The organism is Flavobacterium ichthyis (assembly GCF_009915155.1).
GTDB lineage: Bacteria > Bacteroidota > Bacteroidia > Flavobacteriales > Flavobacteriaceae > Flavobacterium > Flavobacterium ichthyis.
This window is the reverse complement of record NZ_JAABLM010000005.1, coordinates 57,672-115,342: the sequence shown is the minus strand read 5'-3', so window position 1 is coordinate 115,342 and position 57,671 is coordinate 57,672. Positions and strand designations below refer to the sequence as shown.

The window sequence follows — 57,671 nt, the reverse complement described above, 5'->3', positions numbered from 1 at the left end:
TGTCAAATTGGGTGACGAAAAGTTCAGAATCTTTTGCGGTGGTAACCGGAACGAAATTGGTAATATCGTCTGGTGTAATAATCACACCACAAGCATGAATTCCGGTATTTCGAAGTGAACCTTCTAAAACTTTTGCTTGCTGAATGGTTTCTCCAGCCAAATCTTCGGCTTTAGCAATAGCAATCAACTCTTTTACACGATCAAATTCATCCGAAGATTTTAATGCTTTTCGAACTTCGCCTTCATCTTCTAATAAAAAACGCGCCAAATTCCATTTGGAAGGCATCATCCCAGGAATTAATTTGGCAATTTTATCGGCTTCAAAAAGAGGTAAATCTAAAACACGTGCGGTATCTCGAATGGCTGATTTTGTTGCCATTTTACCATAAGTGATAATTTGGGCCACCTGACTTTTACCATATTTTTGAATCACATATTCCATCACGCGACCGCGACCTTCATCGTCAAAATCGATATCAATATCGGGCATCGACACACGATCCGGATTTAGGAAACGCTCAAAAAGCAAGTCGTATTTGATGGGATCGATGTTGGTAATTCCCAAACAATACGCTACCGCAGAACCAGCTGCAGAACCACGACCAGGACCAACCGAAACGTCCATTTTTCGGGCTTCGGCAATGAAATCTTGCACAATTAAAAAATAACCCGGATAACCAGAATTTGAAATAGTAAGCAATTCAAAATCCAATCGTTCCTGAATTTCCGGTGTGATTTCGCCATAACGTTTTTGAGCGCCAACCATCGTGAGGTGACGCAAATAGGCATTTTCCCCTCGAACGCCACCATCTTGTTCGTCTTCGGGAACTTTAAATTCGAGCGGAATATCGAACTTTGGCAACAATACATCACGGTAAAGCGAGTAACTTTCGACCTTATCAATAATTTCCTGAATATTAATAATCGCATCGGGCAAATCTTTAAAAATTGCCTTCATTTCTTCCTGCGACTTGAAATAGTATTCCTGATTCGGCAAGCCATAACGGTAACCACGACCACGACCAATTGGTGTGGCTTGTTTTTCGCCATCTTTTACGCAAAGCAAAATATCGTGAGCATTGGCGTCTTCTTTGGAAATATAATAGGTGTTGTTTGTGGCAACAGTTTTGACGTTGTATTTTTGTGACAAAGCAATCAGCGTTTGGTTCACACGGTTTTCATCGTCTTGATTGTGGCGCATGATTTCGATGTAAAAATCTTCGCCAAATAAATCTTTCCACCAAATTAGAGCTTCTTCCGCTTGTTTTTCACCTACATTTAAAATTTTTGAAGGGATTTCTCCGTACAAATTCCCGGAAAGTACAATCACATCATCCTTGTATTTTTCTACAACCGATTTGTTAATTCTCGGAACATAATAAAAACCTTCAGTATAAGCAATGGAGGCCATTTTGGCCAAATTATGGTAGCCGTTTTTATTTTTTGCCAGAAAAACCACCTGATAACCATTGTCTTTTTTAGTCTTTTCGGTATGATCTTCGCAAATATTAAAAGTACAACCCACAATAGGTTTTACAACCGTTTCTGGTGGTTCTTCACCGTTTTCAAGAGCCGTTTTGTTTTTGGCTTCAGCAGCTTTGTTGTGGTTTAACACGGCACTCACAAACTGAAAAGCACCCATCATATTTCCGGTATCGGTAATGGCAACCGCCGGCATTTTATATTTTACTGCATTTTTGAGCAAATCATTAACGCCAATGGTTGATTGCAAAACCGAAAACTGCGAATGATTGTGCAAATGCGCAAAAGAAGCATTGTCAAAATCAACTAAAGTTTCCTGTGAAATTGTAGTGTTAGTGGTAACTTTCGACTTCTCGAGTCTTTTTCTAATTTCGTCCGAAGCCGCCTTTAAATTAATGTGGCGAAGCCCGATTAACTGAATTTCCTTCGGATTATTCTCGTTGAAATTTTTAAAATAATCGGCCGGAACATCAAGTTGTTCTTTGGTAAAAGCTTCTTTTCGAATTAATTCTAAAAAACATCTAGTGGTGGCTTCCACGTCGGCAGTTGCGTTGTGGGCTTCCGCAAAAGGAACGCCAAACAAAAACTGGTGTAACTCCGTTAATGTAGGCAGTTTGAATTTTCCGCCTCGACCTCCGGGAAGTTTTAAAAGTTCAGCCGTATATTCGGTACAAGTGTCCAAAACAGGCATTTCCTGCAAACGGTTCGCTACACCCGAACGGTAGAACTCGCTTCCCATAATGTTGACGTCAAAGCCCACGTTTTGCCCGACAATAAATTTCGCCTTTGAAAGCGCAATGTTGAATTTTGCCAAAACTTCCTGAATAGGCAAACCTTGTTCTTCGGCTAAATCCGTAGAAATACCGTGAATTCTTTCGGCATCATACGGAATGTCGAAACCGTCCGGTTTTACCAAATAATCCTGATGTTCGATGAGGTTTCCCATCTGGTCGTGCAATTGCCAAGCAATTTGAATACATCTTGGCCAGTTGTCGGTATCAGTAATTGGCGCGTCCCAACGCTTTGGAAGTCCGGTGGTTTCAGTATCGAAAATAAGGTACATGGCTAAAATTCAAGGGTTTAAAAAAAGAATAATTTTCTTTGCGAATCTTACAAAAGTAATTCTTTTTTGTCGGTTTTTGAAGAGAGAGTTATTAACTATTTGGGGAATTTTAGTCGGGAATTTTCCTTCGTCGTTTTTACAAATAAGGAGAATTTTAGGAGGAAGAATTATTTTTTGGGCGTTCCTTCGGTCGGGCTATCCGCTATATCTTTTATCCATTAGCTGTGGTAGCAACCACAGCCAATGGAAAAAAGGATGCCGCTGCTATCCCTAACGCGAACCGTGCTAACGTGAGATATTTTTTTGAAACCAGATAGCGCGGATTTTCAATCCGTGCCTACAATTTTTTACTTTGAAACTTTTCTTCAATTACGTTTTCAGATTACTCGCAACCTAAACATAAATTTGCAATCCCAAATTCTCTCGGTAAGATAAGAATTTTATAGCTCGCTACTTAAAAAAATTTTCCCCATAAAAAAACCACGCAATTGCGTGGCTTGTATTTTTTTCGCTATTGCTAACGATTAATATTCGTTACGGTTTCTGTTGTATCCTCCGTTATCGCGGTCGTTTCTTCTAAAATCACCACCACGGTTGTTGTTAAAAGGTCTTCTTTCTCCTTGTGGTTTCGGTTCTGATTTGTTTACCACTACTTCACGACCTTGCATGTTCGATCCATTTAAAGCTTCAATCGCTTTTAACGCCTCATCGTCGTTTGGCATTTCAATAAATCCAAAGCCTTTGCTTCTCCCTGTTACTTTGTCTGTTACGATTTTTACAGAGTCAACCGCTCCATAAGCCTCGAAAGACTCTCTTAAATCTGCTTCCTCCATTCTAAAGGGAAGGCTTCCAACGAAAATATTCATATTAAAAAAATTATAATTAAAACAAATGTATGTTTTTTATTTTATGAAAATAGCTAAAAAAAATTATTTTAATCGATATATTTTCAATATATTACAACAATTCTTTATTCAATCACACCGCTAACAATTGGAATTTTGTAAAAAACACCTCTTTGAAAATTAACATTGGTCGTATCAGTGGTAGATGGCGCGTTAAAATAAAATTTTCCGGTTACAGTTCCTTCTTCAATTTTTTCTATGGTTATTTGGCCATCGCCGCTTCCAGATCCCGTTGTAAAAATTTCCGACAGGCCATCTGCTTCATAAGAATAAGTGGCGGTACTCTCAACTCCGGTTCCTAAAGTGTAAACGCCCGGAATGGTTCCTGAAGTTTTTAATTTTAAAATTTCAAAAGGCGTATAACCTTCAATTACCATCGATCCATCAATGATTGAAGCTGTAAAATCCGAAGCTCGCCAAGCTGTTCCGTCTAAATTTGCCTGAAATCCCGGATTGCTGAAACTGGCGTCATTTTCGCAAGAAACTAAACTGAAGGCTACAATCAATAGGGCAAAAAACTTTTTCATAATATAATAGGTAGAAATTTATTTTTAATTATGTCTTGACAAAAATAGGTTTTTATAAGACACGTGCTAATTTATTTTTCAAAAAATAGAAAAACGGCAACGGAATCAGTATAAGCCTTGTGGTTTTAATAATTTTTTGAAGCAGAGTAGTTTGTGTGAGAAACTTTTGTATATTTGCACCCTTAATTAACCGAGGTCGAGTACCTCAAATTTAATCATTTAAGATTATGTCTGTAAAAATTAGATTACAAAGACACGGTAAAAAAGGAAAACCTTTTTACTGGGTTGTAGCGGCTGATGCTCGCTCAAAAAGAGATGGTAAATTCTTAGAAAAAATCGGAACTTACAATCCAAACACAAATCCTGCAACTATCGATTTAGATATTGATAGCGCAGCAAAATGGTTGCACAATGGAGCTCAACCAACTGATACTGCAAGAGCAATCCTTTCTTACAAAGGTGCTTTGTTGAAACATCACCTTGATGGAGGAGTTCGTAAAGGAGCTTTAACTCAAGAACAAGCTGACGAAAAATTAGCGAAATGGTTAGACGAAAAAGCAGGAAAAGTTGACGCGAAAAAAGACAACCTTTCTACTTCTAAAGCTGATGCTAAAGCAAAAGCACTTGCTGCTGAGAAAAAAGTAAACGAAGATCGTATTGCTGCTGCAAAACAAGCTGAAGCTGCTAAAGTAGAAGAAGTTGCTGCTGAAGAAGAAGTGGCTGATGTTGAAGCTACAACAGAAGAAGCTCCTGCTACAGAAGAAAACAATGAGGAAACTCAAGCTTAATTTTTTGGGCGATAATGCATAAAGAAGATTGTTTCTATTTAGGTAAAATCGCAAAAAAATTTAGTTTTAAGGGCGAAGTGCTGGTCTATCTTGACACAGACGAACCCGAACAATATGAAGATTTGGAATCAGTGTTTGTGGAACATGGCAAACATCTGGTTCCATTTTTTATTGAAAAAAGTACCCTACACAAAAACGATTTTCTTCGCATTAAGTTTGAAGATGTCGATACCGAAGCCGAAGCCGACGAACTCATCGGCAATGCGGTTTATTTACCCCTTGAAATGTTACCAAAACTTTCCGGGAATAAATTTTATTTCCACGAAGTAATTGGTTTCACCATCGAAGACAAACGTTTAGGAAATGTTGGGATTATCCAATCCATCAACGATTCTACAGCCCAACCTTTGTTTGAGGTTTTAAAAGGAAAAACCGAAATCTTAATCCCCATGATTGATCATTTTTTGGTAAAAATTGATCGTGACAATAAAAAAGTCATCATGGATTTGCCAGAAGGATTGATCGAGATGTATCTTTAAGGACACTTAGATTATTAGATTTTTAGACCTCTTAGACGTTCGCAATCTCTATTTTCTATTCTCAATATTCAATACTAAAATTTTAATTCTAAAATGTTCCAATTCAAACAATTCACTATAAACCAAGATCGTTGCGCGATGAAAATTGGTACCGATGGCGTTTTGCTTGGAGCTTGGTCACCCATTCCGGAGAATATTTTTAGTGTTTTGGATGTTGGGGCAGGAACTGGCATCATTGCCTTGATGTTGGCACAAAGAAGTTTTGCCGAACAAATTGATGCGTTGGAAATAGACGAAGAAGCTTACGAACAAGCAGTTGAAAATTTTGAAAATTCGCCTTGGGGACATCGACTATTTTGTTTTCATGCGGGTTTGGACGAATTTGTGGAAGAACCCGAAGATGAGTACGATTTAATCATTTCGAATCCGCCGTTTTATAGCGAAAATTATTCTTCAGGCGATGAAAAGCGTGACCAAGCCCGATTTTCGGAAGCCATGCCTTTTGAAGAATTAATTGATGCTGCAGCTTTGTTATTGTCGGAAAACGGAATTTTTTCTGTCATTATACCTTTTAAAGAAGAAGAAAAATTTATGGCTTTGGCAAAAGAAGTTGATTTGTTTCCGATGAAAATCACACGTGTAAAAGGAACACCAACTACCGAAATCAAACGCAGTCTTTTGGCTTTTAGCCGATTTGAAACTGAAGATTTTCCAGTAGATGAATTAGTAATTGAAACTTCACGACATATTTATACAGCAGAATATATTGCCTTGACGAAGGATTTTTATTTGAAAATGTAAATTTTCAATTTCTCTTGTTTGGCATGTTCAATTCCTCATTTCCGCAATCTACAAACCCGTCATCTTCCAATGGTGCTAAACCAATTTCCATTCTTGCTTGGTTTGTTTCAACTTTGGTTTGAATACACGGTTTGCCAAACTGAGAACCGTAAAAAACCCTTCTTGTTTTTTTATTTTTGCTTTTCGCCCAATAATATTTGTCTAAAATTGTTGCAAGAAAAGAAGCATCGATACTTCCTTTTTTTACCTCGTTCAAAAACAAGTCAAAATATTTTTGCTCGTTCACTAATCGATGTGGATTGTGAAGGAGTACGGCGGTAAATGCCGCGACAACACATTCTTGTTTTAAATTTTTTTCGCCTACAAGTGCTTTATTTGGATATCCGTTTTTCTGTAAGAATGATACAATTCTATCAAAACTTAAGGAGTCAATTTTAGGCATCAACTCTCGTCTGTCAACTTTGAGGTTGAAATCTCGAATTCCTTGGTCAAATCCATAAATTTTGCAAAGTTCAAATGCTAAACTGTCTTGTTTAAAAGTAGTTTCGGTAACTGTGGAGCTTTTTTGTAAACTGTATTTTTTGCTACAACTTGTAACAGTAATTGAAATTAAAAAAATAGCGACAATGGTTTGAGAAAATTTCATCGAGAGGTGTTTGTGATGCAATTTAAGTAAGATTTTACAAACGGAGAAATAATCGTCCGGTTACCTCTTGCAATAGGGATAGCAGCGGAAATCCTTTTTTGTTTTCGCAAAATTTGGAATGAAGCACAAAACGTGCTAACAAGAAAGATTGTAGCGAATAGCCCGGCCGTCCCGAAACTTCGGGAGGATTGCCCAAATTAAAAAAAACCGAAAATATCTCGGGAAAATATCACTTTCAATTGTTGAAATGTTAGAAATGTTTAGCTATTTTTGCGAAGATTTAAAAACTTAACAATGAAACCAGATCTTTTTCAGGCTCCAGATTATTATCTTTTAGACGAATTATTGAACGATGAACACAAGATGGTTCGTGATGCCGCACGCGAGTGGGTAAAACGCGAAGTGTCGCCAATTATTGAGGATTATGCTCAAAAAGCAGAATTTCCGAAGCAAATTATTAATGGTTTGGCAGAAATTGGTGCTTTTGGACCTTACATTCCGGAGGAATATGGTGGTGCTGGTTTAGATCAAATTTCGTACGGATTGATCATGCAGGAGATTGAAAGAGGCGATTCTGGCGTTCGTTCTACGGCATCTGTGCAATCGTCTTTGGTAATGTATCCGATTTGGAAATATGGAAACGAGGAACAACGTATGAAATATTTGCCAAAGTTGGCTTCGGGAGAATTTATCGGGTGTTTTGGTTTAACAGAACCGGATCACGGCTCGAATCCGGGTGGCATGACTACAAATTTTAAAGACAAAGGTGATCATTATTTATTGAATGGCGCCAAAATGTGGATTTCGAACGCACCATTTGCTGATATTGCGGTGGTTTGGGCAAAAAATGAAGAAGGCAGAATCCACGGTTTGATTGTAGAAAGAGGAATGGAAGGTTTTACCACTCCAGAAACACACAACAAATGGTCACTTCGTGCTTCGGCAACGGGAGAATTAATTTTTGACAATGTGAAAGTTCCCAAGGAAAATTTATTGCCAAATAAATCCGGACTTGGAGCACCACTTGGTTGCTTAGATTCGGCTCGTTACGGAATTGCTTGGGGTGCAATTGGTGCTGCAATGGATTGTTATGACACGGCTTTGAGATATTCTAAAGAAAGAATTCAGTTTGACAAACCAATTGGTGCAACGCAATTACAACAAAAAAAATTAGCCGAAATGATTACCGAAATCACCAAAGCGCAATTATTGACTTGGCGTTTGGGTGTTTTGAGAAATGAAGGAAAAGCAACTTCTGCTCAAATTTCTATGGCAAAAAGAAATAATGTGGATATGGCAATTAACATTGCAAGAGAAGCAAGACAAATGCTTGGTGGAATGGGAATCACCGGAGAATATTCAATTATGCGTCACATGATGAATTTAGAGTCAGTAATTACATACGAAGGAACGCACGACATCCACCTTTTAATTACAGGTATGGATGTTACCGGTTTTGCTGCTTTTAAATAATAGCAACTTTATTAAAATCTTAAAAAGCTTCTCATTCAAGAGAGGCTTTTTTACATTTGTAAAAAATTGAAACTATGAATACTGAAACAATCAATGAGAGCATTCAAGCTCATAAAGATATTTTATTAAACCATCCACTGTATCATAAAATTCAAAGTATTAGTGATTTGCACCAATTTTTAGAATGTCATGTTTATGCCGTTTGGGATTTTATGTCGTTGTTAAAAGCGCTTCAAGGTAAATTGACATCGATTAATACGCCTTGGCTTCCGGTTGGAAATCCAGAAATTAGATATTTAATCAATGAAATTGTTTTAGCCGAAGAAACTGATATTAACTTGGAAGGAAAAAGACAAAGCCATTACGAAATGTACATTGATGCTATGAAGGATTGTGGCGCAAATGTAACTGAAATGGATAATTTTCTAAAAAATGTAATCAGCACTCAAAACATATTTGTCTCGATTAAACAAAGTAATTTGCCTTTAAAAATTAAAGAGTTTCTTCATTTTACATTTACGGTGATTGAACACGGAAAATCCCACGAAATTGCGGCTGCATTTACCTTTGGTAGAGAAGACCTAATTCCCTCAATGTTTACAGAAATTCTAAAGAATTTTCAAAATAACTTTCCCGAATTAAATTTAAGCAAATTAACCTACTATTTTGAACGACATATCGAACTTGATGCTGATGATCATGGACCTATGGCAATGAAAATGATTGCAGAATTATGTGGCGATGATTTGAAAAAATGGAAAGAAGTAGAAGAAGTTTCTATTTTGGCTTTAGAAAAAAGAATAGGATTATGGGAAGCCATCGAACAGAAGTTGACAACTAAAGCTCAAATGGTCTAATCTTTACAACTCTCAAAATAACTACAAAAACTTTCCTCAATCAGGAAAGTTTTTTGTTTTTTATTTACTGCAAAAAGGATTCAATTGTTGATATTTTATTTTTTTTAGAAATTTAGCGAACTATTATAACTTTTATATTACATTAGCGCCCTAAAATTTTCCAAAAAATTATAATTTTAAAATGAAAAAAACTACCCTTTCACTTGTTGCGGGAATGGCATTATTAATTTCCACAACAGGATTTTCACAAGAGCGAACCGCTTTTGGTAAAAAAATTAAAGCGATACATCCTACCACCGGAATTGTAAGATGTGTATCATCTGAATATGAAGAACATCTACAGGAAATCGATGCCAAACGTGCCACAACCGCACAATTTGAACAATGGCTAGCACCAAAAATTGCCGAAATTCAACAAAATAGAGTAGCAGGAAGAAATACTAATGCGGTAATCACTATTCCTGTTGTTGTACATGTTATCCACAACGGTCAATCGGTTGGAAATACTGCTAACATCTCTGATGCAAGAATCTTGTCGCAAATAACAGTTCTAAACGAAGATTACCGACGAATTCAAGGAACTCCAGGATTTAACAATAACCCGGTTGGAGCAGATGTTGAAATTCAATTTTGTATGGCTCAAAGAAAACCAGACGGGACCGCTACTAACGGAATTGACCGTATTAACTTCGGAGTTGCCAATTTTTCTACCTATAGTTCACTTGAAAATAATTTAAAACCGCAAACAATTTGGGATTCTTCAAAATATTTAAACATCTGGGTAGTACAATTTACCGATAATTTAAATGCAGAAATGGGAGGTACCTTAGGATATGCTCAATTTCCAAGCAATTCTGGTCAACCAGGACTTAACAACAATGAAGGTGGCGCCACAACCGATGGTGTTGTGATTGACTGGAGATGTTTTGGATCCTCAACATATTCGCCAAGTACAGGAAACGCAACCCGCTACTTTAACACTTACGATAAAGGACGAACCACCACGCACGAAGTAGGTCATTTCCTAGGTTTACGACACATTTGGGGAGATGGAGGTTCACAAAATTTAGGAATTATTGATTGTTCAGCTACAGATTACTGTGCGGATACTCCTGTGGCAGGCTGGGATAACTATGATTGCCTTCAAACGTATGACTCTTGTCCTACTTCACCCGGGAATGACATGGTAGAAAATTATATGGATTATACCAATGATAGTTGTATGAACATTTTTACACAAAATCAAAAAGATCGTATCACAGCAGTGATGAACAATTCACCCAGAAGAGTTGCATTAAAAACATCTAACGCTTGTGAACCACCACTAAGTACACCATCATTCGAACTATTACAAGGTATTAAGTTATATCCAAACCCGACAAGTAATTTATTAAACATTACTGCAGAAAATAACCTTCCAGACGCCTACAAAATTTACAATAGTTTAGGACAAGTTATCGTCGAAAAATCAATTTCAACAGCCGCGGATTTACAAGTCAATACTTCAAACTTTAGCAACGGTGTTTATATGATCAAAATCGTCAAAGACAACGAGTCAAGAACAATTCAGTTTGTAAAAAATTAAAAACAAATTAGCTCAGATACAAAAACCGGCATTTACTGTCGGTTTTTTTTTTTGAAAGCGAAAATTCCGCCATCTCCAGCCATCATTTTCCTGCTCCAACCACTCGCTTTAAATCGGTTTTTCAATTACTTTTTTAAGAGCTAAAATCCCTAATTTTCGGGAGCACGATAAGAGCTATTTCAAAAACCAATTTAATTTTTGCCAACGCCAATTCCAACCTTTGCCGAAACACAATCATTAAAATTTTTAAAATCATTCAATCACTTTCAATATCTTTGAGAGATGAAGATAGAAGCACAAAACCAAACCATCGCCGGATTTCAACATCTGGAATTATTGGCCAATCAAATTGTGGAAGGATTTATTTCCGGAATGCACAAAAGCCCGTTTCATGGTTTTTCTGCGGAATTTGCCGAACATAAAACCTACAATGCTGGAGAATCCACGAAGCACATCGATTGGAAACTATTTGCCAAAACCGATAGACTGTACACCAAAAGATTTGAAGAAGAAACTAATTTGCGATGCCATCTCATTATCGACAATTCTTCATCCATGCATTATCCAGTTTTGCAGCAAAATCAAAATTTTTACCAAAATAAAATTGGATTCTCCGTTTTAGCTTCAGCGGTATTGATGAATTTGCTCAAAAAACAGCGCGATGCCGTTGGATTAAGTATTTATTCCAACCAATACGAATATTATGCTCCCGAAAAAGGAAGCGATCGCCATCATCGAATGCTGCTCAACACCCTCGAAAAAACACTTGAAAATCCCGCTACACAAAAGGCTACCGAAACAGTTGAATTCTTGCATCAGATTGCCCAAAAAATTCACCGCAGGTCTATGATTGTACTGTTTACGGATATGTTCCAGCCCGGAAAAGAAGAACAATTACTTACCGCTTTACAACATCTTAAACATAATAAACATAAAGTAGTACTATTTCACGTTGTCGATCAATCCACCGAATTAAATTTTGATTTTGATAATTCACCACGCAAATTTATCGACAAAGAAACCGGCGAAGAAGTCAATCTTTTTGCCGAAAACATCAAAACCGAGTATAAAAAAGCGGCCGAAACCTACTTCAAAAAAATTGCTTTGGCTTGCGCACAAAACAAAATTCGGTTTGTTCCGGTTTCCGTAGGAGAAAATTTCGAAAAAATAATGACAACTTATTTAGTTGAAAAACAATCTTTTGGATAAATCTTCAAAAAAAATTTTGAATTTTTTCTCAAAAATACTTGCAGAAGTGAAAAAGCGTTGTATATTTGCACTCGCAATTAAGCGCTGGTTTGGTAGTTCAGTTGGTTAGAATACATGCCTGTCACGCATGGGGTCGCGGGTTCGAGTCCCGTCCAGACCGCTAAATTGGGAAAGCCTTTCGAAAGAAAGGCTTTTTTGCCCAAAATAATATTCAAGATTAGTTGTGTTGTTTAAGGTACGAAAGTACCTGGTTTAGTAGTTAGACCAATGAAAAGCTTTCCATTGAATTGGAGGGCTTTTTTGATTTTATAAACTTCCTAAAACCAAACTTCCCTAAAATCCCACACCTTGTACATAAACAATCCCAAAAACGCCATACAAACCACAAACTTCATAAAAGCCGAAGCCAGAAAGCCCATAAAAGATCCAGTCGCCGCTTTCAAAGCACGTTTCTGATCTTTACTGTCAAACATCATTTCGCCAATAAAAGCGCCCAAAAACGGACCAATTACAAATCCAAACGGAATTGGCGCCAATAATCCCACAACCAGCCCAATATTTGTGCCCCAAATGCCATATTTGCTACCGCCAAATTTTTTCGTGCCTCTCGCCGGAATCACATAATCTAAAATTCCCGCCACAATCGCAATCAAAAGCGTAATCCCCAAAAGCCAATATTCCATTTCAATCCCATCGCAAAAATAAAGCAGCAAAAGTCCCAACCACGAAAGTGGCGCATCAGGCAAAACCGGTAAAAAGCTTCCAATCAAGCCCAAAATCACACAGATTAACCCCAAAAGTAGAAACACGTAGTCCATCAAAATTTTTATTACTATTTTTGAAACAAATAACGCAAAATGCCTGCCAAACAAAAAATACTTTTTCTCTTTTTAGCAATCGCCAGCATCGCCTTAAACGGTTGTCGCCAACCAGAAAAAGCATTGTCTGAAGATCAACTGCTGCAAGACGAACTCAAAAAAATAAATTTCAACCAAGTGGACGAATTCCCATCCGTTGCCGCTTGCGACTCGCTCGAAAACCTCGAAAGCCGCAAACAGTGCTTCTTTGACTTCCTCACACTCACGCTCCAAGAAAAACTCGACATCGACAAAATTTCCGTTCTCTACCCAGAAATCGACACCATACAGGTAAAAGTAACCGTCTTTCCCGATGCAACATTACAATTCGAGCCACAATTTCCGTCCGATAGTTTAACCTACAACAAAATCAGAATCGACAGCATTCTTCACGCCAGATTAGCTGATTTCCCAAAAATAAATCCCGCACTCAAAAGGGGAATTCCCGTAAAAACCCAATTCATTTTGCCCGTAATTCTCAATGTAGAATAATTTTTTGGAGCTAATTCCTGCTTTCCGCTACAATCTTCGGTGAGAAAATCTTTTTTTGCATCGCCAAAAAAGGAGCTTCTCCCGAAGCGTCGGGAGTCGCTCTTTTTTGTCGGCAAAAAATAGATTTTCTTCCCCAAAGGATTTCCGCTTCAATCAGGGCTAGGGTAGTAGTGCTTCAAAGAAACTCCGCAAAAAGATTCAAATCTAAAATCTAAAATCTGCAATCTAAAATTTCCTCCCTTTCCATTCATATTTCCCAAAAAAAGAATAAAAAGCGACAGCCGTACTAAAAAAAGGATACAACAAATTGCTAAAAATAAAATACCGAATCATTCTCGGCTGGATGAATTTTCCAGTTTGATACAGCAATAAAAAATCGACAAATATTTTTAAGGCGAATAAAAGATACCAATTCCAGAAGGAGAAAAAAGAAAAAAGAGTTAAGAAAAAAGAAACTATAATTGCTAAATTTCCAGCAAAAACAATCAAGGCTAGCATTTTTCCGAAACTACATTCATAAGAAGAAGATTTTGAAGCCCAGCGAACTCTTTGGTAAAATAAAGCTTTCCAATCGTTCAAAGGTTTTGTAAAAACAATCGCAGAAAAGGCTTTCAAATACTGCACTTTTTCTGGAAACTGTCGGATGGCTTTTTGCAATAAAAAAACATCATCACCACTTGCAATTGTATCATTTCCTTCAAAACCATTTAATTTTGCAAATAAATTTTTGGTATACCCGAAATTCGCACCGTTACACATAAAAGGTTTCCCGATTCCAAAACTGCCAATCGTAGCACCTTGCAAACTCATCAAATCCATCTGCTGAAATTGATGCAAAAACGAACCTTCGGCATCATACGAAACGGCTCCAGCAATCATTTCGCAATTTGTTTTTTGAATGAAGCTATCAAATGTTGAAAGCCAATCGAGATGGACAAAACAATCGGCATCGGTTGTAATGATCCAATCGTTTTTAGCAAATTGCATTGCAGTTGTAATTGCATCTTTCTTCGGAGAATTCGATTTTCTTTTGTTGTTTAAAGTCTGAAAAGAATAGCTCAAAGCTGGAAAATTTTCAATAATTTCCACCGAATTATCTCGCGAATCATCGTTTACAAAAATAATTTCAAACAAATCTCGGGGATAATTCAATTGAGAAAAAGAGTGCAATAATCCGGGTAAATTTTCGGCTTCATCTCGAAATGGAACCAAGATTGAGAATTTAATTTTAGGCGAAATTTCTTTCAATTTATATTGCAAAACTTTTTTGAAACCAAAAGCCAATCGCAAGATAATAACCGCATAAACCGCAACAATTCCGAAGAAGATATAATTTAAAATTTCCATTTTGACTTAAAATTAAAAACGTAATAACTTCCAATTATTGCCGGAAGCACCACATTTAAAAACCACATTAAAGTACTGATAAAAACCACAATCCATTCATTAACTCCTAAATTTCCAAAGAAATAAACCGCAACACTTCCTTTTACCGCAAAATCTAAAAATTGAAAAGTGGGTAAGGATGATGCTAAAAAGTAAACTGCAAAAATGGTGGCCATCAAAGTCCAATAAGGCAATTCGACATCAAAAGCCAGAAACAAAAAATAATATTGATGCGAAAAAATCAGATACCGACAAACTGCCAAAAAAATATTTTTCTGATGAATTTCTTTCGGGATTTCATTGATTTTTTCGAACAATCTTTCATTGGAATAACCTTTGATTGTAATTTTTTTGAACAGAAAAATTAATGAAATGGCTAACAAAAAAAATATCACAATGAATATCCACAAGTTCGAAAAGCCCCCTTTTGGGGTTTGGGGGCTGATGAGCCCAATGGTTCCAAAAAGAATCGTCAGAATCATTTGGATTCCGTTGCAAATTAGGTTCAGGAAAACTACTTTTTTGGCATCGTTCTTTTTAAAATACAAAGCTTTTGCACCGTAGTCGCCAATTCCATTTGGCGTAAAAATCGATGCAGTTGAAGCGCTCATAACTTGTTCGGTTGCTTTTCCTAATGAAATTTTTTCAATCACTTTTGCTAAATTCTGCCATTTTAAAATCTCCAAAAAGCGATTGAAAAAACTGAAGGAAAGGATAAATAAAATGCCCCAGAATGATTTCTTTCGGTTTAATAATTCCAAAAATTGCTTCCAATCTAACTTTTCATTGTTAGCCAATTGCTCGTAAATAAAATAAAAAGCACCGCCAACAATCAAAAGTTTGACTAGAAACGTGAGGAATTGTTTAGCTTTGTGAGGAATTGCAATCATCGTTGCAAAAGTAAACCAAACGGATTACAATCCTGCAAGGTTTTTACAACCTTGTAAGTATAAAATACTAAAAAAAGACCTACAAGGTTTTGAAAACCTTGCAAGGAAAAACAGAAATGGCAAACGAACGTATTATATTAGGAATTGACCCAGGAACAACCATCATGGGTTTTGGGTTGATAAAAGTCATCAATAAAAAGATGGAGTTCATTCAATTGAACGAATTGATTTTGAACAAATATGACGACCATTATATGAAATTGAAAGTCATTTTCGAACGGACAATCGAATTAATCGACACCCATCATCCCGATGAAATTGCGATTGAAGCACCTTTTTTCGGGAAAAATGTCCAGTCGATGCTCAAGTTAGGTCGTGCCCAAGGTGTGGCGATGGCGGCCGGACTTTCACGTCAAATTCCAATCACTGAATATGAACCAAAGAAAATAAAAATGGCCATTACTGGGAACGGAAATGCGTCAAAAGAGCAAGTAGCCAAAATGCTGCAACAACTTTTAGGTTTGAAGGAATTGCCTAAAAATCTTGACAGCACCGATGGTTTGGCGGCCGCGGTTTGTCATTTTTTCAATTCAGGAAAAGTGGTTGGAACGAAAAGTTATTCGGGTTGGGATGCTTTTGTAAAACAGAATAGCCCCCTAACCCCCAAAGGGGGAAATAGCTTGTCAATAGATGTTCCTGGAAAAAAGAAGAAATGACAAACTCTTTAAACTATATTTCCAGTTTTATTTCCTCCTCTTTAATGATGTCGGGTGGGGCTATCTACATCCATATCCCTTTTTGCAAACAGGCTTGCCATTATTGCGATTTTCACTTTTCTACTTCGATGAAGCGGAAAGCGGAAATGGTTTTGGCTTTGGCCAAAGAAATCCAAATGCGGAAAAATGAGCTTTTCGACTCCCAACTCCCAACTCCCAACTCCCAACTCATTGAAACTATATATTTTGGAGGGGGAACACCATCTGTATTGCAAGTTGAGGAAATAGAATTCTTGATTGAGGAAGTTTACAAGCATTATAAAGTTGCTGAAAAACCAGAAATAACACTTGAAGCAAATCCTGATGACTTATCAGAAAATCGAATTATCGAATTAGCAAATACACGAATTAACCGTTTGAGCATCGGGATTCAGTCGTTTTTTGAAGACGATTTACAGCTGATGAACAGGGCTCATAATTCGGCGGAAGCCAAAAAATCATTGGAAATGGCAACCCGATATTTTGATAATATTTCCATTGATTTGATTTATGGAATGCCAGGAATGAGTAACGAGAAATGGAGAGCAAACATCGAAACGGCTTTGAGTTTTGGCGTCCCACACATTTCCAGTTATGCCTTGACGGTTGAACCCAAAACAGCTCTGAAGAAACTAATTCAAACCGGAAAAATAGCCGAACCCAAAGACGATGTCGCTCAAGAGCATTTTCATATCTTGGTAGATACTTTGCAGGAAAATGGTTTTATACATTATGAACTTTCCAATTTCGGAAAGAAAAATTACTTCTCGAAAAACAATTCGGCTTATTGGTTGGGAAAAAAATACATCGGAATTGGACCTTCGGCTCATAGTTATGACGGAATTTCAAGAAGTTGGAATGTTGCCAATAACATCATTTATTTGAAATCTTTAGAGGAAAACAAACTACCATCTGAAAAAGAAATACTCACTCAAACCGATCGTTATAATGAATATGTTATGACCGGTTTGCGAACGATTTGGGGAATTTCGCTGGAAAGAATTCAAAATGAATTTGGACAAAAATACTTGGATTATCTGTTGAAACAGTCTCAAAAATTTCTTTCAGATGATTTACTTTCGATTGAAAATGATGTGTTGAAAACGACAAAAAAAGGAAAGTTTTTAGCGGATGGAATTGCGAGTGATTTGTTTTTGATAAATTTGGAGTAGTCTAACCGCAAGGTTCGCAAAGTTTTACGCAAAGTTCGCTAGGCTTTGGGTTTGTTGTATAAAATCTTGTGAGCTTTGTGTTTTATTATATAAACAATGATAGCACAAATAAATAATTTCAAAGTCGATTTTTCAAAACCTCTCGATATTTCCATCACGTTATCCAATACTGATGAAAACCCGATTGCTTGGTACATCGAAAAACCTGTAATCGAACCCGTAGTTTTGGGTTCCGAGGATTCGGAATGGATCGGAAAAGTTTCGGAAGGAAAATCGTCAACTAATTTTAATAATATTTTCTTCAATCCGCATGGTCACGGAACTCACACGGAATGTTTGGGACATATTACTAAAGAATTTTACAGCATCAATAAAAGCTTAAGGACTTTTTTCTTTTTAGCTGAATTGATTTCGGTAGAACCAGAAAAACAAGGCGAAGATTTTGTCATCACAAAAGCACAAATCGAAAAAGCGTTAAATGGAAAAACGCCAGAAGCAATTGTTATCCGAACTTTGCCAAACGAAAACGAAAAACTTTCCAGAAAATATTCCAACACGAATCCGCCTTATTTGGATGAAAAAGCTTCGGAATTCATTCGCGAAAGCGGAATCAAACACCTATTGATTGATTTGCCAAGTGTGGATAAGGAACACGACGAAGGGAAATTGTTGGCTCACAAAGCCTTCTGGAATGTGAAAGATGTCAATAATTTGAATGATGATGCAAGATTAGATTGCACAATCACTGAGATGATTTTTGTAAAAGATGAAATTCTAGATGGAAGTTATTTGTTAAATCTACAAATTGCTTCGTTTGAAAATGATGCTTCGCCGAGTAAACCAGTTTTATATAGTTTGGAGTAGGGAGTTTTGAGTAAGGAGTTTTGAGTAGGGAGTAAGGAGATAAGTTTTATTTTATTAGAATTTATAGATAATATTATGGATTATAAAGATTTACTAGCTTATAAAAAATCATTTGTTTTAGCTATGATGATTTTTGATGTTTCAAAAAATTTTCCAAAAGAAGAAAAGTATTCCTTGACCGACCAAATAAGAAGAAGTTCAAGAAGTGTTACCGTTACCATAACCGAATCCTATAGAAAAAGAGTTTATCCAAAGAATTTTTTGAGCAAGCTAACTGATGCAGAAGCTGAAAACTCTGAAACTCAAGTTTGGTTGGATTTTTCATTATCTTGTGGTTATTTGGAAGAATCAAAGCATATAGAACTAACAAGTTTAAATAATGAAGTCGGAAAATTAATTTATTATATGATAAAGAATCCTGAGAAATTTGGGTCAACAAAAGTTTAACCGTAAAGACATGACTCCAAACTAATAACTCTAAACTCCCAACTAAAAAAATGAACATCCAACAATATTTCGAATTTTGCCTTTCCAAAAAAGCCGTAACCGAACATTTTCCGTTTGATGAAGATACTTTGGTGTTTAAGGTTGGCGGAAAAATGTTTGCCCTTTCTTCTCTATCTCAATGGGAAAAAGGCACGCCATCCATCAATTTGAAATGCGACCCAGAACGTGCCGAAGAACTTCGAGCGGAATTCAACGACATCCAACCGGGTTATCATATGAGTAAAATCCATTGGAATACGGTTGCTTTACATGGCGATGTTTCGGATAAAATGGTGCGGGAATTGATTGACCATTCGTATGATTTGGTTTTTAAAAGTTTGACTAAAAAACTACAGAACGAAATTAATTTAGGCGATTCGATAATTTGAAAATTAGAGAATTAGACTGTACATTTACAAAAAAAAGCAACTCAAAAATGAACGAACATATCAGAAAATTTTTAAACGAGGAACAAGATCCAAAAGCGATTGAAAAAATCACTTCAAAATTGACGGATTTATTGATGAAAAATGAAGAAGTGGGTTACATTGGAGTTCAAAAAAAGCCTGTAACCGTTTTTCCTGACAGCATTGTTTTGACCAACAAACGCATCATCATCTGCAAGCCTAAAAATTTAGGGTTATCGATGGATTTTACCGATTATACTTGGGACGACATTGCAGGAACGATGGTAAAAGAAAACCTTTTGGGTTCGGAATTTTCGTTTACCACCAAAACCGATTTGACGATTTCTATTGATTACATTCCGAAAATTCAGGCAAGAAAAATTAACACCTTTGCCAAAGAACAACTGGATATTTTGAAAAATGGAAATGTGGTAAGTAATGAACCAACCGTGGAGGAACCGCAAACTTTTTTGGAAGCAGAGTTAGAAGAAGATATTTTTCCGAAAACACTTGAAAACACTGAGGAAATCGAAAATATTGAAGAAGTAGAAACCGAAGAAGTTTCGGATTTTGCCGAAATTATTCCGGTGGAACATTCAGGTTATCGTGCCGAAAAACAATTCCCTGATGAAAAACCTTCCAAAACAATCGGACTGGAAAATCTTACGCAAGATGAATTGTTCGAAAAGCTTCAGAATTATAAAAAATTACTCGACAACGGATTGATTTTGCAAGGGGAATATGATGCTTTGAAAAAAGAGATTTTAAGTTATTTGTAAGTAAGTCAAAAGTTAAAAGTAAAAGTCGAAAGTGAAGATGTGTAGTGCTAACTTTCGACTTTTTATTTGTACAGCATCTTCTTTAAGATGTTTAACTTTCAAAGTTTTGACTCAAAAAGTTCGCTTTTGCTTTTCTACAAAGTTTTTCGATTGAAGTTCCAATAATTCGTGGGCATTTTTTCTTTGCAAATGGTATAGTTCCCTATCCGAAGCAATGTCTTCATAAACTTTGTCGTGCATTTGAGCACTTGTTTTTACCAATAATTCACGTTGGTACTTGTCTTGGTTGAGGGTAGCTTTGAGAGCCGTTTCCAAATCTTCCAATTTATAATCGTATTCGCCTTTTGGAGATAATAATTTGGCAATAATAGGAGAAGTTTCGATGGCTAAAAACAAAAGCATAATGAAAAATGAAGGCAACCAAGGCAGTTTGTTTAAGGCATTGATTCTTGCCATTAATCCGTCGAAACCATCAATTATAGGTTGGGTTTCCGATACTTTTTTATCCAAATCCGTTTGTAACGTTTTAGACGATTTTTCCAATTCGGCAATTTTCGCAAGATTGATTTTTCGCAAGGTGTCGAGTTCGGCTTTCGCCAAATCGTGCTTGGCGATTTTTTCTTTAAAAACCGGACCTTTTCCTAGTTTTTTTGTTCCAGCAGTTCCTTCGGCTTCGGCAATGTAGGTTTCATATAAGGTGTTGACTTCCTTTTCTTTCTTTGCAATTTCCGATTTCAAGTTGTCCACTTGGGCTTTGTTTTTATCCAAATCCGATTTGAAATAATTGGCCACTTCTTTCTTGTTATTCAAGGCCATTGCATTTTTTTCCTTCAATAAAACGGTGTTGATTTCCTTCTCGAAAATTTTAATTTCCAAAGGTTTTGAAATTACAATCGCAATGATAACCGCTAAGGCAATTCTGGGAGTCGCTTGAAGAAATTCGTTCCAAAAAGAATCTCTTTTTCGAATGGTGGATACGATAAAACGGTCGAGATTAAAAATTAGTAAACCCCAAACGAGTCCGAAACCAATAGCGGGATAAACGCTGTCGAAAACCGTAAAAAGTGCATAAGCACTGGCAATATAAGCCATAACGGCTGTGAAGAAAACGGTTGCTCCAATACCGGCGAATTTAGTTTGTTCGCCTTCTGAGCAATTTTCGAGTAGCTTTTTATCGGCTCCCGAACACAGGATAAAAAATTGTTTTAACATGATGATTGATGATTTATACGCTGAAAACGTGTACAGCGTGTGATGATTGATGATGTTTGCAAAGATAACGCCAGATTTTTTGTTTTGGTATAAACGGCTGGTATCTTTTGGTTTAAATGAAATAACCACCCATCTCTGAACGGTTATCTTTCTATTTAGTCTTTAATTGAATAGGTAAATAAAATTGAACTCTCACAGGTTTTCCGTGTAGTACTCCTGGTTTCCATCTCGGCGAATTTTTCATCATTCTCACCGCTTCTTCTTTTTTTCAGAAATTTCCTTGTTATTGGGGTTTGCGTTAGGGATTGCAGCGGAAATCCTTTTTTAAGAGGCCTTTTTCTGGCCGATAAAAAAGATTGAAGCGGAAAGCCCGACCGCCTTTTTCTGGCGGGAACGCCCAAATTATTTTCGTTACAATTTTTGATTTATGATGAAGTAAAACCTTAACAATTATCACTAAATTTGCGACTTTAAAATTTCAATCATGTACAGAAGTCATAATTGTGGAGAGTTGAACGCTTCACACATCAACAAAGAGGTTACACTTGCGGGTTGGGTTCAAAAATCGCGCGACAAAGGTTTTATGAATTGGGTTGATTTGCGTGACCGTTATGGAATTACGCAATTAATTTTTGACGAAAGTCGCACGGATAAAGCCGTTTTTGAGTTGGCTAAAACCCTTTCGAGAGAATTTGTGATTCAGGTAAAAGGGACTGTGATTGAGCGAGAAGCCAAGAATAAAAATATCGCAACGGGTGATATTGAAATTTTAGTTTCGGAATTAAATATTTTGAATACGGCTTTGACGCCTCCGTTTACGATTGAAGACGAAACCGATGGTGGCGAAGATATCCGAATGAAATACCGCTATCTTGACATTAGAAGAAATCCAGTGAAAAACAGTTTGCTTTTCCGTCACAAAGTGGCAATGGAAGTGCGAAAATATTTGTCGGATTTGGATTTTTGTGAGGTAGAAACGCCTTATTTGATTAAATCGACTCCGGAAGGTGCTCGAGATTTTGTGGTGCCAAGCCGTATGAATGAAGGGCAATTTTATGCTTTGCCACAATCGCCACAAACGTTTAAACAGTTGTTGATGGTAGGCGGAATGGACAAATATTTTCAGATTGTGAAATGTTTCCGAGATGAGGATTTAAGAGCTGATCGTCAGCCGGAGTTTACGCAAATTGATTGCGAAATGGCGTTTGTGGAGCAAGAAGATATATTGAATGTTTTTGAAGGATTGATGCGTCATTTGTTGAAAGAATTAAAAGGCATTGTCCCGAGTGATTCGGGAGAAAAATTCCCGAGAATTACTTATGATTATGCCATGAAAACGTATGGAAACGACAAGCCGGATATTCGTTTTGGGATGAAATTTTGTCCGCTAACTCCAGAAGGCGGAACTTTTGAGCCAAAAGGTTTTCCTGTTTTTGATAATGCTGAATTAGTTGTTGGAATTAACGTGGAAGGTTGTGCAGATTATACGCGAAAACAAATTGACGAACTGATTGAATGGGTAAAACGTCCTCAAGTTGGCGCAACTGGAATGGTTTACGTTCGATACAATAATGACGGGACTTTAAAATCTTCGGTGGACAAGTTTTACAATGAAGAAGTTTTAAAAACTTGGGCAGAAAAAATGAACGCAAAACCGGGCGATTTAATGTTGATACTTTCGGGTCCGGCAAATAAAACAAGAGCACAACTTTCGGCTTTGAGAATGGAATTGGCAACGCGTTTAGGATTGCGTAATCCGGAAGTTTTTGCACCACTTTGGGTAGTAGATTTCCCACTTTTGGAACAAGATGAAGAGAATGGAAGATGGCATGCTATGCATCATCCGTTTACATCTCCAAAACCTGAAGACATGGCTCTGCTGGAAACCGATCCCGGAAAAGTTCGTGCCAATGCATACGATTTGGTTTTGAATGGAAACGAAATTGGAGGTGGTTCTATTCGTATCCATGATAAAGCTACGCAACAATTAATGTTTAAATATTTAGGTTTCACCGAAGAAGAAGCCAAAGCACAATTCGGATTTTTGATGGATGCTTTCCAGTTTGGAGCACCACCACACGGCGGTTTGGCTTTTGGGTTAGACAGATTGGTTGCCATTTTAGGTGGACAAGAAACCATTAGAGATTTTATTGCGTTCCCTAAAAATAATTCTGGTCGCGATGTGATGATTGATGCACCTTCGGTAATTGATGAAAAACAATTGGAAGAGTTGCATATTTCGGTTAAGAGTTTGTAATTAACCATTGACGAACATAAAAAAACCTCGAAATTTTCGTTTCGAGGTTTTTTGTTTTTATTAAAACTCAGCGTTTCCGGGAGTTCTTGGGAACGGAATTACATCTCTAATGTTCGTCATTCCGGTTACAAAAAGCACCAATCTTTCAAAACCAAGTCCAAAACCACTGTGAACCGCAGTTCCAAAACGACGCGTGTCTAAATACCACCAAAGTTCTTCTTCGTCAATCCCTATCACTTTCATTTTTTCGAGCAAAACATCTAAACGTTCCTCACGTTGAGAACCACCCACGATTTCGCCAATTCCAGGGAATAAAATATCCATCGCAGCTACCGTTTTTTGGTCTTCGTTCAAACGCATGTAAAACGATTTAATGTTTGCCGGATAATCATACACAATTACAGGCGATTTAAAATGTTTTTCCACCAAGAAACGCTCGTGTTCACTTTGTAAATCGGCACCCCATTCCTCAATTAAATATTGGAATTTTTTATTCTTATTCGGTTTTGAATTTTTCAAAATGTCAATCGCTTCGGTGTAAGAAACACGCTTGAAATTATTTTCCAATACGAAATTCAACTTCTCAAGCAAAGCCATTTCGCTTCGTTCCGCTTGTGGTTTTTGCTTTTCTTCTTCCAATAAGCGGCTTTCCAAAAACTTTAAATCATCACCACATTTATCCATTGTGTATTGAATCACGTATTGAATAAAATCTTCGGCAAGATCCATATTGTCATGCAAATCATTGAAGGCAACTTCCGGCTCAATCATCCAAAATTCTGCCAAGTGGCGTGAGGTATTTGAATTTTCGGCTCTAAAAGTGGGTCCAAAAGTATATACCTGACCTAAAGCCATTGCAAAAGTTTCGGCTTCCAATTGTCCAGAAACCGTCAAGTTAGTATGTTTTCCAAAAAAATCTTTCTTGAAATCGACTTTTCCTTCTTCGTTTTTTGGCAAACTGTCTAATGGCAATGAAGTCACTTGAAACATCTCTCCAGCACCTTCGGCATCAGCACCTGTAATCACAGGCGTATTCACGTACACAAAACCTTTTTCCTGAAAATATTGATGCACTGCAAATGCCAAAACTGATCGCACACGCATAATCGCCCCAAACGCATTCGTTCGAACACGCAAATGCGCATTTTCGCGTAAAAATTCAAGCGAATGTTTCTTAGGTTGCATCGGGAATTTTTCTGCGTCAGAATCACCTAAAATCTCCACATTTGTCACTTGAACTTCAAATTTTTGACCCTTTCCTTGGCTTTCCACCAACGAGCCTTTCAACGCAACCGCAGCACCAGTCGTAATTCTTTTCAAAACCTCCGCAGGCGTATTTTCAAAATCCACAACACACTGAATATTATGAATCGTTGAACCGTCATTTAACGCAATAAATTGGTTGTTTCTAAACGTTCTAACCCAACCTTTCACATAAACATCTTGCATGGTTTGAGCACTATTAAGTAACTCAATAACTTTAGTGTGTTTCATCTTTTTTTGATTTCTAAATCTTTATAAAATATTTTTTTGGAGCCTTCTGAAGCTTCGGGACTAGGCATTTTTTTAAACTTGGTTTCCCGCTTTCGGCTTTAGGCTTCCGCTTCGCTCCAGCGCTATCGCCTCTCCCGACGGTTCAGGACGGGGCTAAGGGAAAACTTCAGGTATTTTTTAAAAGCCAATTCCCCACATAGCCGATAAACAAACCGCAAATATAATAAAATTTCAAGCTTATTTCTGGGCAAAAAATCTAGTGAAATACCCCACAGAAATTAAAAACCCAAATTCAAAATCAGCGTTAATTTAATGGAAATATTGTCTTCAAATCGCGACAATTGGTTCGGGCCGTATCTATAAAATCCGGCTATTCCGAAGGCTTTGTAAATTTGATTCAACTCAATCCCGGATTCAAAATATCCATCCCGAAGTGTCTTATACTCAATTCCCAAATGCTGCTCTTGCTTTTCTAAATCTCCCCAAGCCATTCGTGTTACAAAAACCGGCGAAGGTTTAATTCCTTTGTAAATCTGAAGTCGCTTAAAACCGTGTTTCAATTGGAAGATCACAAATTTACTCGAGAAAAATTCGTTGAAATACATAGTTTCAAAAGCATTTTTCCCAGCAATAGTCATTCGTTGAAGCAATCGATCTTTAGTTAAACTATTGGGGGAAGTATTGTATAAATGCGTCAATGGAACATCGCCAATCGCATAACCCGCTTCCATCAATAACATGGTTTTTTGACCGTTGAGGTATTTTTTTTCCCAATCGGCTCTAAAATCAATCTTAGAAAAATCAAAGTCATTGCCTAAAATTCCGCCTAAAGTTTGCGTAAACTGAAACGTAAATTTGGGGTAGCGTTTTTCAATTTCTAATTTACCCGAAGGCGTTTGCATAAAATCGCTAAACGGATTCCATTGCAAAGCAAAACTTGCGGTTGTCATCGTAAAAAAATCGTAAGCACGAGTATCTTTCACGTAAGTGTAATTAAAAAGTGGCGTAATTTCAGCATGTGAAAGTTGCCAATAACTCTCGGTTTTTGGGATAATTTTGGTTTCAATGTAACCTTGCCAAGTTTTGTGGTTGTAAAAAGTACTCAAGTTGATTGGTCGCGGATCGTAAATTTTAAAAACCCGTTTATCAGTGGCAAACGAAGTACTTGCAATTTCTTTTACATCATCCGTAAAACTCGCGCCAATCCACGAATTAGAAAAAATCCCAACACGAACTGCCGCTCCAATACTGTATTTTATTTCGTTGTCTTTGGTACCGTAAGCCGTGTAACCTTTTAGCCTAAAATATTCTGACAGGCGATTGTTAGTCGTTCCTCCGGCTCCAAGTCTAAAACCTTCATAATTATTGTAACTCAGTAAATAACGCAGGTCTAAATCAAAAAATCCAATTGGAAGATATCCGTCCAGAATTTTTCTTCCGAAGCGCAATTTATTTTCTAAATTTTCTTTTTTTACAATGCTGTCAAGGGCCTCGTAAGTGGCGATACTTCGTTGATCCAAAGGTTCTTTGCGGTATTGTTGCCAAAAATTTTCATCGCGTTCGATGGCGTTTTTTTTGATTTCGATAGCCACGGCGGAATGTGTGATAGTCACCGGTTCGTTAAAACTAAAATCAAAATTTTCTGATTTTGAAATTAAATACGTAAAATCCGAAGCATCTTTTTCACGGGTTCGTTTAGCATTATAATCTCCTTCGAATTTAATGGTTCCGCCTAAAATTTTAATGTCTTCCTCATTTTTTCCTTTCACTACCCGGAACTCTTTTTCTGAAGGAAACCATATTTTTTCGTTGGACAAAAACTTAAAATAATGCGTTGCCGCAATGTCCATAACACCACGAATTCTGGTAACGGCTTTGGCAATGGAAAAATTTTCGCTATCGATATACAAAATACCTTCTAAACCTGCCGCTTTGCGTTTTTTTGCCGGTTTAAAGTGAATGACAAAAGCCTCTCGATTATCGATTTTTACGGTATCTAACAATTGATAACGGTAATCTTTAAATGCATCATGGGCAATAGGACTGTTATATTTAGTTTCAAAAAGTTCGTAATGTTCATCGTAAATAGAAAACGACTGAAGGTTAAAAGCGATGATTTCGTAAATAGGACTTTTGAAACCTGACATTTTGGTTCCCAGAATATTTTCTTTTAACTTATTTCCATCGAATAGAAAATCCGACACTTTTTCGGTTTGGAACAAATGGCGTTTGTCCACAATTTCTTTATAAAGATATTCAGACGAGTCAATTTCTTTGAACTTTTTTTGCTCATTTCGAGTTACAAAAATCGAATCAATTTTTCCCTTAATTGAGTCAGAATGTGCCGAAACAATGAGTTTGTTGTAACTTTTAAATCGAAAACTATTTAGTTTTTTTTGCGGATCGTTTTGCGATTTTAGCGATTGTGTTTTTTTGATTATATTTTTGGCAAAATTTTCGCCGGAAATGTAAACTTCATCCAATTTTTGAAGTTTGGCAATCAAGCTGATTTCTTCAAAATTATTCGGATTGTGAATGACTTTAGTTTCGTAACCAATGTAGGAAATAATCAAGCTTTGGCGGGAATTATTTTCAATGTCAAAATTTCCATCTATGTCTGTAATGCTTTTGTTATTACCAAAAGTTACCGTTGCAAAAGCCAAGGGTTGCTGAGAATTTTTGTCTTTTACAGTTCCCGAAAGCCGAACCTGTGCCGCAATCATAGTCGGGAAAATACAAACTAAAAACAACCAAAAACCTCTCATAAACTAATGCGATTCCATAATGGGGAGTCACCGCGATTGCAAAAGTACGGGTAAAATGATAAAAAAAATCCACCGTTAAGTGGATTTTAATATTTTGAAGTGTAAAGATTATACTTTCATAATTTCAGCTTCTTTCGCAGCCAGTAAATCATCAATTTTCTTTACATAAGAATTGGTTAAGTTCTGCACTTCTTCTTCAGCAGACTTACATATATCTTCAGAAGTTCCTTCTTTTTCTAATTTTTTAATATCGGTATTAGCGTCTTTTCTTACATTTCTAATTCCAATTTTAGCATCTTCTGCTTCAGATTTGGCTTGTTTTACCAAATCGCGACGGCGTTCTTCAGTTAATGGTGGAACACTAATGATGATGTTATCGCCATTATTCATCGGGTTAAAACCAATGTTGGCAATCATAATTGCTTTTTCAATAGGTTGCAACATATTTTTTTCCCATGGTTGAACGGTAATCGTTCGGGCATCAGGAACATTAATATTTGCCACTTGCGATAGCGGCGTTTGTGAACCGTAATAATCCACAAAAATTCCACCTAACATCGCTGGCGAAGCTTTTCCAGCTCTAATATTTAAAAATTCTTTTTCAAGGTGTGCAATCGAGTTATTCATCGATTCTTTTGCACTGTCTAATATAAAATCAATTTCTTCAGTCATTTTTTTTTAGTTTTAGGGTTTAAGGTTCAAAATATCAAGAGAAAATTTTGAACAATAAATATTTAAACTTTATACGTTTACTACAGTTCCTACGTTTTCGCCTGCACAAATTTTTTCTAGGTTTCCTTTTTTATTCATGTCAAAAACCACAATTGGCAAAGCGTTTTCCTGGCTTAAAGTAAAAGCGGTTGAATCCATTACATTTAAACCTTTTTTAATCACATCTTCAAATGAAATACTCTCGAATTTTATAGCATCGGCATTTTTTTCAGGATCCGAAGTGTAAATGCCGTCCACGCGAGTTCCTTTTAAAATCACATCAGCGTCAACTTCAACACCTCGTAAAACAGCAGCGGTATCGGTTGTAAAATAAGGATTTCCGGTTCCGGCTCCAAAAATTACAATCCTGCCTTTTTCAAGGTGACGAACCGCTCTTCTTTTAATATAAGGTTCTGCAATAGCTTCAATTTTTAAAGCAGTTTGCAAACGCGTCAACATTCCGTGGTCTTCCAAAGCACCTTGAAGCGCCATTCCGTTAATGACAGTGGCCAACATTCCCATGTAATCACCTTGAACTCTGTCCATTCCGTTGGCGGCTCCGGCAACGCCTCTAAAAATATTTCCTCCTCCAATCACAATGGCGATTTGCACGCCTTTTTCGTGAATTTTTTTAATTTCTTCGGCATATTCTGCAAGCCTTTGAGGGTCAATTCCGTATTGTCTGTCGCCCATTAAAGCTTCTCCGCTTAATTTCAGGAGGATTCTTTTGTATTTCATTAGTTGTGTTTTAAAAATTTTTCTGAAGTTTCGAAACTAAATTATAAATTTTCTTCGAAAGTTGTGCAAATATAGTTATTATCTGTTTTTTTAAAATATCATCTTTCAAAAAAATCACTTCGATATTTATCTGTATTTTTGCAAAAATTTTTCAACTGATGAAAACTATTATTAGCGATAGCTTGCAAAACGCTTACACTTATCTTGAATACCGAAATTTAGTTTCAGATTTGATTGTGGCTGAAAAATCGACAGGAAACGTGCAATCTGAAGAAATATTGCATTACAGCAAGTTGAACGAAACCCGGATGAATCGTTTGGATAAAACCATTATGATAACTCCAGAAAATGTGGAACGGTTGAAATTATTACGAAAAGAATACCTTTGGTTAGTGATTTCTGAAGGATGGTGTGGCGATGCTACTCAAATTTTGCCGATCATGCATAAGATGAACGTGATTTCGGACAATATCGAGTTTAAGGTAGTGCTTCGAGATGAACATGAGGATTTGATGAATTTATTTTTAACTGATGGCGCTAAATCAATTCCGAAATTAATAGTTTTAGATGCCGAAAATCTTGAGGTTTTAGACACTTGGGGACCAAGACCTCAAGCCGCCATTGATTTGGTAAAAAATTATAAAGCGACTCACGGCATCATCGATGAAAAAATTAAAACCGATTTACAAATGTGGTATTTGAACGACAAAGGTTTGAGTACGCAAACCGAAATTATAGAAATAATGCGTTTGGCAGAAATTCAGGAATAGATTTTTCTATTTGAATTTTTAATTCAAATTCAACGTTCCTAAAATTTTTATTTTATTAGAGGTTGACATTCCACCCGGATTACAACCCGGTTTTCCCTCCGGAATTTCACTGCCAATGGTTTTGTAATAATCTACCCAAGCCGGAAAAAATTCTGTCGTTCCAGGTTTTTTGTAAGTCATAGGAAACAATTGAAAAAACGGTTTGTCGTTGTTCGCTTTTTTGAAAGCGTCGTAAATCAATTCAGAGCAATAATATTTTCCATTGTCATAGACATAATCATCATCATACGGAACACCCATTTGCGCAAGCGAAAAATCAATAGTTTCCGGAATTAATTTTTGATATTTTTTCTTTACACGTCCAATGAACATTGGCTTTTTTGTGTTTTTTGAAAATTTTTCCAACGGCGTCAATCGCACTGCCGAACCTGCTGCTTCAATGATAAAAATGCTGTCGTTTTTTTTCAACACCAATCCCATGTGGCTAAAATCATTGTCTTGATAACCTTGTGTTACAGCTTCAATCGCGTCGCACAACGGACCACAATCCATATCTTGAAAAATTAAATCCCCGGTTTTGAGCTGGGAAACGTTGATTTGTGCATTTGAAATTATAGAAGAAAAAAGGAAGAGTAATAAAATTCTGAAAGAAATCATAGTTGTATTTTTTTTAAGTCGTGGTAGATTTTTGGGGAATGACTGCTGTGAAAAGCCCGTAAAACCTCAATTTTGGTCTTCACTCTATAAACAATGAGATAAGATCCCAAAATAATATTTCTGTATTTGTGAGATTTTGTTGGCAAATATCGGCATTCTGGATGAAAGTAGTATTGGTTAGAGAGGTTGTTGACTAATCTTAAAATTTCTTCGAAGAAAAAATCGGCAGCGTTCTGACCAAAAGTTACCAATCCATACAAATAAATTTGTTGGACATCTAAGTAAAAAAAAACGCTGATCGCGCTACTTCTTTAGCGATTTTTTCCATTCTTCAAATCTCGCTCTAAATTCACCATCAGTGTAAAACTCACCTTTTTCAGCTTCTTTTATCAGCGCTTTGAATTTTTTTTCCGACATCGGTTTTCCAGGAATGGCAAAATTTTCTGGATTTTCTTTTTTCGTTTTCATCATCGTTCTTATGGTAAAGATAAGAAAAAATTAGTTTGCTTTTTCTTCCGAAATTAATCGTTCAAAATCTTCCAAACCAATACCATTTTCTACGTGATAATCGCCAATTTTGGTACGTCGTAAAGCCGAAAGATGGGCTCCAGACCGTAACGCTTTGCCAAAATCAAAAGCTAAAGAACGGATGTAAGTTCCTTTGCTGCATTTTACCCTAAAATCAATTTCGGGCAACGCAATCCGGGTGATTTCAAATTCGTGAATGGTAGTTTTTCGCGCGGCAATTTCTACGGTTTCTCCTGCGCGAGCGTGTTCATATAATCGAACGCCGTCTTTTTTCAAGGCCGAAAAAATAGGCGGTTTTTGGTCAATTTCACCTAAAAATAAATTTACTGTATCGTGAATTAAATTTTCCGAAATATGTACTGTTGGAAATCTTTGGTCAATTTCAGTTTCTAAATCATACGATGGAGTAGTGGCGCCAACAGTGAAAGTTCCGGTGTATTCTTTGGATTGACCTTGTAATTCGGGGATTTTTTTGGTAAATTTTCCCGTGCAAACAATCAATAAACCACTTGCCAAAGGATCTAACGTTCCGGCGTGACCAATTTTTATTTTTTTGAGTTTCAGTTTACTTTTTAAAACCCATTTCAATTTGTTTACCGCCTGAAAAGACGTCCATTGCAACGGTTTGTCGATGAGTAAAATTTGCCCTTCTAAAAAATCTTGTGCCGAAAACTGCATTATTTTTGAAAATAAATAAAATAAATGAGAAGCAAAGTTCCTACAATAATTCTGTAATATCCCCAAGGTTTGAAACCGTATTTTTTAATCACGCCAATGAAAAATTTGATGGCAATAATTGATACGATAAAAGCAACGATATTTCCAATTAAAAACAATTTTAGATTGTCGCCAGATTGCATCAATAATTCATAACCTTTTAATTGGGTTTCACTATATGTTTTTAAAAAAACCGAATAGCAAGTTACGGCTAACATAGTTGGAACTGCCAAAAAGAAAGAAAATTCTGCGGCTGTTTGTCTAGTTAAACCTTGTTGCATCCCGCCAATAATTGAGGCTGCGGATCGACTTGTTCCCGGCATCATCGCCAAGCATTGCCAAAAACCTATGGTTACCGCTTTTTTGATGGTAATTTCTTCCTCCGATGCAATCACAGGATTTTTAAAATAATTATCAACGAAAAGTAAAATAATTCCGCCCAAGATTAAAACAATCGCAATGGGAATCGGGTTTCCCAAAACAGCATCAATATAATCATCAAAAATATAACCTAAAACAAGCGCCGGAATTACAGCACAAGCGAGTTTGATGTAAAAATTAAATTTTGAGAAATCAAAAAACTTTTTCCAATACAACGCCACTACTGCCAAAATAGCTCCAAATTGAATTGAAACCTGAAAAAGTTTGGTAAAATCGTCCTCCTGAATCCCGAAGTACGAACTGGTGAAAATCATGTGTCCTGTAGAAGAAACCGGCAAATATTCTGTTAAGCCTTCAACGATCGCGATGATAATCGCTTCTATTAAATCCATAAAGTCAATTTGATCATTAGTCAATTTGATTCAAAATCGGCAATTAATAACTTACCAATCCGTCAAATTTTCTAATTGTTTTTATTCTTTTTTAAAATGGCGTAAATCGTAATCCCGAAGCCGATTAACACCGTAGTTGGCGCCAAACGAATTCTTCTAAAATTAAAAATTTCTTCGTTAAAAACATTTGGGTCATCACTTCCGCCGCCAGACATTAAGATAAATCCAAGCGTGATAACCGCAATGCCTATCAGTAAAAATTTATAATTTCCTTTGTCAAAAAGAAACTCGTGTTTGTTTTTAGTATCCATAAAATATTTTGTTAAGTAAAATGCCCACTTTGGGGTTTAGGGGGCTTAATAAAGATCATCCGTTCTTAGGTTCAAAAATCTTTGTGTTGCAAAAAATGTACTGAACCAAGTAATTAAAATTCCTAGTAGCAAAACCCCGAGCAAAACTAAGCCTGTCAACATTTGGTCTTCCATAATGCGAAGCGCCGGAAAATTGGTTTCTACATAATATAACACGCCAATTAAAGCCAAAATAGCCAGAACAGCACCCGCAATTCCTAATTTAATACTTCGCCAAATAAATGGCTTTCTGATAAAAGATTTCGTCGCTCCAACCATTTGCATTGTCTTGATAATGAATCGGTTAGAGTAAATAGACAATCGCATCGAGCTGTTAATTAACAACACCGCTACAATCGCCAAAAATCCACTGGCAATCAAAATCCAAAAACTCACCCGCTCAATATTATCGTTCACCATATCCACCAAAACTTTATCGTAAACAATGTCCGAAACCATTGTGTTCGCCTTAATTTCACTCTCAAATTTCTTGATGCTATCGGCCACAATATAATCCGCTTTTAAGTGAATGTCGTAAGAATTTTCTAACGGATTTTCGCCCAAAAACGCCATAAAATCTTCTCCAATAATATCCGTATGTTCTTTTGCAGCTTGATCTTTGGTCACAAATTCGTACTGCTTCACAAACTTGGATGTCTTCAATTGCGTGTCGAAAGCATTTAAAACGCTGTCATTTGCTTCATTTTTAAAATAAACTGACATTGCAATTTCCTCCTTAAAATCGTCCGACAATTTTTTAGAATTAATCACAAATAAACCCAAAATTCCGAGCAAAAAAAGCACCAGAAAAACACTCAAAACCACCGAAAAATAGGATGAAATTAGTCGTCGTTTTTGAAATTTCTCAAAAGATGAAGCCATACTTAAAAATTTAATGCCGTAAAAATAGTAAACATTTCCGTAAACGCAGTTTATAACGCACAAACTTTTAACTTTCGTACAATAAATGTAAATTTGCGCGTCAAAAAAAATTTTTTTTTGATTAGGAGCCAATAGTTTAGGCATTTTCCCGAAGCTTCAGGACATTTTCCCGCTTTTCGCTTCAATCTTTTTATCTATTACCTCGGATTTTCATCCAGACAATTGACAAAAAGGATTTCCGCTACTCCCGAAATTTCGGGACGGGGTTAATCAAAAACTTCAGGCATTTTTTAATCGCCCGAAACAAAAATTGCACATAAACGATACCTAATAAATAAAACCGCAAAATCATTGTTCCAATCAAAAACTTTGAAACTTTGCAACCCAAAAAAAACAATAAACTGGAATGAAATACAACCCGAACGAAATCGAAAAAAACTGGCAAAAATATTGGGCCGAAAACCAAACTTTTGCCGCAGAAAATAATTCAGATAAACCAAAATATTATGTTTTGGACATGTTTCCGTATCCATCAGGAGCTGGATTACACGTTGGTCATCCGTTGGGTTACATCGCCTCAGACATTGTGGCAAGATACAAACGTCACCAAGGTTTTAACGTATTGCATCCGCAAGGTTATGACAGTTTCGGACTTCCGGCAGAACAATACGCCATTCAAACTGGGCAACATCCCGAAAAAACCACCAAAGAAAATATCGCACGTTACCGCGAACAATTGGACAAAATCGGTTTTTCTTTTGATTGGAGCCGTGAAGTGCGAACCTCAAGTCCCGAATATTACAAATGGACCCAATGGATTTTCATCCAATTGTTTAATTCTTGGTACGATAAAGATGCCAATCAAGCCCGCGATATCAAAACCCTGATCATGAATTTCGAAGAACACGGTAATGCTAAAGTCAATGCCGTTTCAGACGATAATATCCCAGAATTTTCCGCCGAAGATTGGAAATCTTTTTCAACTGAAGAACAACAAGAAATTCTCCTAAAATACAGATTAACTTACCTTGCCGAAACCGAAGTGAATTGGTGTCCGGCTTTAGGAACTGTTTTGGCAAACGACGAAATTGTAAACGGCGTTTCAGAACGTGGAGGACATCCCGTAATTCGTAAAAAAATGACGCAATGGAGCATGAGAATTTCCGCTTATGCCGAAAGATTGTTGCAAGGTTTGGATACCATCGATTGGACCGAATCGTTGAAAGAAAGCCAACGCAATTGGATTGGGAAATCTACCGGAGCTTCGGTAACTTTTAAAGTAAAAGATTCCGCCGAAGAACGTGACACTGTAGATTATATTCTTTCTGGAGATGATACAAACGAATATACCATTGAAGTTTTTACCACAAGACCAGATACTATTTTTGGGGTAACCTTTGTGACTTTGGCACCAGAACATGATTTGGTTTCAAAAATCACCACACCAGAACAAAAACAAGCCGTGGAAGCCTATATTGAAGCAACTGCCAAACGTAGCGAACGTGAAAGAATGGCAGATGTCAAAACCATTTCGGGCGTTTTTACCGGAGCTTATGCTGAACATCCGTTTACCAAAGAAGCCATTCCGGTTTGGATTGGTGATTACGTTCTCTCAGGTTACGGAACTGGAGCCGTGATGGCAGTTCCTTGTGGCGACGAACGGGATTACGCTTTCGCCAAACATTTTAACATCGAAATCAAAAATATTTTTGATGATGTTGATATTTCTAAAGAAGCATTTACCTCAAAAGATAACGTAAAAATCGCCAATTCCGATTTTTTAAACGGATTAAATTATAAAGAAGCGACCAAAAAAGCCATTGAAGCTTTGGAAGAAATTGGGCAAGGAAAAGGAAAAACGAACTACCGTTTGCGTGATGCGGTTTTTTCCCGCCAAAGATATTGGGGCGAACCGTTCCCGGTTTACTACGTAAATGGCTTGCCACAAATGATTGATCCGCAACATTTGCCAATTCGCCTTCCGGAAGTAGAAAAATATTTGCCAACAGAAGACGGACAACCGCCTTTAGGAAACGCAACAGAATGGGCTTGGGATAGTAGTGAGAATAGAGTAGTGAGTAATGAGTTGATTGACGATAAAACTATTTTTCCTCTTGAACTCAACACCATGCCAGGTTGGGCTGGAAGTTCGTGGTATTGGTTGCGTTATATGGACGCTCATAACGAAAACGACTTTGTTTCAGACGAAGCACAAAATTATTGGCAGAATGTCGATTTGTATATAGGAGGAAGCGAACACGCTACCGGCCATTTGCTATATTCTCGTTTCTGGAACAAATTTTTAAAGGACAGAGGTTTTGTCAACCAAGAAGAACCGTTTAAAAAGTTGATTAATCAGGGGATGATTTTGGGGATGAGTGCAAAATTATTCAAAGCTCGAGCTTACATAGGTACGTCAAAAAAGCGAACATATGATAGGGAATTATTGTATGCATTGTTTGACAATGAAGGAATTTTTTATATTTCAACAAATTACTTTCAAGATAATTTTGAAAAAATAGAAGAGAATACCTACACTTATAAATCTTTTGACATCAAAACTCGAATCAATGATATTCGCACTTACTTTGAGAATCAACCTGTCCAAAGTTCTCAAATAATGAATTCGATAGACGATAATGATTTTAATTTATATTTAGAAGTTTATCGTCCATATGTCGATATATCGCAATTAAAAAATGGTTCAGAAACTGAGCTGGATATCAAAAAATATGTAAATTATTGCGAAACAATTAGTACAAGTAATATTTTGCATGAGATATGGATTGATGATAACGGGAATTTGTATAATTGTCAAGACCCTGAATTATTTAACGCTAAATTTATCGTTTCTAGAGAGGTGGACAAGATGTCCAAATCAAAATTAAATGTTATTAATCCAAATTTAATTTGCGAAGAATATGGAGCGGATACTTTACGTTTATACGAAATGTTCTTGGGTCCGTTAGAACAAGCAAAACCTTGGAATACTGCTGGAATTACAGGTGTTTTTGGTTTCTTGAAAAAATTGTGGAAATTGTATTTTGACGATAATGGCTTGATTGTAAACTCTAATCCAGCAAAACCAGAATCGCTCAAAACCTTGCACAAAACCATCAAAAAAGTGCAAGAAGATATTGAGAATTTTTCTTTCAACACATCGGTAAGTTCGTTTATGATTGCCGTAAATGAATTAACCGCGCAAAATTGCCACGAACGTTCCGTGTTAGAACCGTTGGCCATTTTGATTTCGCCTTATGCACCACACATCGCCGAAGAATTATGGAAGCAATTGGGTCATACCGAAAGTATTTCAACCGTGCCTTTCCCACGATTCAATCCGGAATTTTTGGTGGAAAGTAACAAAGATTATCCGGTTTCGTTTAACGGAAAAATGCGTTTTACCATCAATTTGCCTTTGGATTTAACCGTTCAAGAAATTGAAAAAATCGTCATGGAAGATGAAAGAACCCAAAAACAGCTCAACGGAGTTGCTCCAAAAAAAGTGATTATCGTTCCAGGGAAAATCATCAATTTGGTGGGATAGTTTTCTGCCACGAATTCACGAATATAAATAATTGTGAATTCGTGGTAAAAGTTACCGCCACAGATTTACATGATTCTCACAGATTAGAAAAATCAAAAATCCCATAATCTGTGGCGAAAAAAACAAAAAAATAATTCGAGAATTCATAGTAAAAAACGCTACGTAAAATTTAAGGCAAAATTAACACTGACATATCTTCACACAAAAAAAAACCTTGCTAAATTGGCGAGGTTTTTGCTTTTACAAAAACAAAGAATTTTATATTTTTCAATCATCAAATCTTTAAATTAAAAAAAAATGATAGGTTATTATATTCTCATCGGAGTTATCGCCTTAGTAAGTTGGGCTGTTAGCGCCAAACTTCAGAGCAAATTTGAACATTATTCAAAAGTCCATCTCCGCAACGGTATGAGTGGTGCCGAAATCGCCGAAAAAATGTTAGCAGACCACGGAATTTCAGACGTTCGCGTGATTTCCACTTCCGGTCGATTAACGGATCATTACAATCCCACCGACAAAACCGTAAATTTAAGCGAAGCCGTTTACAACCAAAGAAATGCCGCTGCAGCAGCCGTTGCCGCTCACGAAGTAGGCCATGCCGTTCAGCACGCACAAGCTTACAGTTGGTTAACGATGCGATCTAAAATGGTTCCGATGGTAAATGTAGCCGCGCCAATTTCTCAATGGTTAATTATTATTGGTTTGGTTTTAGGAGCTGCAGCCGGATTTGGAGCTGGATTTTACGTTGCAATCGCCGGACTTGTTTTAATGACCATCGCCACGCTTTTCAGTGTCATCACGCTTCCTGTGGAATACGACGCGTCCAACCGCGCTTTGGCTTGGCTAAAAAATAAAAATATGGTAAGCCAGCAAGAATATGCTGGTGCCGAAGATTCCCTAAAATGGGCCGCAAGAACCTACCTTGTTGCCGCAATCGGAGCCATCGCTTCACTTCTTTATTGGGCTTTGCAGGTTTTCGGCGGTAGAAGGGATTAATTTTTAACTGTAATTTACAACCTATAAACCTACAAGATTTTCAAAATTTTGTAGGTTTTTTTTATTTTTTTGGAGCCAATCGTTCCTGCATTTTTTAAACGAAGTTCCCGCTGTACATTTCAATCTTTTCTTTTTTAAGAAAAAAAAGAAAAGGATTTCCATTTCCATCGGGGCTAACAGACAGGTGAGGGCATTTTGAAGCAATGGTCAGAAAAGAAATCCCAATGTTGCAATCTCCAAATTCCAAATCAATGAACTCCTAATTTTAAACTCCAAACTTCCAACTCATAACTGGATTTGCCTTTCAATTTGAGTATCCAGCGAAATAAAAGTTTCCGTTCGGGAAACACCTTCAATCGTTTGGATTTTAGTATTGAGCAACTGCATGAGGTGTTCGTTGTCACGGCAAATTATTTTTATCAAAATAGACCAGTTTCCTGTGGTGTAATGACATTCCAGCACTTCAGGAATTTTTTTTAGGTCGCGAACCGCTTCTAAGTTTTTGGCAGCTTTGTCCAAATAAATTCCTACAAACGCCATAGTTTTGTAACCCAAAACCTTCGGGTCTACTACAAATTTTGATCCTGAAATCACACCAGATTGTTCAAGCTTTCGCAACCGTTGATGAATTGCTGCCCCCGAAATTCCAACTTTGTTGGCAATTTGTAAAATTGGTTTTCGGGCATCAGCCATTAGTTCTCTCAAAATTTCTTTATCGATTCCGTCAATTTCAATTTGTAAGCTGTTTAATTTCATTGCCTAAAATTTTAAACCAAATATAGTGATTTTAGGGTAATTTTTAAATGAATTTTAGGATAGCAGTTAACCATGATAAACCCGCGATGCAATAATTTTTCCATCTTTTATTTCCAAAACTTCAGCCACAAGCATTTCATCTTCGCCCTCCACCATTCTCACATATTCCATAAAAACCCTGTCGCCATTGGCGGTTAATGAAGTTACTTTGTAATGTAATGATGGTAATCTTTCAAAAGCATCTTGCCACCAATTGCGCAACGCATTTTTGCCTTCAACTAAACCATTAGTTTCCGGATGCCGAATTTTTAATTTCGGACTGTAATGTTTCGCATCTTCATCATATAATGATAAAAGTTGCTCAAGATTATGATTGTTAAAAGCGTCAAACCAGCGAAAAGCCACAGCTCGTAAAGCATCTGATGTCATTTTGTTTTTTTAATATTAAATAAAACCGCAGAGTACAAATTTAATTTTGTTACCCTACGGTTCACTGTTTTTTTTATATTTTGTTCCTAAAAAACTAAATATTTTTAAGGTTAATAACCTCTTGATCCGTTAAAAAACGCCAATTTCCACGAGGCAAATTTTTCTTCGTTAATCCAGCAAAAGACACGCGGTCAATACGTAAAACATCATAACCAAAGTTCTCAAAAATATTGCGAACTACCTTTACATTTGCTGTCTTCAAAGACAATCCAATTTCCGTTTTCGGTTGGTCATCTATGTAAGAAATTTCTTCAACACGTAAAAAATGATCTTCCATTTTCACGCCTTTTGAAATTTTTTCTAAATCTTCGTATTTCAGATTTTTATCCAAAGACACCTGATAAATCTTCGTAGAACGTTGCGTGCCCGCCGAAAATTTCCGAATCATGTCGTTGTCATTCGTAAACAAAAGTAAGCCAGTTGTGTTTTTGTCCATCCGGCCAACCGGTTTAATTTTCGCATTTGTCGCGTTTCGCACCAGCTCATAAACGTTACGGTGTTCAAAACCTTCGTCCATAGCAGTTGTAAAATTTTTAGGCTTATTCAGCAAAATATATTCCTTCTTTTCCGGACTCAAAATCGCCCCGTCAAAGTTCACCTCATCGCCCAATTTCACCTTGTAACCCAACTCCGTTACCGGAATTCCGTTCACTTTGACATTCCCCGATTGAATGTAAATATCCGCATCTCTTCGTGAGCAAACGCCCGAATTTGCTATGTATTTATTCAAACGAATCTCGTCTTGATCTTTTTTTACCGCCTGTTTTTTAGGAGTATTTTCAGCCTCGTTTTTCGCTTTAGATTTTTGCGAACGCTTCGCCATTGGCGGTTTCGATTTGTCAAAATTTTTCCCGCCGCTACGGTTTGAGGAACCTTTTTTTCCTCCGTCATTCTTGTTCATCACGCTAAATTTGTGCAAAGATACACATTTGAAATTTCATATTTTCAGATAATTTTTTAGGAGCGAATGGCTTAGGCAAATTCCAAATCCATGTTCCCGCTTTACGCTTCAATCTTTTTATCAATTGCCCCCAGATTAAAATCCGAGGCAATCGATAAAAAGAATTTCCGCTTCAATCGGGGCTATTTGAGAAAATTTGTTTTGTATCTAGAAACTTTTTTACAAATGTGCCAACAGCACTTTTTTCCCATGCCATAAAACCGCTGGATCAATCAAAATGATACAAAAAACACCTGCTACAATCAGCATTTTCAATACATTATGCAACAATAAAAAATCGGGTTTTGCAACTGATATCCATAGTTTTATCGACACAAAAATTAAGGCAATCAAACACGCATAAAAATAAATCACCATATAACCTACTTCGTAAATATCTACCAATAAATAAACCGGAAAAATGGTCAAAATGCTCAAAACCGTAATGGCAATTTTCGAAGTTTTTTCGCCATAAACCACCGGAACGGTTTTGTAATCGGTTACAAAATCGCCCTTCATGTTTTCAAGATCTTTAATCATTTCACGTATTAAAATAATTAAAAATAAAAATCCGGCGTGACTAAAAATAATGCCTAATTTCTGCCAATCGTATTCTTCATATTGTCCTTTAAAAAAATACAGCAGGATTCCGAAAAACGGAAAAATAGCCAACAAAGCTGCGGTCAAATTTCCAATAATCGGATATTTTTTTAATTTATGCGAATAAAACCAAATCAAAAAAATATACACCGAATAAAAAACGCTCACACGCCACGATACAAAATATGCCAGGAAAACAGCGAGAAAATTCAGTGAAAAATAAACGTAAAGTTTGGTTTTTTGACTTACCAATCTGTCCAACATTGATTTATTGGGGCGGTTGATGAGGTCTTTTTGAGCATCGTAAAAATTATTGATAATATATCCCGAAGCAATGCAAAAACTCGAAACCAAAACCAGAATAAACAAGTTTAAATCGAGAATCACATCTAAAGCACGAGCATTTTCGGGCGTTAAAATAAATACCGCCGAAAGGTATTGCGCCAAAACAATAATGGGAATATTGTAGCCTCTTACCACAGAAAACAAACTGATAATTTTCATTACGAGAAGTTTGTTTTTTCTGCTTAGCATTTTTTTGGGGTAAAAGGTTTTAGGTAATAAGAATTTGCCGTTGAAGTTGAAACGTAACTCTTTTTACTTTGTGAATTCCGACTTAAAGACTTTCATCTAAAATTGATATACGACTTCCAACTTATAATCTTTCAAAGCTTCTTTGGCTTTTTGCAAATCGCGAGTAAATCCTAAAATATAACCGCCACCACCAGAGCCACAAAGTTTCAAATAATAGTCATTAGAGTCGATTCCTTTTTGCCAAATACCGTGAAATTGCTCGGGAATCATTGGCTTGAAATTATTTAAAACCACTTTAGACAATTTTTTGGTGTTCGAAAGTAAGCCTTTGATGTCGCCATGCAAAAAGTTGTCGATGCTGGCGTCTGTATATTTCACAAATTGATTTTTTACCATTGTACGGAAACCTTTGTCTTTCAGGCTTTCCATGAAAAGTTGCACCATTGGAGCGGTTTCTTTCACTTTCCCCGAATCTAATAAAAATACAGCTCCTTTTCCGTCTAAAGTTTGTGTAGGGATTCCGGTAGCTTCAATATTATCGTGAGAATTGATTAAAATGGGGATGCTCAAATAGCTGTTTAACGGGTCTAAACCTGAACTTGTTCCGTGGAAAAAGGATTCCATCTTAGAGAAAATCTGCTTCAGTTTCAGCAATTTTTCTCGGGTTAAATTTTCTAAAACCGTGATTTTATTTTCGGCATATTGATCATAAATAGCAGCTACCAAAGCGCCACTACTTCCAATTCCGTAACCTTGCGGAATGCTGGAATCAAAATACATTCCGGCATCAATATTTTGTTTTAAAGTAGCAATGTCAAACCTCACCAAATCCGGATTTTCTTGTTGCATTTGGTCCAAATAATCCACAAAATGTTTCAAACTTTCGTTGGATTTTTTGGCTTCGTCAGAAAGAATATCTTCGACTTTTAATCCGCCATTGAAAAAATTGTAAGGAATGGCCAAACCTCGAGAACCTCTGTTAATGGCGTGTTCTCCGAAGAGTAATATTTTGGAGTAAAATAACGGTCCTTTCATATTTATTTGATGTCTTTCTTAATTTTGTTTGGGTTTTGTCTGGTGTCGAATATTGAAATAATTTCTAGTTGGATTGAATTTATAAAGAAAAGTTGCTTTCTTTGATACAACACACTTATGAATTTTTTTGCCCTCTAGTGCTAAAGGCATATTTCTGCATTTATTGAAGCAACAACGACTGAATCACGAAATTTTTTCATAAAATCAACTCTCGCATTTACAGAAAATTTAGTCTCGATATAAAATGATATTTCTGTAAGATTTTTTTGAGCCTTTTTTGAAATTATTATTTGACGGGTCATTTGAGAAATTGTTCCATAAATGAGTGAAATTTAACATAATCTCCATTCTCAATATCGCGTTCTCCTTCCTCAATCTCCGCTTTTTGCGCATCACTCAATTCGTCCCACCAATCTTTTTTTTCTTTTTGAAAAATCTTTTTGATGGATTCAATCACAGCAAAATCATTAGTGTCTGCAAGCTTTTTGATGAGCTCTAATTTTTCCAACTGAATATCCATAATCCAAATTTTTATTAAAGATACAAAAATTATAATTGCTTGGCACCAAAACCAATTTCGTCACAAATATATTGCGAGTTTTGGCAATAGCCAACTAATTCAGCCTTAATAAATTCCAAAACTTTTTCGCGAACGTTTTCGGGATATAAAACGTGAACATTCGCACCAGCATCAAGGGTAAAACAAACCGGAATTTCGGTTTTATTTCTAAATTTCCAAATCTTGTTGATAATTTCCAAAGTGTTGGGTTTCATCAAAATAAAATACGGCATCGAAGTCATCATCATCGCATGCAAAGTCAAAGCTTCGCTTTCTACAATAGCAATAAATTCTGATAAATTTCCGGATTGAAGTATTGTTTTTATTTTTGACAAATTTTCGTGCGCTTGCGCAAAACGGCGATTTGCAAACGGATGGTCGTGCATCAGATCGTGACCAACGGTGCTCGAAACTTGTTTTTCGCCTTTGTCAACAAGCAAAATCGTGTCTTGATAATTATTGAAATTCTCGTGAATAGTTTCAGGAAATTCCACTCCAAATAAATCCGAAGCATTTTCAAATGAAGCATTTTCGCCCCAAATTACTACATTTCCTTTCACACTTCGGCAAGCACTTCCAGAACCTAATCGCGCTAAAAATGACGCTTTTTGGAAAAAATATTCATCGGACATTTCAGTCCCGCCACTTCGGGAAAGCATTTTCTCCAAACTCATCAAATTCATCGCCAAAGCAGACATTCCCGAAGCCGAGGATGCAATTCCAGAACTATGCGGAAAGGTATTTTCGGTATTGATGGTAAAATGATATTCTTTTAAAAAAGGCAAATATTTCTCGATTCTTTCAAAAAACTTCTGAATTTTCGGTTTGAAATCTTCTTTTGGTTTTCCTTCAAAAAATAAATCAAACGAAAAATGTTCCGACGGCTCTTTCTTGTAAAAATCTAAAGAGGTAATCGTTTTGCAATGGTTTAGCGTAAAACTAATCGACGGATTTGCGGGAATCTGGTTGGATTTTTTTCCCCAATATTTCACTAACGCAATGTTACTTGGAGCGCTCCATTTTACCGAACCTTTTTCAACCCAATTTGCATAATTGTCCGGAATAAAATCCTGTTCAAGAATCATAAAAAATATTTTTTGGCAAAGATACTTTATTTAACTTCAAGTTTCTTACAGGTTGGAGTAAGCAATGGAAAAAATAAATTGTATTTTTGGTAAAAAAGAAGATGAATAAATATACACGAATATTGGTTTTGGTGGCAACTTGTTTGGTTGTGGCGTATTTCTCGAGTTTGGTAACCCAGGAAAGCGTGAATACATGGTACAAAACCATCGAAAAACCAAGTTTCAATCCGCCAAATTGGATTTTTGCTCCCGTTTGGAGTACGTTGTATGTGATGATGGGAATTGCCGCTGGTTTAGTTTGGCATCAAATTAATTCACCCAAACGGGAAGAGGTTAAACGCGCCATGTTATTTTTTGCAATACAATTAGGGCTGAATGCCTTGTGGTCTTACCTTTTTTTCGGTTTAAAAAATCCGCTTTTGGCTTTAATTGAAATTATTTTGCTCTGGTTGATGATTTACGAAACCTACCATAAATTTTCAAAAATCAATAAATTTTCGGGTTATTTGTTCATTCCTTATTTGCTTTGGGTAAGTTTTGCAACAGTTTTGAACGCCAGTATCTGGTGGTTGAATCGGTGATTTAAGATTTCAGATTTAGAAATTTATTTTTTGCCACTGATTAAAGGATTAAAATGATTTGGACTTGAAAAAAATCTGTGTAAATTGTCGAAATCTGTGGCAAAAACTCAAATAGCATTCGCTACAATAAATCCGCTTGTCCACGCATTTTGGAAATTAAAACCTCCTGTAATGGCGTCGATGTTGACAATTTCTCCTGCAAAAAATAAATTTTCGTGGAGTTTGCTTTCCATCGTTTTGAAGTTGATTTCTTTTAAATCAATTCCGCCGGCGGTGACAAATTCTTCTTTAAAAGTGCTTTTTCCGTTCACCTGAAATTGCGCATTGGTCAATTGATTTGCCAAGTTTTGCAGTTGGTTTTTGGTCAAATCTGCCCATTTTGCATCGTCAGCAATTTGCGAAGCCAAAACCAAACTTTCCCACAAACGGTTGGTGATTTCAAACGGCGATTTTTTGGAAACCGTTTTTTTCGAATGTTCCAATTTCAATTCTTTCAACATCGCTTCGGCATCGCCAGTTTCCACATCGTTTAGCCAATTCACAAAGATGGTAAATTGATAATTTTTTTCGGCCAAAATTCTCGCTCCCCAAGCCGATAATTTCAAGATTGCCGGACCACTCATTCCCCAATGCGTGATAAGCAAAGGTCCGTTTGAAGTCAATTTTGCATCTTTCACTTTAACCGAAACTTGTGCCGAAACTCCAGGAAGATTTTTAATCCGCGGATCTTTAATATTAAATGTAAAAAGCGACGGAACCGGATTCACAATTTTATGCCCGAAGTTTTCCAGCATTTCCCAAATTTTTGGATTGCTTCCGGTGGCCAAAATTAATTTTTCACAGAAATATTGTGCGTTTTGCGTGTCGATTTTCCAGAAAAAATTGTCAGCGTTTTCAGATTTATAGACTGATTGCACGCTTTGTCCAGTCAAAACTTCAATCCCTAATTTTTTTGTTGCTGAAACAAAACAATCGATAATCGTTTGCGAAGAATCTGTTACGGGAAACATCCTGCCATCATCTTCAATTTTAAGTTCAACACCATGTTTTTCAAACCATTCAATTGTGTCGCCAGAGCAAAACTGATGGAAAGGACCGCGAAGTTCTTTTTCACCACGTGGATAAAATTTCACCAATTCGTTGGGTTCAAAACAAGCGTGAGTGACATTACATCTTCCGCCACCAGAAATTTTTACTTTGGTCAAAACTTCCTTGCCACGCTCCAAAATGGCGATTTTTAGTTTCGGATTTTTCTCGGCAATATTGATGGTCGAAAAAAATCCGGCAGCACCACCGCCAATAATAATTACGTCAAAATGTTTGCTCATATTCTGTCGGGAAAATCTGTGATGATTGCGGTTATATTTTGTTTTTTCAGGGTCTCAATATCGTTGATTTCATTAACCGTCCAAGTGAAAATTTCAAAATTTTCGTCCGTGATTTTTTTGATATTTTCTGGCGTGAGCAACGTGTAATTTGGATGTATGGCTTTCGCCAAAATTTCTCGTGCCACTTCTATAGCGGTTTCCAAATCGTCTTCAGTTAGAACGCCGAGATTTAGTTGAGAATTTAAACGGAATATTTCTCGTAATTCGTCATAATCAAAACTCGAAATTAAAAAATCATCATTTGAAAATTGATGGTTGGTGATTGTATTTTTAATAATTTTTAAAACGGGTTCAGCGGTGTTTTTTCCTTTTAACTCAATGTTGATGAGTTTTCCGGGAGGTACAATTTCTACAACTTCTTGTAATGTTGGGATTTGAAATTGATTTTCTACTTTAAGTTTTTTTAAATCTTCTAAAGAAATTTCGCTTACCAATCCGGTTCCGTTTGTAGTACGATCAACTGTGAAATCGTGCATGACCACCACTTCTCCGGTTTTGCAAAGGTGAACGTCAAGCTCAATTCCGTCAGCATTTTGTAAAAAAGCTTTGAGAAAGGAGGGAAGTGTGTTTTCTGGCAAATGTCCTTTGGCGCCGCGATGTCCAATGTTGAGTGTTTTTTTCAAGAGAAGATTTTTGGCAAAATTACGGTTTTATTTTTTTGTTTTTGATTTGCTTTTTGGTCACAGATTCAATGATTTGTAGAGATTTTGACAAGGCTAGAAATGGAGATTAAAAGAAGCCTGAAGATTGTCCTAAAGTTTTGGTATAGCCCCGACAGAAGTGGTATCCTTTTCTTTTTTTAACCAAAAAAAGAAAAGATTAAACGGATGGCGGGAATATGGCTTATTTTTTAGCCAGAAGATTGGCTCCAAAAAAAAATCCCGGTTTTTGACACCGGGAAGTTGATTAGTTTTGAACGAATTTAATGGTTTTTTGTTTGCCGTTATTGAAAATTGTGGCGATAAAAATTCCGGGTTGAAGGTCAATTTTTTGTTGCACGGTTTCGGATAAGTTATTGATTTCAATGGTTTTGACTTTCGAACCGTTGAGGGCGAAAATTTCTATTTTAGATTTTCCGGCTAAATTGGTCGTGATTTCACCGTTAGCAATTTGGAAAATATTCTTGTTGCTGAAATTTTTTGTGGATAAAAAAACGGCTGGCGTCATGCCGTAATCTGAGCCTTTTAAATCAGCGGATTGGCGGTCTCCTGCTGCGTTTCTTATCAGGAAGTAATAATCATTTACGGTAGTTCCTGATGGTATTGGTGCAAAATTTGAGGTGGTTTCTTCAATGTAATTTCGGGTAGCGATGTTGAGGTTTGCCACGTAAGCATTGGCGGTTGCGTCCCAAATTAGTGGCGTTAAGGTTGCAAGATTTGTCCAATCGTCGTGGAAATCCCAAGTGGCGGCATCGCCATCAGTTTCGAGTCCGGAATAAAGGTATAAGTTAGGATCCGAGAGTGGATCGAAAAGTGTGTAATCTCCGGCAGAACCGTATGTTACGGTGATGTTTCCGGTGTTGATGTTGAACGGGTTTGGCGAAATCACGATTTGTGAATTGCCAACAAAATTGCCTAATAAAAAGGCGGCAAATAATAATTTTGTTTTCATGGTTTTGATTGTTTTAAGTTATATTTAATTGGTTAAAACCCAATATTGCCAAGGCTTGAAACTGTGTTTTTGGTCTTTTGCAAGCGTTACTTTTTCACGTGTCATATAATTGGTGAAAGTGCCATCGATTGGTGCTGTAAATTCTTGGTCTTTTTGGGATAAATTGGCAATGTACATTACTTTTTTACCTGCTTTTTCTCTTTCGAAAGCGAAGATATTTTCGTCTGCCGAAGTTGTTAAACGTTTGTAGGAAGCCGATTTTTTTCCTCCGTTTAAAGCTTCGTTATTGTTTTTTAAAGCTCCGAGTTTTTCATAAATCGGGAACATTTTTGCCTTTGTTTTTGGGATAGAATCTTTCTCGAAAAATTTCAATCTGCGGTTTAAATCGTATTCCTGACCGGTATAAATCAACGGCATTCCTGGCATCACATAGGTCAAGGCTGTGAAAGCTTCGACGCCGTCGCCCATTCTTTCGTATTCGGTTCCGTTCCAAGAATTTTCGTCGTGGTTGGAGGTAAAATTCATAAAGAAATCGTCTTTTTCATATTCCTTTGCAATTTTTGCCATCAAAGCGTCTAAATCTTTGACGGTTTTTTTGCCTTTAGCGATGTCGTTCATCACGTGATGGGCTTCCCAACCGTAACCCATTTCAAAGAGGCCATCTTTTAAAAGATAGTTTTTGTTGGATTCCATCAGCATAAAAACAGGTTTTACTGTTTTCAATTCGGCGATGGCTTTTGTCCAGAATTCGGCTGGAACATTGTCGGCCACATCACAGCGGAATCCGTCGATATTTTCTTCTTTTACCCAGAAAAGCATTTCGTTTTTCATGGCTTCGTGCAAATCCTTGTTGGCATAATTCAAATGGGCGACATCGGTCCAACCCCAGGATTTTCCGGTTTCGGGATTTATTGGGTCGGTCACTTCGCCTTTGGCATTTTTGTGGTAATATTCAGGATGTTCGGTAATCCATTTGTGGTCCCAACCGGTGTGGTTCGCCACCCAGTCCATGATGACATACATTCCGTTTTCGTGAGCGGTTTTTACCAAATTTCGAAAATCTTCTTTGGTTCCCATATCTGGATTTATGGCTGTATAATCAGAAATTGCATAATAGCTTCCCAAATATTTTGCTTTTTCTTTTGGATCTTTGATTTCAGAAACCAAGCGTCCGTCGGTGGTTTTTCTGTTTTTCATCGAAATCGGGTAAATTGGCATCAGCCAAATGACTTTTACTCCTAATTTTTTTAATTCCGGGATGTCTTTCGTGAAGGCGTTAAAAGTTCCTTCCGGAGAATAGTGACGGATGTTTGCTTCGTAAATTACTGCGTTTTCAGCAATTTCGTTAGAAAATGGTGCAATGGTTTCTGTAGTTGCAACTGTTTTTTCTTCTGTTTTTTTATCGTCTTTGCAGGAGATAAAAGCGGAGAGGGTGATTGCTAATAAGAGTGTTTTTTTCATAATTTCAACATTTATGTTTTTTGAACCATTTAGAATAAAGTCTTGTTGTCATTCCGAGGAACGAGGAATCTCCGTTAAGTATTCACTTTGTGAAGATTCCTCGTTCCTCGGAATGACAATTTTGGGTATTTTTCTATTTCAATTCCAAAACCAAAACCGATTTCCCTTCCAAAGAAATTTCGTTTGAAACATCGACTGATTTTCCAGAAAGCACATCTTTTCCTGATTTGAAATCCTTGATATTTTCTTTGAAACGATTGGTTTTAATGGTTTTCGCTTCCGCGGAATTGTTCATCACGACCATAACGGTTTCTTTTTCATCGTATCTGAAATAGACATACACGTTTTCCTGCGGAATGTAATGCGTCATTTTCCCGAAGTGAACCACTGATTTATTTTTTCTCCATTGGAATAATTTTGAAGTCACATCGAAGAATTTATTCTGCTCTTCGGTTCTTCCTGATTTTGTGAAAGCATTATTTTTGTCGCCATCCCAACCTCCTGGAAAATCCTGACGGATATCGGCATCGCCTTTTCCTTTGTCGCCTGCCATTCCAATTTCGGAACCATAATACAACTGCGGAATGCCACGAACGGTAGCCAATAACGCCATTGCCATTGTGTATTTCTTGATGTCGTTTTTATAAATTTGATTGAAACGTCCCGTGTCGTGATTTTCGGCAAAAATTAGAAGATTATTGACATTTGGATACAAGAAATCGTTCGTGAAATTATCATAAACCTTGATCATTCCATCGTTCCAGCCGTCTTTGTCTTCATTAAAAACGTTTCCGAAAGCATCGTGCAAGGTGAAATCCATCACACTCGGACAATAGGAATTATAACTTTGAATTTCAGCGATTTTGCTGTCTTTTTGCCAATAACTCATTTGGGCTTGGTCGTGCATCCAAACTTCTCCCACAATGTTGAAATAGGGATATTCATCTGTGATGGCTTTGGTCCATTTTGCGATTCCAACCTTGTCGTTATACGAATAGGTATCGACTCTGAAACCATCTAAATCGGCATATTCAATCCACCAAATGGCGTTTTGGGTGATGTAGTTCAGCACCAACGGATTCGATTGATTCAAATCGGGCATTGAGGGAACAAACCAACCGTCCATACAGTTTTTTGCATCAATTGCAGAAGCATTTGGGTCGAATTGTGTCGTCATACGGTAATTCGATTGTGAATAACCTGGAAATTGGTGAACCCAATCATAGGTTGGCAAATCTTTATACATCCAATGTTCGGCACCCCAATGGTTCGTCACATAATCCTTGATTAATTTCATCCCTCGTTTTTTCATTTCTGCCGAAAGGCGAACATAATCTTCATTGGTTCCATAACGTGGGTCGATTTTGTAAACGTCCGATTGACCATAACCGTGGTAGGAATAACCTTTGTCATTATCCTCACAAAGTGGCGTGCTCCAAAGTGCCGTTACTCCTAATTCTGAAAGATAATCTAGGTTTTTGATGATGCCTTCGATGTCTCCGCCGTGACGACCTCCAGGCAAACTTCTGTTGGCTTTTTCGTTGGTTGAAGAATGGCTGTCGTTGTTTGGATTTCCATTGGCAAAACGATCAGGCATAATCAAATACATCATATCCGATGAATCATAACTTTTGCGAAAGCGAGAATTTGGTTTTCTATCTTTTAAAGAATAATTTTTGGTAAAAGCTACCTTGTTTTTGGTTTTAAAAGAAAAAACAAAATCAGACGCCGGAAGGTTTTTAGTGTCGATGGTTACGAAAATGTAGTTAGGATTTTCGGTTTTGACTACGTTTTTGATCACGACATTATCAGAAACCGAAGCTTCATATTGTGCGATATTTTTTCCGTAGAACATAATTTGAAGTTCTGGATTGTGCATTCCGGCATACCAGAAGGGTGGTTCTACTTTATCGATTTGGGCGAAAGTGGAAAAGGATAAAAGTAAAAGTAGGAGTGTTTTTTTCATTGTTGTTGTTTTTTTTCGAGTAATGATACGCGAAGTTTTATCTTATTTATTTTCTCGCAAAGACGCGAAATCGCAAAGTTAAATTCAAAACAAAATTTTGCGTCTCTGCGACTTTGCGAGATAAAAATATTTATACCGTAACCAAAGTATTCGGCTCGACCAAAACTGCTTTTCCATTCACAAAGACAGTAAGCTCTTTCGTTCCTTCCAAATTGAAGTGGGTTTCATTGGCTTTTACAGAAACTTGTAAAATTTGGTTTCTGAAGTTGATTTTAAACGAATAACCCGTCCATTGTTCTGGAATTCTTGGTTCGAAATGCAGGGTTTCATTTTTAACACGCATTCCTCCGAAACCTTCGACGATACTCATCCAAGTTCCCGCCATTGAGGTGATGTGCAAACCTTCCTCAACTTCTTTGTTGTAATCATCCAAATCCAATCGGGATGTTCTTAAATAGAAAGTATAAGCTTGTTCCATTCTTCCCAAAACCGAAGCCTGAATCGAATGAACACAAGGTGAAAGCGAGCTTTCGTGAACCGTAAATGGTTCGTAAAAATCAAAATGTTTTTCCAATTGTTCTTTCGAAAAATGGTCTTCGAAGAAATAAAATCCTTGCAGAACATCGGCTTGTTTGATGTATGGCGAACGAAGAATTCTGTCCCAAGACCATTTTTGATTGATTGGTCGTTGGCTTTTATCTAAATCTTTAACTGTGATTAATTCTTTGTCTAAGAAACCATCTTGTTGCAAATAAACGTCGTGTTCTTCTGAAAAAGGAAGGTACATTTTGTCGGCCACTTTTTTCCATTGTGCCATTTCGCCTTTGTCTAAATTTACTTTAGACATAATTCTCGAATGGTCGGAAGCATATTCTTTTTCTACTTTTTCGATTTGTTCCAAAGTGTAATCAATACACCATTTGGCCAAATAATTCGTGTAGAAATTATTATTAACATTGTTTTCATATTCATTCGGACCTGTAACGCCAAGGATTACAAATTGGTCTTTATGAGTTGAAAAAGTGGCTCTTTGGTGCCAAAAACGGGCAATCCCGATTAAAACCTCTAGGCCTTTTTCCGGAATGTAGCTGTAATCTCCCGTGAATCTGAAATAGTTGAAAATCGCAAAGGCAATTGCACCATTTCTATGTATTTCTTCGAACGTAATTTCCCATTCGTTGTGGCATTCTTCACCGTTCATCGTAACCATTGGATACAAAGCGGCACCGTTTGTAAAACCTAATTTACCAGCATTTTCAATGGCTTTATCCAATTGATTGTAACGATAGGTCAATAAATTTCTCGCCACTTGCTGGTCTTTTGTCGCCATATAAAACGGGATGCAATAGGCTTCTGTGTCCCAATAAGTCGAACCGCCATATTTTTCTCCAGTGAAACCTTTCGGACCGATATTTAAACGAGAATCTTTTCCTAAATAAGTTTGGTTCAGTTGAAAAATATTAAAACGAATTCCTTGTTGTGCCTTAACGTCACCATCGATGGTAATGTCTGACATTTCCCAGATTTTTGACCAAGCTCTTTTTTGGTTTTCTAGAAGATTTTCGTAACCAATTTTTAAACCTTCGGTAATTACGTTTTGGGCAGCAGTTTGCGTATTTTCGTGGTTTAAAGAAACTGTGTAGCCTCCTAGTTTTCGGAAAGAAACGGTTTCTGTAATTCCAACTCTAATTTCATATGAAAACTGAATTTTATCAGAAGTTACTTGAACTTCCGAAGGATTTTGCTTTTCTGCAATTCCATTTAATAAAATGGAATTTTGCATAAAGGTTGTAGCTGTAAAATGTGTTTTGAAGGTTCTTGCCGTAACAAAACCTTCGTTTTCTGCATATTTTACCTCAAGTGGTTCCCAGAATTTTTCTTCCCAGTTGGCATCTTCGTTATGAACTCCGGCATCAACATAAGGTTTAAAAATAATCACTGCATCACCGTTTAATGGTGTGATTTCATAATTGATAAGACCCAATTCGTCAATGTCTAGAGAAAGGAAACGGGTAATTTTAGCAGAAATTTCCATTCCGTTTTGCAAAACGGCTTCAAAAGAACGATAGTAAACCCCTTCTTTCATGTTCAGTTCACGCTTGAAATTGGAAACCGATTTACATTTGGCCAAATCAAAATTTTCACCGTTGATTTCGATGTCAATTCCAATCCAGTTTGGAGCGTTTAATACTTTTGCAAAATATTCCGGATAGCCATTTTTCCACCAGCCTACTTTTGTTTTGTCCGGATAGTAAATTCCGGCGATGTAACTTCCTTGAAAGGTTTCGCCAGAATAATGTTCTTCAAAATTAGCACGTTGTCCCATAGCTCCGTTTCCGATGCTGAACAAACTCTCGGATGATTTTACTCTTTCGGCATCAAATCCTTCTTCGATGACGGACCAATTGTTAGGTATGATATAATCTTGGTTCATTGTATTTTTTGTTTAAAGTTTAATGTTTAAAGTGGAAGGTTGCATAACTTGAAACCTTAAACTTTAAACCTCTAACAGTAATTTATTTGATTAATGATTCGATAAATTGCTCATCGATATGTGTAAAATCGGGGAAGATGAATTTCGCTTCGTGCAAAATTGTGGCTTCGCCAATTCCAACACTTGTCATTTTAGCAAAATTTGCGGCTTGAATTCCGGCTACAGAATCTTCAAAAACAATGGCATTTTCCGGTGTGACATTCAAGAGTTGAGCTGCTCGAAGAAAAACTTCTGGATCCGGTTTTGCATTAGTGACATCGTTTCCATCCACAATTGCATCAAAATAACCTATGATGCCTGTTTTTTCTAAGATGGGTCGTGCATTTTTACTGGCAGAACCTAAGGCAATTAGCTGATTATTTTCTTTCAGAAATTTTAAAACCGGAAGAACGCCGCTTAAAATTTCGCTTTCGTCCATATCTACCAAATAGGATAAATAATCTTCATTTTTTTGAACGAGCCATTTGTCTTTGTGCTCTTGATCGGCTTCGATTTTTCCTAATTCAAGGATGATGTCTAGCGAGCGAACCCGACTGACACCTTTTAACTCTTCGTTGTGTTCTGGGGTAAATTCGATACCAAATTGGTTGGCAATTTTTTGCCAAGCGAGATAATGGTATTTGGCGGTGTCAACGATTACACCATCAAGGTCGAATATGAATGCTTTTTTATTCATTAATTGTAATTTTTGTGCTTTCGTGTACACGTAAAGTAAGTAATCCGGCAATTATCATAGAAAATCCACCGATGATTAAGGCGTAAATTGGTTCGTCATTAAAGAATTGTTTGACGATAAATCCTAAAATTGTTGCTGCTACAATCTGAGGAATGACTACAAAGAAATTAAAAACTCCCATGTAATAACCCATTTTTGCTGCTGGAAGTGATCCCGAAAGCAAGGCATAAGGCATTGATAGAATACTAGCCCAAGCGATTCCTACTCCAATCATGGGAAGAAGTAAAACTCCTTTATCTCCAATAAAATAGATGGAAATCAAACCAATTCCACCAGCAACTAGAGCTAACAAATGCGTCATTCTTATACCGACTTTTTTGGCGATTACGGGAAGTAAAAATGCGACAGCTGCAGCAACTCCGTTGTAAACGGTAAATAAAACCGAAACCCAATCGGCTGCATCGTTGTACAGTTTTGAAGTCGTATCGGTAGTTCCAAAAACGTGTCCTGTAACGGCTTGTGTAGTGTAAATCCACATTGAAAATAAAGCAAACCATGAGAAAAATTGCACTAATGCGAGTTTTTTCATTGTGGTTGGCATGTTTTGCAAATCGGTCATAATGATGGTAAAACCATTTTTTAGTTTTTGGGTTCTCATCACAGAACTCATTACAAATAAAAGTCCAATGACAATCAATCCGATAAAGAGAATGTAAAGTTCTTTGGTAAGGCTTTGTTCATAAATATAGTAGGAAACTAACGCTCCAATTATAGTCATGAAAACACCCAAACTCAATTGCTTGTTGATGTTTTTCTTGGTTTCAAAATCCTCCACTTCCACTGTCCCCAACGCTTCCTTTTCCTGTTGTTCAAAAGCATGGAGTTCTTCTGGAGAATATTCTTTTGATTTAAAAACGGTCCATAAAACCGCTAGAAGAAAAACCACTCCACCAATGTAGAATGACCATTTTACAGAATCTGGAATGATTCCTGCTTCAGCAGTGTTACTAACACCAAAAAGATTTGTGAACAAATATGGAAGGAGCGAACCAACAACAGCACCTGTTCCGATAAAGAAACTCTGCATGGCAAAACCAAGGGTTCGTTGTTTTGTTGGCAAATTATCTCCTACGAATGCTCTGAAAGGTTCCATCGAAACGTTGATAGAAGCGTCCATGATCCAGAGGGTTCCGGCAGCAATCCATAATGTTGGTGAATTGGGCATGATGAACAAGGCAATTGAAGAAAGAATCGCCCCAATCAAAAAATAAGGTCTTCTTCTTCCTAATCGTGTCCAAGTTCTGTCACTGAAATAACCAATAATGGGCTGAATTACAAGTCCTGTTACGGGAGCTGCAATCCATAAAATTGGAATTTCATCAACTTTTGCACCAAGGGTTTCAAAAATTCGAGAAGTATTTGCATTTTGCAGAGCAAAACCAAACTGTATTCCTAAGAAACCGAAACTCATGTTCCAAATTTCCCAGAAACTTAATTTACGCTTTTCCATTATCGTAATGATTGTTAATACGATAAGCGTTATTGCTTATCAAACTTAATTTTGTTTTCGAAGTAAAAATTTAAGTGTGATAATGATTGCAAATATATATAGATTTATGATTTACGGTATATGATTTATGATTTTAACATTTTTGAAATGGGCGTTAATATTTTTTTAAATTACTAAAAATCAAATAAATATATAAACTACAACGTTGGCGTAGATTCTCGAATTACAAGATGTGTTTCGATGACTTCGGTTTTGTAATGTTCGTCATCTTCTTGTTCTGCTTCTAAGCGATCGATTAGCATTTTGGCTGCTTTTCCGCCCATTTTAATTCCGTTTTGGGAAACTGTTGTAATGCTTGGCGAAGAATATTTTGAAATGATTCCATCAGTGAATCCGATGATTGAAATATCTTCCGGTACTTTCAAATCGGCTTTTTTTGCAGCTTTAATTGCAGTTACGGCAAAAAGTTCGTTTACCGCAAAAATGGCATCGATTTCGTTATTTGAGATTAACGCTTCAATTTGAAATTCGCAATTGTCGATGTCTTCAATTTTAATAATTAATTCCGGATTTATTTCTATGTTATTGGTTTTTAGAGCTTTGATGTATCCATCGGTTCTCAATTTTCCAACGCTAACATAATCTACAGTTGTGATGAGCGCAATTTTTTTAAAACCGTTATCAATCAAAGACTGAACCGCATCGTAAGCAGCAAGATTGTCGTCTATTATGACTTTGTCGCACAAAATATCGTTGGTCACACGATCAAACATCACCACTGGCATTCCTTGATTAATGACTTCAGTAATGTGGTGAAAATCTTTTTTGTGTTGGGTTTCTTTTGAAAGTGACATGATGAATCCGTCAATGCTTCCGTTGGCCAACATTTCCATGTTAATTACTTCTTTATCAAAAGATTCGTCGGACAAAGTTACAATTACGTTGTAGCCGTTTTCATTGGCCACATGTTCAATCCCGCTAATCACTGTTGCGAAAAAATGATGTACAATTTCAGGGATGATAATGCCGATTGTTTTGGTTTTTTTATTTTTTAAACTTAACGCAATCAGATTAGGTTTATAATTGTATAATTTGGCGAAAGCCTGAACTTTTAGACGTGTATCTTCACTAATTTCTGGACTATCTCGCAACGATTTTGAAACCGTAGAAATGGATACATCTAATTCTTTTGCAATTTGTTTGAGGGTAACTTTTCGGCGCATGGAATCATAAATTTGCCAATAAAGGTAAACTTATTTTTTTGGAATGCAGATTTTTATCCAAAATTTCAATCGTATTCGTAAAGTTTTCAACACGCAAACGTTTTCGGTGGGTGGATTCACGAAAACGTTTTTGTGGATTCATTTATTTACATAATTTTAACATCCGAAGTAAAAATTTAAGGTAAACACATTCAATTTTTAACCTAAACAAAATGTATGAAAACAATTTCTAAAAAGTTGTTGCTTTTACTAGTACTGTTTCCGTTAAGCATGTTGGCCCAAAGTACTGTTACAGGAACTGTAACTGATTCAAATTCAGGGCTTTCGCTTCCGGGAGTAAGTATTACGATTCAAGGTGGAACCAGTGGTTCAACCACAGATTTTGACGGAAATTTCTCACTTT

At 36.7% G+C, this 57,671-nt stretch carries 55 protein-coding genes and 1 tRNA gene (2 of these 56 cut by a window edge); 21 read left to right on the top strand and 35 right to left on the bottom strand.

The window, feature by feature from the left end; translation table 11 throughout:
* The 3 genes from dnaE to GV828_RS05495 all read right to left on the bottom strand — a co-directional run.
* On the bottom strand, window positions 1–2,545 hold the 5' portion of the coding sequence (gene dnaE / locus GV828_RS05505; protein WP_166536479.1) for a DNA polymerase III subunit alpha. 1,967 nt of this gene lie to the left of the window's left edge; 2,545 of the gene's 4,512 nt are visible here — the first part of the coding sequence; its start codon is at window positions 2,543–2,545; its stop codon lies beyond the left edge, outside the window.
* A gap of 524 nt (window positions 2,546–3,069) precedes the next feature.
* The gene (locus tag GV828_RS05500) at window positions 3,070–3,411 is read right to left on the bottom strand and encodes an RNA recognition motif domain-containing protein (RefSeq protein WP_166536478.1); all 342 of its coding nucleotides are present in this window, start codon (window positions 3,409–3,411) and stop codon (window positions 3,070–3,072) included.
* Window positions 3,412–3,515: 104 nt separating this feature from the next.
* Window positions 3,516–3,977, bottom strand: a complete 462-nt coding sequence (locus GV828_RS05495; protein ID WP_166536477.1) for a DUF6252 family protein — start codon at window positions 3,975–3,977, stop codon at window positions 3,516–3,518.
* A gap of 227 nt (window positions 3,978–4,204) precedes the next feature.
* On the opposite strand from GV828_RS05495, the gene GV828_RS05490 reads away from it, so the two are divergent.
* From GV828_RS05490 to GV828_RS05480, 3 genes are all read left to right on the top strand, one after another.
* Window positions 4,205–4,765 carry a 30S ribosomal protein S16 gene (locus GV828_RS05490; RefSeq protein WP_166536476.1) on the top strand — a complete coding sequence of 187 codons (561 nt, stop codon included), beginning with the start codon at window positions 4,205–4,207 and terminating at the stop codon, window positions 4,763–4,765.
* Between the two features lie 14 nt (window positions 4,766–4,779).
* Window positions 4,780–5,304: a ribosome maturation factor RimM gene (gene rimM, locus GV828_RS05485; protein WP_166536475.1), complete on the top strand. Its 525-nt coding sequence runs from the start codon at window positions 4,780–4,782 to the stop codon at window positions 5,302–5,304.
* A gap of 93 nt (window positions 5,305–5,397) precedes the next feature.
* Window positions 5,398–6,105 (top strand): tRNA1(Val) (adenine(37)-N6)-methyltransferase, encoded by a 708-nt coding sequence (locus tag GV828_RS05480; RefSeq protein ID WP_166536474.1) that lies wholly within the window; start codon window positions 5,398–5,400, stop codon window positions 6,103–6,105.
* 4 nt (window positions 6,106–6,109) lie between these two features.
* Here the strand turns inward: GV828_RS05480 and GV828_RS05475 are convergent, their stop codons facing one another.
* Complete coding sequence (locus tag GV828_RS05475; RefSeq protein ID WP_166536473.1) at window positions 6,110–6,751, bottom strand: hypothetical protein; 642 nt, start codon at window positions 6,749–6,751, stop codon at window positions 6,110–6,112.
* A gap of 294 nt (window positions 6,752–7,045) precedes the next feature.
* On the opposite strand from GV828_RS05475, the gene GV828_RS05470 reads away from it, so the two are divergent.
* The 5 genes from GV828_RS05470 to GV828_RS05450 all read left to right on the top strand — a co-directional run bounded on the left by GV828_RS05470 (window position 7,046) and on the right by GV828_RS05450 (window position 12,035).
* Complete coding sequence (locus GV828_RS05470) at window positions 7,046–8,224, top strand: acyl-CoA dehydrogenase family protein (protein ID WP_166536472.1); 1,179 nt, start codon at window positions 7,046–7,048, stop codon at window positions 8,222–8,224.
* 74 nt (window positions 8,225–8,298) lie between these two features.
* A complete protein-coding gene (locus GV828_RS05465; RefSeq protein WP_166536471.1) occupies window positions 8,299–9,081 on the top strand; it encodes a DUF3050 domain-containing protein in 783 nt (260 codons plus the stop codon).
* A gap of 181 nt (window positions 9,082–9,262) precedes the next feature.
* The gene (locus tag GV828_RS05460; protein ID WP_166536470.1) at window positions 9,263–10,666 is read left to right on the top strand and encodes a M43 family zinc metalloprotease; all 1,404 of its coding nucleotides are present in this window, start codon (window positions 9,263–9,265) and stop codon (window positions 10,664–10,666) included.
* A 282-nt stretch (window positions 10,667–10,948) separates the two neighbouring features.
* Entirely contained in the window at window positions 10,949–11,875 is a 927-nt protein-coding gene (locus tag GV828_RS05455) for a DUF58 domain-containing protein (RefSeq protein WP_166536469.1), read from the top strand.
* 86 nt (window positions 11,876–11,961) lie between these two features.
* Window positions 11,962–12,035, top strand: a tRNA-Asp gene (locus GV828_RS05450).
* Window positions 12,036–12,192: 157 nt separating this feature from the next.
* Here GV828_RS05450 and GV828_RS05445 read toward each other — a convergent pair.
* A complete protein-coding gene (locus GV828_RS05445; RefSeq protein ID WP_166536468.1) occupies window positions 12,193–12,693 on the bottom strand; it encodes a DUF456 domain-containing protein in 501 nt (166 codons plus the stop codon).
* Window positions 12,694–12,732: 39 nt separating this feature from the next.
* Here GV828_RS05445 and GV828_RS05440 point away from each other — a divergent pair, with 39 nt between their 5' ends.
* Complete coding sequence (locus GV828_RS05440) at window positions 12,733–13,224, top strand: hypothetical protein (protein WP_166536467.1); 492 nt, start codon at window positions 12,733–12,735, stop codon at window positions 13,222–13,224.
* Between the two features lie 225 nt (window positions 13,225–13,449).
* On the opposite strand, the gene GV828_RS05435 is transcribed toward GV828_RS05440, so the two are convergent.
* Both GV828_RS05435 and GV828_RS05430 read right to left on the bottom strand, forming a co-directional pair.
* Window positions 13,450–14,571, bottom strand: a complete 1,122-nt coding sequence (locus GV828_RS05435; RefSeq protein WP_166536466.1) for a glycosyltransferase family 2 protein — start codon at window positions 14,569–14,571, stop codon at window positions 13,450–13,452.
* Window positions 14,559–15,500, bottom strand: coding sequence for a lysylphosphatidylglycerol synthase domain-containing protein (locus GV828_RS05430; protein ID WP_166536465.1), 942 nt, complete (start codon window positions 15,498–15,500; stop codon window positions 14,559–14,561). Before GV828_RS05430 ends, GV828_RS05435 begins: the two co-directional genes overlap by 13 nt.
* Window positions 15,501–15,616: 116 nt before the next feature.
* Between GV828_RS05430 and ruvC the strand changes: the two genes are divergently transcribed.
* The 6 genes from ruvC (at window position 15,617) to GV828_RS05400 (ending at window position 19,963) form a co-directional block, all read left to right on the top strand.
* On the top strand, window positions 15,617–16,216 hold the full coding sequence (gene ruvC / locus GV828_RS05425) for a crossover junction endodeoxyribonuclease RuvC (RefSeq protein ID WP_235935419.1): 600 nt from the start codon (window positions 15,617–15,619) through the stop codon (window positions 16,214–16,216).
* 47 nt (window positions 16,217–16,263) lie between these two features.
* Window positions 16,264–17,427, top strand: coding sequence for a radical SAM family heme chaperone HemW (gene hemW, locus GV828_RS05420; protein WP_166536550.1), 1,164 nt, complete (start codon window positions 16,264–16,266; stop codon window positions 17,425–17,427).
* A gap of 96 nt (window positions 17,428–17,523) precedes the next feature.
* Window positions 17,524–18,291, top strand: a complete 768-nt coding sequence (locus GV828_RS05415) for a cyclase family protein (RefSeq protein WP_166536464.1) — start codon at window positions 17,524–17,526, stop codon at window positions 18,289–18,291.
* A gap of 75 nt (window positions 18,292–18,366) precedes the next feature.
* Complete coding sequence (locus GV828_RS05410; RefSeq protein ID WP_166536463.1) at window positions 18,367–18,738, top strand: four helix bundle protein; 372 nt, start codon at window positions 18,367–18,369, stop codon at window positions 18,736–18,738.
* 50 nt (window positions 18,739–18,788) lie between these two features.
* Window positions 18,789–19,166, top strand: coding sequence for an MmcQ/YjbR family DNA-binding protein (locus tag GV828_RS05405; RefSeq protein WP_166536462.1), 378 nt, complete (start codon window positions 18,789–18,791; stop codon window positions 19,164–19,166).
* A 47-nt stretch (window positions 19,167–19,213) separates the two neighbouring features.
* Window positions 19,214–19,963 carry a PH domain-containing protein gene (locus GV828_RS05400; RefSeq protein ID WP_166536461.1) on the top strand — a complete coding sequence of 250 codons (750 nt, stop codon included), beginning with the start codon at window positions 19,214–19,216 and terminating at the stop codon, window positions 19,961–19,963.
* Window positions 19,964–20,074: 111 nt separating this feature from the next.
* Here GV828_RS05400 and GV828_RS05395 read toward each other — a convergent pair whose 3' ends face one another.
* The gene (locus tag GV828_RS05395; RefSeq protein ID WP_166536549.1) at window positions 20,075–21,175 is read right to left on the bottom strand and encodes a DUF4407 domain-containing protein; all 1,101 of its coding nucleotides are present in this window, start codon (window positions 21,173–21,175) and stop codon (window positions 20,075–20,077) included.
* Window positions 21,176–21,659: 484 nt separating this feature from the next.
* Here GV828_RS05395 and aspS point away from each other — a divergent pair, with 484 nt between their 5' ends.
* The gene (aspS, locus tag GV828_RS05390) at window positions 21,660–23,432 is read left to right on the top strand and encodes an aspartate--tRNA ligase (RefSeq protein ID WP_166536460.1); all 1,773 of its coding nucleotides are present in this window, start codon (window positions 21,660–21,662) and stop codon (window positions 23,430–23,432) included.
* Between the two features lie 60 nt (window positions 23,433–23,492).
* Here aspS and asnS read toward each other — a convergent pair whose 3' ends face one another.
* From asnS to pyrH, 4 genes are all read right to left on the bottom strand, one after another.
* Complete coding sequence (gene asnS / locus GV828_RS05385) at window positions 23,493–24,926, bottom strand: asparagine--tRNA ligase (protein WP_166536459.1); 1,434 nt, start codon at window positions 24,924–24,926, stop codon at window positions 23,493–23,495.
* A gap of 278 nt (window positions 24,927–25,204) precedes the next feature.
* Window positions 25,205–27,649 carry a DUF5686 family protein gene (locus GV828_RS05380; protein WP_235935417.1) on the bottom strand — a complete coding sequence of 815 codons (2,445 nt, stop codon included), beginning with the start codon at window positions 27,647–27,649 and terminating at the stop codon, window positions 25,205–25,207.
* A gap of 150 nt (window positions 27,650–27,799) precedes the next feature.
* Complete coding sequence (gene frr, locus GV828_RS05375) at window positions 27,800–28,363, bottom strand: ribosome recycling factor (protein ID WP_166536457.1); 564 nt, start codon at window positions 28,361–28,363, stop codon at window positions 27,800–27,802.
* A 69-nt stretch (window positions 28,364–28,432) separates the two neighbouring features.
* A complete protein-coding gene (pyrH, locus tag GV828_RS05370) occupies window positions 28,433–29,140 on the bottom strand; it encodes a UMP kinase (RefSeq protein ID WP_166536456.1) in 708 nt (235 codons plus the stop codon).
* 158 nt (window positions 29,141–29,298) lie between these two features.
* Here pyrH and GV828_RS05365 point away from each other — a divergent pair, with 158 nt between their 5' ends.
* Window positions 29,299–29,910 carry a thioredoxin family protein gene (locus GV828_RS05365; RefSeq protein WP_166536455.1) on the top strand — a complete coding sequence of 204 codons (612 nt, stop codon included), beginning with the start codon at window positions 29,299–29,301 and terminating at the stop codon, window positions 29,908–29,910.
* Between the two features lie 18 nt (window positions 29,911–29,928).
* Here GV828_RS05365 and GV828_RS05360 read toward each other — a convergent pair whose 3' ends face one another.
* The 7 genes from GV828_RS05360 to GV828_RS05330 all read right to left on the bottom strand — a co-directional run bounded on the left by GV828_RS05360 (window position 29,929) and on the right by GV828_RS05330 (window position 33,817).
* Window positions 29,929–30,567, bottom strand: coding sequence for a YiiX/YebB-like N1pC/P60 family cysteine hydrolase (locus tag GV828_RS05360; RefSeq protein WP_166536454.1), 639 nt, complete (start codon window positions 30,565–30,567; stop codon window positions 29,929–29,931).
* Window positions 30,564–30,833: a type II toxin-antitoxin system RelE/ParE family toxin gene (locus tag GV828_RS13290; protein WP_394350649.1), complete on the bottom strand. Its 270-nt coding sequence runs from the start codon at window positions 30,831–30,833 to the stop codon at window positions 30,564–30,566. The genes GV828_RS05360 and GV828_RS13290 overlap by 4 nt, the downstream gene beginning before the upstream one ends.
* 37 nt (window positions 30,834–30,870) lie before the next feature.
* On the bottom strand, window positions 30,871–31,038 hold the full coding sequence (locus GV828_RS05350) for a hypothetical protein (protein WP_166536452.1): 168 nt from the start codon (window positions 31,036–31,038) through the stop codon (window positions 30,871–30,873).
* 27 nt (window positions 31,039–31,065) lie between these two features.
* Window positions 31,066–31,773: a tRNA pseudouridine(55) synthase TruB gene (gene truB, locus GV828_RS05345; protein ID WP_166536451.1), complete on the bottom strand. Its 708-nt coding sequence runs from the start codon at window positions 31,771–31,773 to the stop codon at window positions 31,066–31,068.
* The gene (locus GV828_RS05340) at window positions 31,773–32,585 is read right to left on the bottom strand and encodes an undecaprenyl-diphosphate phosphatase (RefSeq protein ID WP_166536450.1); all 813 of its coding nucleotides are present in this window, start codon (window positions 32,583–32,585) and stop codon (window positions 31,773–31,775) included. Before GV828_RS05340 ends, truB begins: the two co-directional genes overlap by 1 nt.
* 71 nt (window positions 32,586–32,656) lie before the next feature.
* Window positions 32,657–32,896 (bottom strand): DUF3098 domain-containing protein, encoded by a 240-nt coding sequence (locus GV828_RS05335; protein WP_166536449.1) that lies wholly within the window; start codon window positions 32,894–32,896, stop codon window positions 32,657–32,659.
* Window positions 32,897–32,941: 45 nt separating this feature from the next.
* Complete coding sequence (locus GV828_RS05330; protein ID WP_166536448.1) at window positions 32,942–33,817, bottom strand: cell division protein FtsX; 876 nt, start codon at window positions 33,815–33,817, stop codon at window positions 32,942–32,944.
* Between the two features lie 406 nt (window positions 33,818–34,223).
* Here GV828_RS05330 and GV828_RS05325 point away from each other — a divergent pair, with 406 nt between their 5' ends.
* Entirely contained in the window at window positions 34,224–37,364 is a 3,141-nt protein-coding gene (locus tag GV828_RS05325) for a leucine--tRNA ligase (protein WP_166536447.1), read from the top strand.
* Between the two features lie 297 nt (window positions 37,365–37,661).
* Entirely contained in the window at window positions 37,662–38,360 is a 699-nt protein-coding gene (locus GV828_RS05320; RefSeq protein ID WP_166536446.1) for a zinc metallopeptidase, read from the top strand.
* 285 nt (window positions 38,361–38,645) lie between these two features.
* Here GV828_RS05320 and GV828_RS05315 read toward each other — a convergent pair whose 3' ends face one another.
* From GV828_RS05315 to GV828_RS05285, 7 genes are all read right to left on the bottom strand, one after another.
* Complete coding sequence (locus tag GV828_RS05315) at window positions 38,646–39,116, bottom strand: Lrp/AsnC family transcriptional regulator (protein WP_166536445.1); 471 nt, start codon at window positions 39,114–39,116, stop codon at window positions 38,646–38,648.
* A 66-nt stretch (window positions 39,117–39,182) separates the two neighbouring features.
* A complete protein-coding gene (locus GV828_RS05310; protein ID WP_166536444.1) occupies window positions 39,183–39,545 on the bottom strand; it encodes a nuclear transport factor 2 family protein in 363 nt (120 codons plus the stop codon).
* 94 nt (window positions 39,546–39,639) lie between these two features.
* Window positions 39,640–40,506, bottom strand: a complete 867-nt coding sequence (locus tag GV828_RS05305; protein WP_166536443.1) for a pseudouridine synthase — start codon at window positions 40,504–40,506, stop codon at window positions 39,640–39,642.
* Window positions 40,507–40,725: 219 nt separating this feature from the next.
* Complete coding sequence (locus GV828_RS05300; protein ID WP_166536442.1) at window positions 40,726–41,679, bottom strand: geranylgeranylglycerol-phosphate geranylgeranyltransferase; 954 nt, start codon at window positions 41,677–41,679, stop codon at window positions 40,726–40,728.
* A gap of 96 nt (window positions 41,680–41,775) precedes the next feature.
* Complete coding sequence (locus GV828_RS05295) at window positions 41,776–42,714, bottom strand: mevalonate kinase family protein (protein WP_166536441.1); 939 nt, start codon at window positions 42,712–42,714, stop codon at window positions 41,776–41,778.
* 298 nt (window positions 42,715–43,012) lie between these two features.
* On the bottom strand, window positions 43,013–43,234 hold the full coding sequence (locus GV828_RS05290) for a hypothetical protein (RefSeq protein ID WP_166536440.1): 222 nt from the start codon (window positions 43,232–43,234) through the stop codon (window positions 43,013–43,015).
* 29 nt (window positions 43,235–43,263) lie between these two features.
* The gene (locus tag GV828_RS05285; protein ID WP_166536439.1) at window positions 43,264–44,358 is read right to left on the bottom strand and encodes a diphosphomevalonate/mevalonate 3,5-bisphosphate decarboxylase family protein; all 1,095 of its coding nucleotides are present in this window, start codon (window positions 44,356–44,358) and stop codon (window positions 43,264–43,266) included.
* A 101-nt stretch (window positions 44,359–44,459) separates the two neighbouring features.
* On the opposite strand from GV828_RS05285, the gene GV828_RS05280 reads away from it, so the two are divergent.
* Entirely contained in the window at window positions 44,460–44,939 is a 480-nt protein-coding gene (locus GV828_RS05280; RefSeq protein WP_166536438.1) for a TspO/MBR family protein, read from the top strand.
* Between the two features lie 107 nt (window positions 44,940–45,046).
* Here the strand turns inward: GV828_RS05280 and GV828_RS05275 are convergent, their stop codons facing one another.
* The 9 genes from GV828_RS05275 to GV828_RS05235 all read right to left on the bottom strand — a co-directional run bounded on the left by GV828_RS05275 (window position 45,047) and on the right by GV828_RS05235 (window position 57,268).
* Window positions 45,047–46,267, bottom strand: coding sequence for a BaiN/RdsA family NAD(P)/FAD-dependent oxidoreductase (locus GV828_RS05275; protein ID WP_166536437.1), 1,221 nt, complete (start codon window positions 46,265–46,267; stop codon window positions 45,047–45,049).
* Window positions 46,264–46,950: a glycerophosphodiester phosphodiesterase gene (locus GV828_RS05270; RefSeq protein ID WP_166536436.1), complete on the bottom strand. Its 687-nt coding sequence runs from the start codon at window positions 46,948–46,950 to the stop codon at window positions 46,264–46,266. Before GV828_RS05270 ends, GV828_RS05275 begins: the two co-directional genes overlap by 4 nt.
* Window positions 46,951–47,233: 283 nt before the next feature.
* On the bottom strand, window positions 47,234–47,938 hold the full coding sequence (locus tag GV828_RS05265) for a T9SS type A sorting domain-containing protein (RefSeq protein WP_166536435.1): 705 nt from the start codon (window positions 47,936–47,938) through the stop codon (window positions 47,234–47,236).
* 24 nt (window positions 47,939–47,962) lie between these two features.
* On the bottom strand, window positions 47,963–49,399 hold the full coding sequence (locus tag GV828_RS05260) for an alpha-amylase family glycosyl hydrolase (protein ID WP_166536434.1): 1,437 nt from the start codon (window positions 49,397–49,399) through the stop codon (window positions 47,963–47,965).
* 133 nt (window positions 49,400–49,532) lie between these two features.
* On the bottom strand, window positions 49,533–51,365 hold the full coding sequence (locus GV828_RS05255; RefSeq protein ID WP_166536433.1) for a glycoside hydrolase family 13 protein: 1,833 nt from the start codon (window positions 51,363–51,365) through the stop codon (window positions 49,533–49,535).
* A 130-nt stretch (window positions 51,366–51,495) separates the two neighbouring features.
* Window positions 51,496–53,799, bottom strand: coding sequence for a glycoside hydrolase family 65 protein (locus tag GV828_RS05250; protein WP_166536432.1), 2,304 nt, complete (start codon window positions 53,797–53,799; stop codon window positions 51,496–51,498).
* Between the two features lie 82 nt (window positions 53,800–53,881).
* A complete protein-coding gene (pgmB, locus tag GV828_RS05245) occupies window positions 53,882–54,535 on the bottom strand; it encodes a beta-phosphoglucomutase (RefSeq protein ID WP_166536431.1) in 654 nt (217 codons plus the stop codon).
* Window positions 54,528–56,045, bottom strand: a complete 1,518-nt coding sequence (locus tag GV828_RS05240) for an MFS transporter (RefSeq protein ID WP_166536430.1) — start codon at window positions 56,043–56,045, stop codon at window positions 54,528–54,530. Before GV828_RS05240 ends, pgmB begins: the two co-directional genes overlap by 8 nt.
* 197 nt (window positions 56,046–56,242) lie before the next feature.
* Window positions 56,243–57,268 (bottom strand): LacI family DNA-binding transcriptional regulator, encoded by a 1,026-nt coding sequence (locus GV828_RS05235; RefSeq protein WP_166536429.1) that lies wholly within the window; start codon window positions 57,266–57,268, stop codon window positions 56,243–56,245.
* Window positions 57,269–57,484: 216 nt separating this feature from the next.
* On the opposite strand from GV828_RS05235, the gene GV828_RS05230 reads away from it, so the two are divergent.
* On the top strand, window positions 57,485–57,671 hold the start of the coding sequence (locus GV828_RS05230; protein ID WP_166536428.1) for a SusC/RagA family TonB-linked outer membrane protein. Its footprint extends 2,783 nt past the window's final position; the window shows 187 of its 2,970 coding nt (coding positions 1–187); its start codon is at window positions 57,485–57,487; its stop codon lies off the right edge, out of view.

Coding starts and splice junctions, on each gene's coding strand:
- GV828_RS05500 (WP_166536478.1), bottom strand. CDS start 3,411: ATGAATATTTTCGTTGGAAGCCTTCCCTTTAGAATGGAGGAAGCAGAT.
- GV828_RS05495 (WP_166536477.1), bottom strand. CDS start 3,977: ATGAAAAAGTTTTTTGCCCTATTGATTGTAGCCTTCAGTTTAGTTTCT.
- GV828_RS05490 (WP_166536476.1), top strand. CDS start 4,205: ATGTCTGTAAAAATTAGATTACAAAGACACGGTAAAAAAGGAAAACCT.
- rimM (WP_166536475.1), top strand. CDS start 4,780: ATGCATAAAGAAGATTGTTTCTATTTAGGTAAAATCGCAAAAAAATTT.
- GV828_RS05480 (WP_166536474.1), top strand. CDS start 5,398: ATGTTCCAATTCAAACAATTCACTATAAACCAAGATCGTTGCGCGATG.
- GV828_RS05475 (WP_166536473.1), bottom strand. CDS start 6,751: ATGAAATTTTCTCAAACCATTGTCGCTATTTTTTTAATTTCAATTACT.
- GV828_RS05470 (WP_166536472.1), top strand. CDS start 7,046: ATGAAACCAGATCTTTTTCAGGCTCCAGATTATTATCTTTTAGACGAA.
- GV828_RS05465 (WP_166536471.1), top strand. CDS start 8,299: ATGAATACTGAAACAATCAATGAGAGCATTCAAGCTCATAAAGATATT.
- GV828_RS05460 (WP_166536470.1), top strand. CDS start 9,263: ATGAAAAAAACTACCCTTTCACTTGTTGCGGGAATGGCATTATTAATT.
- GV828_RS05455 (WP_166536469.1), top strand. CDS start 10,949: ATGAAGATAGAAGCACAAAACCAAACCATCGCCGGATTTCAACATCTG.
- GV828_RS05445 (WP_166536468.1), bottom strand. CDS start 12,693: ATGGACTACGTGTTTCTACTTTTGGGGTTAATCTGTGTGATTTTGGGC.
- GV828_RS05440 (WP_166536467.1), top strand. CDS start 12,733: ATGCCTGCCAAACAAAAAATACTTTTTCTCTTTTTAGCAATCGCCAGC.
- GV828_RS05435 (WP_166536466.1), bottom strand. CDS start 14,571: ATGGAAATTTTAAATTATATCTTCTTCGGAATTGTTGCGGTTTATGCG.
- GV828_RS05430 (WP_166536465.1), bottom strand. CDS start 15,500: ATGATTGCAATTCCTCACAAAGCTAAACAATTCCTCACGTTTCTAGTC.
- ruvC (WP_235935419.1), top strand. CDS start 15,617: ATGGCAAACGAACGTATTATATTAGGAATTGACCCAGGAACAACCATC.
- hemW (WP_166536550.1), top strand. CDS start 16,264: ATGTCGGGTGGGGCTATCTACATCCATATCCCTTTTTGCAAACAGGCT.
- GV828_RS05415 (WP_166536464.1), top strand. CDS start 17,524: ATGATAGCACAAATAAATAATTTCAAAGTCGATTTTTCAAAACCTCTC.
- GV828_RS05410 (WP_166536463.1), top strand. CDS start 18,367: ATGGATTATAAAGATTTACTAGCTTATAAAAAATCATTTGTTTTAGCT.
- GV828_RS05405 (WP_166536462.1), top strand. CDS start 18,789: ATGAACATCCAACAATATTTCGAATTTTGCCTTTCCAAAAAAGCCGTA.
- GV828_RS05400 (WP_166536461.1), top strand. CDS start 19,214: ATGAACGAACATATCAGAAAATTTTTAAACGAGGAACAAGATCCAAAA.
- GV828_RS05395 (WP_166536549.1), bottom strand. CDS start 21,175: ATGTTAAAACAATTTTTTATCCTGTGTTCGGGAGCCGATAAAAAGCTA.
- aspS (WP_166536460.1), top strand. CDS start 21,660: ATGTACAGAAGTCATAATTGTGGAGAGTTGAACGCTTCACACATCAAC.
- asnS (WP_166536459.1), bottom strand. CDS start 24,926: ATGAAACACACTAAAGTTATTGAGTTACTTAATAGTGCTCAAACCATG.
- GV828_RS05380 (WP_235935417.1), bottom strand. CDS start 27,649: ATGATTGCGGCACAGGTTCGGCTTTCGGGAACTGTAAAAGACAAAAAT.
- frr (WP_166536457.1), bottom strand. CDS start 28,363: ATGACTGAAGAAATTGATTTTATATTAGACAGTGCAAAAGAATCGATG.
- pyrH (WP_166536456.1), bottom strand. CDS start 29,140: ATGAAATACAAAAGAATCCTCCTGAAATTAAGCGGAGAAGCTTTAATG.
- GV828_RS05365 (WP_166536455.1), top strand. CDS start 29,299: ATGAAAACTATTATTAGCGATAGCTTGCAAAACGCTTACACTTATCTT.
- GV828_RS05360 (WP_166536454.1), bottom strand. CDS start 30,567: ATGATTTCTTTCAGAATTTTATTACTCTTCCTTTTTTCTTCTATAATT.
- GV828_RS05350 (WP_166536452.1), bottom strand. CDS start 31,038: ATGATGAAAACGAAAAAAGAAAATCCAGAAAATTTTGCCATTCCTGGA.
- truB (WP_166536451.1), bottom strand. CDS start 31,773: ATGCAGTTTTCGGCACAAGATTTTTTAGAAGGGCAAATTTTACTCATC.
- GV828_RS05340 (WP_166536450.1), bottom strand. CDS start 32,585: ATGGATTTAATAGAAGCGATTATCATCGCGATCGTTGAAGGCTTAACA.
- GV828_RS05335 (WP_166536449.1), bottom strand. CDS start 32,896: ATGGATACTAAAAACAAACACGAGTTTCTTTTTGACAAAGGAAATTAT.
- GV828_RS05330 (WP_166536448.1), bottom strand. CDS start 33,817: ATGGCTTCATCTTTTGAGAAATTTCAAAAACGACGACTAATTTCATCC.
- GV828_RS05325 (WP_166536447.1), top strand. CDS start 34,224: ATGAAATACAACCCGAACGAAATCGAAAAAAACTGGCAAAAATATTGG.
- GV828_RS05320 (WP_166536446.1), top strand. CDS start 37,662: ATGATAGGTTATTATATTCTCATCGGAGTTATCGCCTTAGTAAGTTGG.
- GV828_RS05315 (WP_166536445.1), bottom strand. CDS start 39,116: ATGAAATTAAACAGCTTACAAATTGAAATTGACGGAATCGATAAAGAA.
- GV828_RS05310 (WP_166536444.1), bottom strand. CDS start 39,545: ATGACATCAGATGCTTTACGAGCTGTGGCTTTTCGCTGGTTTGACGCT.
- GV828_RS05305 (WP_166536443.1), bottom strand. CDS start 40,506: ATGAACAAGAATGACGGAGGAAAAAAAGGTTCCTCAAACCGTAGCGGC.
- GV828_RS05300 (WP_166536442.1), bottom strand. CDS start 41,679: ATGCTAAGCAGAAAAAACAAACTTCTCGTAATGAAAATTATCAGTTTG.
- GV828_RS05295 (WP_166536441.1), bottom strand. CDS start 42,714: ATGAAAGGACCGTTATTTTACTCCAAAATATTACTCTTCGGAGAACAC.
- GV828_RS05290 (WP_166536440.1), bottom strand. CDS start 43,234: ATGGATATTCAGTTGGAAAAATTAGAGCTCATCAAAAAGCTTGCAGAC.
- GV828_RS05285 (WP_166536439.1), bottom strand. CDS start 44,358: ATGATTCTTGAACAGGATTTTATTCCGGACAATTATGCAAATTGGGTT.
- GV828_RS05280 (WP_166536438.1), top strand. CDS start 44,460: ATGAATAAATATACACGAATATTGGTTTTGGTGGCAACTTGTTTGGTT.
- GV828_RS05275 (WP_166536437.1), bottom strand. CDS start 46,267: ATGAGCAAACATTTTGACGTAATTATTATTGGCGGTGGTGCTGCCGGA.
- GV828_RS05265 (WP_166536435.1), bottom strand. CDS start 47,938: ATGAAAACAAAATTATTATTTGCCGCCTTTTTATTAGGCAATTTTGTT.
- GV828_RS05260 (WP_166536434.1), bottom strand. CDS start 49,399: ATGAAAAAAACACTCTTATTAGCAATCACCCTCTCCGCTTTTATCTCC.
- GV828_RS05255 (WP_166536433.1), bottom strand. CDS start 51,365: ATGAAAAAAACACTCCTACTTTTACTTTTATCCTTTTCCACTTTCGCC.
- GV828_RS05250 (WP_166536432.1), bottom strand. CDS start 53,799: ATGAACCAAGATTATATCATACCTAACAATTGGTCCGTCATCGAAGAA.
- pgmB (WP_166536431.1), bottom strand. CDS start 54,535: ATGAATAAAAAAGCATTCATATTCGACCTTGATGGTGTAATCGTTGAC.
- GV828_RS05240 (WP_166536430.1), bottom strand. CDS start 56,045: ATGGAAAAGCGTAAATTAAGTTTCTGGGAAATTTGGAACATGAGTTTC.
- GV828_RS05235 (WP_166536429.1), bottom strand. CDS start 57,268: ATGCGCCGAAAAGTTACCCTCAAACAAATTGCAAAAGAATTAGATGTA.